The organism is Streptomyces roseolilacinus (assembly GCF_014649335.1).
GTDB classification, from domain to species: Bacteria; Actinomycetota; Actinomycetes; order Streptomycetales; family Streptomycetaceae; genus Streptomyces; species Streptomyces roseolilacinus.
This window is the reverse complement of sequence record NZ_BMSV01000003.1, coordinates 575,189-631,138: the sequence shown is the minus strand read 5'-3', so window position 1 is coordinate 631,138 and position 55,950 is coordinate 575,189. Positions and strand designations below refer to the sequence as shown.

General features: G+C 73.4%; 51 protein-coding genes and 2 pseudogenes (2 of these 53 only partly in view). 23 read left to right on the top strand and 30 right to left on the bottom strand.

All coding sequences use genetic code 11. The features are described 5' to 3' along the window. Positions 1–336: the 3' portion of an endo alpha-1,4 polygalactosaminidase gene (locus IE106_RS10070; RefSeq protein WP_189532106.1), read on the top strand. 453 nt of this gene lie to the left of the window's left edge; the window shows 336 of its 789 coding nt (coding positions 454–789); the start codon falls outside the window, past its left edge; the stop codon is at positions 334–336. Between the two features lie 268 nt (positions 337–604). Here IE106_RS10070 and IE106_RS10065 read toward each other — a convergent pair whose 3' ends face one another. The 7 genes from IE106_RS10065 to IE106_RS10035 form a co-directional block, all read right to left on the bottom strand. Then, a complete protein-coding gene (locus IE106_RS10065) occupies positions 605–1,201 on the bottom strand; it encodes a hypothetical protein (protein ID WP_189532103.1) in 597 nt (198 codons plus the stop codon). After that, positions 1,198–2,364 (bottom strand): ROK family glucokinase, encoded by a 1,167-nt coding sequence (locus IE106_RS10060; protein ID WP_189532101.1) that lies wholly within the window; start codon positions 2,362–2,364, stop codon positions 1,198–1,200. The genes IE106_RS10065 and IE106_RS10060 overlap by 4 nt, the downstream gene beginning before the upstream one ends. After that, positions 2,361–3,230 (bottom strand): ATP-binding cassette domain-containing protein, encoded by an 870-nt coding sequence (locus tag IE106_RS10055; RefSeq protein ID WP_189532099.1) that lies wholly within the window; start codon positions 3,228–3,230, stop codon positions 2,361–2,363. The genes IE106_RS10060 and IE106_RS10055 overlap by 4 nt, the downstream gene beginning before the upstream one ends. Continuing rightward, positions 3,227–4,282 (bottom strand): ABC transporter permease, encoded by a 1,056-nt coding sequence (locus tag IE106_RS10050; protein WP_189532097.1) that lies wholly within the window; start codon positions 4,280–4,282, stop codon positions 3,227–3,229. The genes IE106_RS10055 and IE106_RS10050 overlap by 4 nt, the downstream gene beginning before the upstream one ends. Further along, the gene (locus tag IE106_RS10045) at positions 4,279–5,298 is read right to left on the bottom strand and encodes a sugar ABC transporter substrate-binding protein (protein WP_189532095.1); all 1,020 of its coding nucleotides are present in this window, start codon (positions 5,296–5,298) and stop codon (positions 4,279–4,281) included. The genes IE106_RS10050 and IE106_RS10045 overlap by 4 nt, the downstream gene beginning before the upstream one ends. A gap of 82 nt (positions 5,299–5,380) precedes the next feature. Further along, positions 5,381–6,172, bottom strand: coding sequence for a response regulator transcription factor (locus IE106_RS10040; RefSeq protein WP_189532093.1), 792 nt, complete (start codon positions 6,170–6,172; stop codon positions 5,381–5,383). Then, positions 6,169–7,404, bottom strand: coding sequence for a sensor histidine kinase (locus IE106_RS10035; RefSeq protein ID WP_189532091.1), 1,236 nt, complete (start codon positions 7,402–7,404; stop codon positions 6,169–6,171). The genes IE106_RS10040 and IE106_RS10035 overlap by 4 nt, the downstream gene beginning before the upstream one ends. Before the next feature lie 146 nt (positions 7,405–7,550). On the opposite strand from IE106_RS10035, the gene IE106_RS10030 reads away from it, so the two are divergent. Next, positions 7,551–7,772 carry a hypothetical protein gene (locus tag IE106_RS10030; RefSeq protein WP_189532089.1) on the top strand — a complete coding sequence of 74 codons (222 nt, stop codon included), beginning with the start codon at positions 7,551–7,553 and terminating at the stop codon, positions 7,770–7,772. A 12-nt stretch (positions 7,773–7,784) separates the two neighbouring features. On the opposite strand, the gene IE106_RS10025 is transcribed toward IE106_RS10030, so the two are convergent. The 3 genes from IE106_RS10025 to allB all read right to left on the bottom strand — a co-directional run bounded on the left by IE106_RS10025 (position 7,785) and on the right by allB (position 11,119). After that, positions 7,785–8,405 (bottom strand): dihydrofolate reductase family protein, encoded by a 621-nt coding sequence (locus IE106_RS10025; RefSeq protein WP_189532087.1) that lies wholly within the window; start codon positions 8,403–8,405, stop codon positions 7,785–7,787. A 216-nt stretch (positions 8,406–8,621) separates the two neighbouring features. Beyond that, entirely contained in the window at positions 8,622–9,776 is a 1,155-nt protein-coding gene (alc, locus tag IE106_RS10020) for an allantoicase (RefSeq protein ID WP_373295927.1), read from the bottom strand. Further along, entirely contained in the window at positions 9,773–11,119 is a 1,347-nt protein-coding gene (allB, locus tag IE106_RS10015; protein WP_189532277.1) for an allantoinase AllB, read from the bottom strand. Before allB ends, alc begins: the two co-directional genes overlap by 4 nt. Positions 11,120–11,434: 315 nt before the next feature. Between allB and IE106_RS10010 the strand changes: the two genes are divergently transcribed. Further along, entirely contained in the window at positions 11,435–12,244 is an 810-nt protein-coding gene (locus tag IE106_RS10010; protein ID WP_189532083.1) for an IclR family transcriptional regulator, read from the top strand. 94 nt (positions 12,245–12,338) lie between these two features. Here IE106_RS10010 and IE106_RS10005 read toward each other — a convergent pair whose 3' ends face one another. Continuing rightward, positions 12,339–14,225 (bottom strand): serine/threonine-protein kinase, encoded by a 1,887-nt coding sequence (locus IE106_RS10005; RefSeq protein WP_189532081.1) that lies wholly within the window; start codon positions 14,223–14,225, stop codon positions 12,339–12,341. A gap of 133 nt (positions 14,226–14,358) precedes the next feature. On the opposite strand from IE106_RS10005, the gene IE106_RS10000 reads away from it, so the two are divergent. Next, positions 14,359–15,009, top strand: a complete 651-nt coding sequence (locus IE106_RS10000; RefSeq protein WP_189532079.1) for a nucleotidyltransferase family protein — start codon at positions 14,359–14,361, stop codon at positions 15,007–15,009. Between the two features lie 241 nt (positions 15,010–15,250). After that, entirely contained in the window at positions 15,251–16,873 is a 1,623-nt protein-coding gene (gene aceB, locus IE106_RS09995) for a malate synthase A (protein WP_189532077.1), read from the top strand. 107 nt (positions 16,874–16,980) lie between these two features. Here the strand turns inward: aceB and IE106_RS09990 are convergent, their stop codons facing one another. Then, the gene (locus tag IE106_RS09990; RefSeq protein WP_189532075.1) at positions 16,981–17,151 is read right to left on the bottom strand and encodes a hypothetical protein; all 171 of its coding nucleotides are present in this window, start codon (positions 17,149–17,151) and stop codon (positions 16,981–16,983) included. Positions 17,152–17,398: 247 nt separating this feature from the next. Between IE106_RS09990 and IE106_RS09985 the strand changes: the two genes are divergently transcribed. Next, positions 17,399–22,078: an RHS repeat-associated core domain-containing protein gene (locus IE106_RS09985; RefSeq protein ID WP_189532073.1), complete on the top strand. Its 4,680-nt coding sequence runs from the start codon at positions 17,399–17,401 to the stop codon at positions 22,076–22,078. A gap of 27 nt (positions 22,079–22,105) precedes the next feature. Beyond that, positions 22,106–22,603, top strand: coding sequence for a hypothetical protein (locus IE106_RS09980; protein ID WP_189532071.1), 498 nt, complete (start codon positions 22,106–22,108; stop codon positions 22,601–22,603). Between the two features lie 76 nt (positions 22,604–22,679). Here the strand turns inward: IE106_RS09980 and IE106_RS09975 are convergent, their stop codons facing one another. Next, positions 22,680–23,129, bottom strand: coding sequence for an ATP-binding protein (locus IE106_RS09975; protein ID WP_229840219.1), 450 nt, complete (start codon positions 23,127–23,129; stop codon positions 22,680–22,682). Positions 23,130–23,265: 136 nt separating this feature from the next. On the opposite strand from IE106_RS09975, the gene IE106_RS09970 reads away from it, so the two are divergent. From IE106_RS09970 to IE106_RS09950, 5 genes are all read left to right on the top strand, one after another. Then, a complete protein-coding gene (locus IE106_RS09970; RefSeq protein WP_189532069.1) occupies positions 23,266–24,123 on the top strand; it encodes a helix-turn-helix domain-containing protein in 858 nt (285 codons plus the stop codon). Further along, positions 24,120–24,329 (top strand): DUF397 domain-containing protein, encoded by a 210-nt coding sequence (locus IE106_RS09965; RefSeq protein ID WP_189532067.1) that lies wholly within the window; start codon positions 24,120–24,122, stop codon positions 24,327–24,329. Before IE106_RS09970 ends, IE106_RS09965 begins: the two co-directional genes overlap by 4 nt. Positions 24,330–24,521: 192 nt before the next feature. Beyond that, complete coding sequence (locus IE106_RS09960) at positions 24,522–25,100, top strand: hypothetical protein (protein ID WP_189532065.1); 579 nt, start codon at positions 24,522–24,524, stop codon at positions 25,098–25,100. Positions 25,101–25,178: 78 nt separating this feature from the next. Next, positions 25,179–25,802 carry a TIGR03086 family metal-binding protein gene (locus IE106_RS09955; RefSeq protein ID WP_189532063.1) on the top strand — a complete coding sequence of 208 codons (624 nt, stop codon included), beginning with the start codon at positions 25,179–25,181 and terminating at the stop codon, positions 25,800–25,802. Between the two features lie 72 nt (positions 25,803–25,874). After that, entirely contained in the window at positions 25,875–26,471 is a 597-nt protein-coding gene (locus IE106_RS09950) for a 3'-5' exonuclease (RefSeq protein WP_189532061.1), read from the top strand. A 47-nt stretch (positions 26,472–26,518) separates the two neighbouring features. Here IE106_RS09950 and IE106_RS09945 read toward each other — a convergent pair whose 3' ends face one another. Then, positions 26,519–26,695: a hypothetical protein gene (locus IE106_RS09945; RefSeq protein WP_189532059.1), complete on the bottom strand. Its 177-nt coding sequence runs from the start codon at positions 26,693–26,695 to the stop codon at positions 26,519–26,521. Positions 26,696–26,996: 301 nt separating this feature from the next. On the opposite strand from IE106_RS09945, the gene IE106_RS30665 reads away from it, so the two are divergent. After that, positions 26,997–29,822 carry an NB-ARC domain-containing protein gene (locus IE106_RS30665; RefSeq protein WP_189532057.1) on the top strand — a complete coding sequence of 942 codons (2,826 nt, stop codon included), beginning with the start codon at positions 26,997–26,999 and terminating at the stop codon, positions 29,820–29,822. Positions 29,823–29,887: 65 nt separating this feature from the next. Here the strand turns inward: IE106_RS30665 and IE106_RS09935 are convergent, their stop codons facing one another. The 7 genes from IE106_RS09935 to IE106_RS09905 form a co-directional block, all read right to left on the bottom strand. Beyond that, a complete protein-coding gene (locus tag IE106_RS09935) occupies positions 29,888–31,366 on the bottom strand; it encodes a nucleobase:cation symporter-2 family protein (protein WP_373295926.1) in 1,479 nt (492 codons plus the stop codon). A gap of 267 nt (positions 31,367–31,633) precedes the next feature. Continuing rightward, the gene (locus tag IE106_RS09930) at positions 31,634–33,019 is read right to left on the bottom strand and encodes an 8-oxoguanine deaminase (protein ID WP_189532055.1); all 1,386 of its coding nucleotides are present in this window, start codon (positions 33,017–33,019) and stop codon (positions 31,634–31,636) included. A 155-nt stretch (positions 33,020–33,174) separates the two neighbouring features. Beyond that, positions 33,175–34,098 carry a factor-independent urate hydroxylase gene (gene pucL, locus IE106_RS09925; RefSeq protein WP_189532052.1) on the bottom strand — a complete coding sequence of 308 codons (924 nt, stop codon included), beginning with the start codon at positions 34,096–34,098 and terminating at the stop codon, positions 33,175–33,177. Between the two features lie 7 nt (positions 34,099–34,105). Further along, a complete protein-coding gene (gene uraH / locus IE106_RS09920; RefSeq protein ID WP_189532050.1) occupies positions 34,106–34,495 on the bottom strand; it encodes a hydroxyisourate hydrolase in 390 nt (129 codons plus the stop codon). Next, positions 34,492–35,007 (bottom strand): 2-oxo-4-hydroxy-4-carboxy-5-ureidoimidazoline decarboxylase, encoded by a 516-nt coding sequence (uraD, locus tag IE106_RS09915; protein ID WP_189532048.1) that lies wholly within the window; start codon positions 35,005–35,007, stop codon positions 34,492–34,494. The genes uraH and uraD overlap by 4 nt, the downstream gene beginning before the upstream one ends. Positions 35,008–35,149: 142 nt before the next feature. Beyond that, on the bottom strand, positions 35,150–35,527 hold the full coding sequence (locus IE106_RS09910; protein WP_189532046.1) for a helix-turn-helix domain-containing protein: 378 nt from the start codon (positions 35,525–35,527) through the stop codon (positions 35,150–35,152). Beyond that, on the bottom strand, positions 35,524–35,775 hold the full coding sequence (locus IE106_RS09905) for a thiamine-binding protein (RefSeq protein ID WP_189532044.1): 252 nt from the start codon (positions 35,773–35,775) through the stop codon (positions 35,524–35,526). Before IE106_RS09905 ends, IE106_RS09910 begins: the two co-directional genes overlap by 4 nt. Before the next feature lie 127 nt (positions 35,776–35,902). Between IE106_RS09905 and IE106_RS09900 the strand changes: the two genes are divergently transcribed. From IE106_RS09900 to IE106_RS09890, 3 genes are all read left to right on the top strand, one after another. Next, entirely contained in the window at positions 35,903–36,760 is an 858-nt protein-coding gene (locus tag IE106_RS09900) for a TIM barrel protein (RefSeq protein ID WP_189532042.1), read from the top strand. A 33-nt stretch (positions 36,761–36,793) separates the two neighbouring features. Continuing rightward, the gene (locus IE106_RS09895) at positions 36,794–37,684 is read left to right on the top strand and encodes a 2-hydroxy-3-oxopropionate reductase (RefSeq protein WP_189532040.1); all 891 of its coding nucleotides are present in this window, start codon (positions 36,794–36,796) and stop codon (positions 37,682–37,684) included. 235 nt (positions 37,685–37,919) lie between these two features. After that, a complete protein-coding gene (locus IE106_RS09890) occupies positions 37,920–39,377 on the top strand; it encodes a catalase (RefSeq protein WP_189532038.1) in 1,458 nt (485 codons plus the stop codon). A 482-nt stretch (positions 39,378–39,859) separates the two neighbouring features. On the opposite strand, the gene IE106_RS09885 is transcribed toward IE106_RS09890, so the two are convergent. Both IE106_RS09885 and gcl read right to left on the bottom strand, forming a co-directional pair. Then, entirely contained in the window at positions 39,860–40,027 is a 168-nt protein-coding gene (locus IE106_RS09885) for a hypothetical protein (protein WP_189532036.1), read from the bottom strand. 119 nt (positions 40,028–40,146) lie between these two features. After that, positions 40,147–41,931: a glyoxylate carboligase gene (gene gcl, locus IE106_RS09880; RefSeq protein WP_189532034.1), complete on the bottom strand. Its 1,785-nt coding sequence runs from the start codon at positions 41,929–41,931 to the stop codon at positions 40,147–40,149. A gap of 260 nt (positions 41,932–42,191) precedes the next feature. On the opposite strand from gcl, the gene IE106_RS09875 reads away from it, so the two are divergent. Both IE106_RS09875 and IE106_RS09870 read left to right on the top strand, forming a co-directional pair. Further along, positions 42,192–43,061 (top strand): hypothetical protein, encoded by an 870-nt coding sequence (locus IE106_RS09875; RefSeq protein WP_189532271.1) that lies wholly within the window; start codon positions 42,192–42,194, stop codon positions 43,059–43,061. 3 nt (positions 43,062–43,064) lie between these two features. After that, positions 43,065–43,571, top strand: a complete 507-nt coding sequence (locus IE106_RS09870) for a GNAT family N-acetyltransferase (RefSeq protein WP_189532032.1) — start codon at positions 43,065–43,067, stop codon at positions 43,569–43,571. 222 nt (positions 43,572–43,793) lie between these two features. On the opposite strand, the gene IE106_RS09865 is transcribed toward IE106_RS09870, so the two are convergent. Next, positions 43,794–44,555 carry a TioE family transcriptional regulator gene (locus IE106_RS09865; protein WP_189532029.1) on the bottom strand — a complete coding sequence of 254 codons (762 nt, stop codon included), beginning with the start codon at positions 44,553–44,555 and terminating at the stop codon, positions 43,794–43,796. Between the two features lie 58 nt (positions 44,556–44,613). Between IE106_RS09865 and IE106_RS09860 the strand changes: the two genes are divergently transcribed. Continuing rightward, positions 44,614–45,894, top strand: a complete 1,281-nt coding sequence (locus IE106_RS09860) for an erythromycin esterase family protein (RefSeq protein ID WP_189532028.1) — start codon at positions 44,614–44,616, stop codon at positions 45,892–45,894. Here the strand turns inward: IE106_RS09860 and IE106_RS09855 are convergent. Next, positions 45,891–46,985, bottom strand: a complete 1,095-nt coding sequence (locus IE106_RS09855) for a serine hydrolase domain-containing protein (RefSeq protein WP_189532025.1) — start codon at positions 46,983–46,985, stop codon at positions 45,891–45,893. The genes IE106_RS09860 and IE106_RS09855 overlap by 4 nt on opposite strands. Before the next feature lie 95 nt (positions 46,986–47,080). Here IE106_RS09855 and IE106_RS09850 point away from each other — a divergent pair, with 95 nt between their 5' ends. Next, entirely contained in the window at positions 47,081–47,857 is a 777-nt protein-coding gene (locus tag IE106_RS09850) for a MerR family DNA-binding transcriptional regulator (RefSeq protein WP_189532023.1), read from the top strand. 42 nt (positions 47,858–47,899) lie between these two features. Here the strand turns inward: IE106_RS09850 and IE106_RS30255 are convergent. The 3 genes and pseudogenes from IE106_RS30255 to IE106_RS09835 form a co-directional block, all read right to left on the bottom strand. Beyond that, a pseudogene (locus tag IE106_RS30255) lies at positions 47,900–48,188 on the bottom strand (IS5 family transposase); the annotation flags it as partial. 86 nt (positions 48,189–48,274) lie between these two features. Continuing rightward, on the bottom strand, positions 48,275–49,891 hold the full coding sequence (locus tag IE106_RS09840; RefSeq protein WP_189532019.1) for an AMP-binding protein: 1,617 nt from the start codon (positions 49,889–49,891) through the stop codon (positions 48,275–48,277). Beyond that, positions 49,888–51,588, bottom strand: a complete 1,701-nt coding sequence (locus IE106_RS09835; protein WP_189532017.1) for an AMP-binding protein — start codon at positions 51,586–51,588, stop codon at positions 49,888–49,890. The genes IE106_RS09840 and IE106_RS09835 overlap by 4 nt, the downstream gene beginning before the upstream one ends. A 100-nt stretch (positions 51,589–51,688) precedes the next feature. Between IE106_RS09835 and IE106_RS09830 the strand changes: the two genes are divergently transcribed. Next, on the top strand, positions 51,689–52,555 hold the full coding sequence (locus IE106_RS09830; protein ID WP_189532015.1) for a helix-turn-helix transcriptional regulator: 867 nt from the start codon (positions 51,689–51,691) through the stop codon (positions 52,553–52,555). A gap of 7 nt (positions 52,556–52,562) precedes the next feature. On the opposite strand, the gene IE106_RS09825 is transcribed toward IE106_RS09830, so the two are convergent. Then, a complete protein-coding gene (locus tag IE106_RS09825; RefSeq protein WP_189532013.1) occupies positions 52,563–53,681 on the bottom strand; it encodes a winged helix DNA-binding domain-containing protein in 1,119 nt (372 codons plus the stop codon). 167 nt (positions 53,682–53,848) lie between these two features. On the opposite strand from IE106_RS09825, the gene IE106_RS09820 reads away from it, so the two are divergent. Then, entirely contained in the window at positions 53,849–54,955 is a 1,107-nt protein-coding gene (locus IE106_RS09820) for a magnesium and cobalt transport protein CorA (RefSeq protein WP_189532011.1), read from the top strand. A 281-nt stretch (positions 54,956–55,236) separates the two neighbouring features. Here IE106_RS09820 and IE106_RS09815 read toward each other — a convergent pair whose 3' ends face one another. Then, a complete protein-coding gene (locus IE106_RS09815; RefSeq protein WP_229840216.1) occupies positions 55,237–55,632 on the bottom strand; it encodes a tyrosine-type recombinase/integrase in 396 nt (131 codons plus the stop codon). 69 nt (positions 55,633–55,701) lie between these two features. On the opposite strand from IE106_RS09815, the pseudogene IE106_RS09810 reads away from it, so the two are divergent. Beyond that, a pseudogene (locus IE106_RS09810) lies at positions 55,702–55,950 on the top strand (IS5 family transposase); it runs 662 nt beyond the window's last position.

Here is a 55,950-nt window from a genome sequence, read left to right as displayed (position 1 = left end):
GCCCACGACACCGGCTTTCCCCTCACGGCCCGCGACCAGATCCGCTACAACCGCATGATCGCGGAGATCGCGCACGCGCGCGGCCTGGCCGTGGGCCTCAAGAACGACCTGCCCCAGATCCCGGAGCTGGTGGACGACTTCGACTTCGCGGTCAACGAGGAGTGCGCGCAGTACGGCGAGTGCGCCCTGCTCGAACCGTTCGTCGCGGCGGGCAAGGCGGTCTTCCACGTGGAGTACGCGCGGTCCACCGCCGACTTCTGCCCCCTGGCCCGGAAGCTGCGGCTGTCGTCGATGCTCAAGAAGCCGGAGCTGGACGCCTGGCGCAGGCCCTGCTGACCGACCGGGGGCCGGCACGGCCCGGACCCGGGCCGCAGGGCCCGCGCGATCCCGGCCCGTGGAACGCCCGCGTCCGACGGGGGGGGGTCCGGGCACACGAACGGCTCACGCGCGGTGCGGACCGGACGGGCGCCCGGCGCCGCGGGGGCACCACCGGCGCGGGGCCCCTCGGCCCCGGCGCGGGCGACCGGGTCGTCGGGCGCGCCCGGCTGGACGGCGGGTGGCCGTGGATTCCGCCGACGCACGACCGGGCCGTGAGGGCGCGGGGTCAGGGGGTCGCGGTGGAGACGACGTACACGCGGGGCGCGGCCGGGTCGGTCAGGTCGACGGTGATGTCCCGCGTGGGACGGGGCCGGTCCTGGCGGTGGGTGGTGCCGGACCAGTGCCGGTCGGGGGGGAAGGTCCAGCCGACGGTGGCGGCGTCGCGGTCGCCGACGGTGACGTCGCCGGCCGCGAGCGCGGAGCGGCTGGTGCCGCTGTCGCCGAGGAACGCGTCGAGTCCGGCGCCGGTGGTGGTGAACCGGACGTACAGCCGGCTCGACTTCCAGTTGCTGGTCTCGAAGTAGGCCACGTCGCGGGAGCGGGCGGGGATCGGCACCTCGAAGACGCGGCGCTTCATCTTGGACGGCCAGCTGTCCTGGAGGCCGCTGACGGAGGACTCGGCCTCCTTGTCGCGGCCGCTGGAGCGGCTCTGCTCGGCGGAGATCATCAGGTACCCGGCGGGGATGCCGATGAGCAGGACGATGACGAGGGCGGTGAACCAGCGGCGGCGGACCGTCTGCTCGCGGGTCTCGCCCGCGGGGCCGGGGGCGGTCCGGGCCGGGGCGGGCGGGGTGGTGTCGGTGCGGGTGTCGGTGGGGCTCATGCTCCTGGTTCCTCGGGGGTGCTCCTGGGGCGGGCGCCGGCGCGGAAGGCCTGCGCGTACCGCTCGTAGCGCTCGTACCGCTCGACGCGGCGCCGGTTGGCGCGGCGGAAGCGGCGGGCGACCAGCCGGGCGAGGTCGGCTGCCCCGACCATACCCGCCTCGGGGCCCAGCTCCGCCTTGGCGATGCGGGCCTCGGGGCGGTAGCCGCGGCCGGTGAGGTTGCGGCGGAAGGCGTCCCGGGCGGGGCCGATGAGCAGGTCGTCGGCGGCGCTGACGCCGCCGCCGATGACGAAGCAGGACGGGTCGAGGGCGGCGGCGAGGCCGGCGAGGCCGACGCCGAGCCACTGGCCGATGTCCTGGAGCAGCTCGACGCACATGGCGTCGCCCTCGCGGGCCAGCTCGGTGATGAGGGGGCCGGTGATGTCGGGGACGTGCCCCTTGACGCGTTCGATGATGTTGTACGCGACCGGCGAGTCGGCCGCGGCGAGCTCGCGGGCCTCGCGGACGAGGGCGTTGCCGGAGCTGTACTGCTCCCAGCAGCCGCGGTTGCCGCAGGGGCAGCGGTGGCCGCCGGGCACGACCTGCATGTGGCCGAACTCGCCGGCGACGCCGTACTTGCCGCGCTTGACGCGGCCGTCCTCCAGGATGGCGCCGCCGATGCCGGTGCCCAGCGTGATCATGACGAGGTGGTCCTCGCCGCGGCCGGCGCCGAAGCGCCACTCGGCCCAGGCGGCGGTGTTGGCGTCGTTGTCGACCATGACGGGGACGGCGAGGCGGGCCTGGAGGGAGTCGCGCAGGGGTTCGTTGCGCCAGGCGAGGTGCGGGGCGAACAGGACGCGGCTGCGGTCGGCGTCGACCCAGCCGGCGGCGCCGATGCCGACGGCGTGGACGTCGTGCCGGTCGGACAGGTCGAGGACGAGTTCGACGATGGTGTCCTCGACGACCTTGGGGCTCTTGGACTTGTCGGGGGTCTCGGCGCGGATCTTCTCCAGGATGGCGCCGTCCGCGTCGACCACGCCCGCCATGACCTTCGTGCCGCCGATGTCGATGCCGACCGTGGGGACGCGGGGGGCGGTCAGGTGGGAGCGCCGCTCGCGGCTGCCGACGGTGCGCAGGACGGTGCCGCGTTCCGTGACGCGATGGGTTTCGCGGTGCGTGCTCACGGGTCCTGTCGTCCCTGCCGGTCGGTGGGCCGGGCGCGCTGCGGGTCCGGCGGCGGGCGGTGCCCGCCGTCGTCGATTCTGCCAGGAGCGGGCGCCCGTTCCAGTTCGTGGCGCAGGGTGTCCAGCTCGCTGCCGCCGGCCATCTGCCGGGTGAGCTCGTCGAGGGTGACGGAGTCCTTGGTGTGGCTGCCGGCCATGGCGCCGCGCTTGAGCAGGACGAAGTGGTCGCCGACGAGGTGGGCGTGGTGCGGGTTGTGGGTGATGAGGACCACGCCGAGGCCGGCGTCGCGGGCGGCGGCCACGTACTTGAGGACGACGCCGGACTGCTTGACGCCGAGGGCGGCGGTGGGCTCGTCGAGGACGAGGACCTTGGCGCCGAAGTGGACCGCGCGGGCGATGGCGACGCACTGGCGCTCCCCGCCGGAGAGGGTGCCGATGGGCTGGTCGACGTCGCGCAGGTCGATGCCCATGCGGAGGAGTTCGGCGCGGGTGGTGGCGCGCATGCGGGCCACGTCGAGGCGTTTGAAGGGGCCCTTGCCGGTGGTCGGCTCCGAACCGAGGAAGAAGTTCCGCCAGACCGGCATGAGGGGGACGACGGCGAGGTCCTGGTAGACGGTGGCGATGCCCCGGTCGAGGGCTTCGCGCGGGGAGGACAGGGCCGTCTCCTCCCCCTCGACGCGCAGCGTCCCGGCGTCGTGGGCGTGCAGCCCTGCGATGATCTTGATGAGGGTGGACTTGCCGGCGCCGTTGTCGCCGAGGACGCAGGTGATCTGCCCGGCGTGCACGCGGAGGGAGACGTCCTGCAGGGCGCGGACGGTGCCGTAGTGCTTGCTGACGCCGTCGAGCTCGACGAGGGGGGTCGTCATGAGGTGGCCTCCGCCCGCTTGCGGACCCAGGCGTTGAGGAGGGTCGCGAGGAGGAGCATCGCTCCGAGGAAGAACTTGAACCAGTCGGGGTTCCACTCGGCGTAGACGATGCCCTTGCTGGTCATGCCGAAGATGACCGCGCCCACGGCGGCGCCGACCGCGGAGCCGTAGCCGCCGGTGATCAGGCAGCCGCCGATGACCGCGGCGATGATGTAGGTCAGCTCGTTGCCGACGCCCTCGCCGGACTGGACGACGTCGAAGGAGAACAGCAGGTGCTGTCCGGAGACCCAGGCGCAGAAGCCAACGCCCATGTAGAGGAGCGTCTTGGTGCGGCGTACGGGGACGCCGACGGCGCGGGCGGCCTCGGCGTTGCCGCCGACGGCGAAGACCCAGTTGCCGAAGCGGGTGCGCAGGAGGATCCAGGTGGCGACGGCGACGAGGCCGAGCCACCACAGGATGGTGACCTTGAGCGTGGCCCCGCCGAGGGTGGCCTCGGAGGCGAAGAGGGCGCGGGCGGAGGCGAAGCCCTCCATGTCGGCGATGGTCCTGGTGGAGACGGTGCCGCTGATGAGCTTGGTCAGGCCGAGGTTGAGGCCGGTCAGCATCAGGAACGTGCCGAGCGTGATGATGAAGCTGGGCAGCCGGGTGCGGGTGAGCACGAAGCCGTTGAAGAACCCGACGGCGAGGGTGACCAGCAGGGACACGGTGACGCCGACCCAGGCGTTGGCGGTCATCTGGTAGCTGAACATCGACGAGACCAGCGCGGACGTGGTCACGAGGACGCCGGCCGACAGGTCGAACTCGCCGCCGATCATGAGGAGGGCGACGGGCACGGCCATGATGCCGATGGTGGACGCCGCGTAGAGCACGGTGCCGAGGCTGGCGGCGCGCAGGAAGCCGTCCGCGACGAACGCGAAGAAGAGGAAGACGGCGGCGGCGCCGACGACCGAGCCGAGCTCCGGGCGGGTGAGGAGCTTCTTCAGGGGGGACGCGGGCAGCAGCCGCTCGTCGGGGGCGGTGCCGTGGTCGGCGGGCGGGGCGGTCGCGGTCATCGCGTCCCCCGCTGGGCGTACTCGGCGAGGGCGGGCGCGTCCTCGCGCGTGATGATCTGCGGGCCGGTGAGGACGGGGCGGCCGCCGCCGAGGACGTCGGCGTTGTAGCGGTACAGCCAGAGCAGGTCGACGGCCTCGTAGCCCTGGAGGTAGGGCTGCTGGTCGACGGCGAAGCCGAGGGTTCCGCTCTTCAGGCCGGCGGCGACCTTGGCGTTGAGGTCGAAGGTGTCGATCTCGGCCTTGGCGCCGGCGGTGCGCTTGGCCTGGGCGGCGGCGTCGGCGAAGGGCGCGCCGAGGGTGACGACGGCGTCGAGGGCCGGGTCGCTCTGCAGTTTGGCCTCGATGGACGCCTGGACGTCGGGCATGTTGGTGCCGTCGACGTACAGGTTCTCCAGGGTGCCGTCGAAGGTCTCGCGTACGCCGGCGCAGCGCTGCTCGTGGCCGACGTTGCCCTGCTCGTGCAGGACGCACAGGGCCTTCTTGCGGCCGCGCTTGTCGAGCTCGTCGCCGACGGCCTGGCCGGCGACGGTCTCGTCCTGGCCGATGTGGGTGAGGGCGCCGAACGCCTTGGACTGGGCGGATCCGGAGTTGACGGTGATGACGGGGATGCCGGCGGCGACGGCGCGGGCGACGGACGCCTTGAGCGCGTCGGGCTTGGCCAGGGTGACGATCAGCCCGTCGACCTTCTTGTCGACGTAGGAGTCGACGAGCTGCGCCTGCTGCTGGCCCTCGTCGCTGTGGGCGTACAGGAAGTCGATGTTGTCCTTGGCGGCGGCCTGGCGGGCGCCCTTCTGGACGATGTCCCAGAACGTGTCGCCGTCTCCCGAGTGGGTGACCATGGCGAAGGTCCAGCGGGGCGTGGTGACGTTGGCCCGGCCCTCGGCGGCCGCGGCGGCGGCCTTCCTGGCGTCCTCGGCGCGCTTGCCGCCGGTGGCGCTGCAGGCGGTCAGGGTCACTCCGAGTGCCACCGCCAGCACGGCGGCGACCGCGCGTGCTCCTGTCCGAACCGTTGCCACGAGTCCGTGCCCTCCTGCTGTCCGCTGGTCCTGACGCCGCCGGGGTGGGCGTTTCGTCCCTTCCCGACCGCCCAAGTATCGGTCATGGGGTTCCGGCGGGTGGCCACCGGGTGGACCGGGGTCCACGCGGGGGTGGACGGCCGGGCCCCGGGGCGTGCCGGGGCGCGGCGTCGGTCACGGCGGCAGCCCAGGGTGCGTCGTCGGCGTCCAGAAGGGCCGCGTCGTGCACCAGCAGGGCGATCTGGACGCGGTTGTTGAGGCCCAGCTTGGCGAGGACGCGGGAGACGTGGGCCTTCACCGTGGGGACGCTCATGTAGAGGGTGGCGGCGATCTCCGCGTTGGAGCGGCCCCGGCCGACCGCGAGGGCGACCTCCCGCTCCCGGTCCGCGAGCACCGCGAGGCGCTCGGCGGCCGCCGTGCGCCGGTCGCCTTCGCGCGCGGCGGGTCCGGACGCGCCGGCGACGTGGGCCATCAGCCGGCGGGTGACGGCCGGGGACAGCACCGGTTCGCCGGCGGCCACCTTCCGTACGGCGTCGACGATCCGGGCGGGCGGGGTGTCCTTGAGGACGAACCCGGCGGCCCCGGCCCGCAGGGCGCGCAGCACCTGCTCGTCGGCGTGGAAGGTGGTGAGGACGACCACCTCGGGGGCGCCGGGCCGGGAGCGCAGCCGCTCGGTGGCGGTGAGCCCGTCGACGCCGGGCATGCGGATGTCCATGAGCACGACGTGGGGGGCGAGCCGGTCCACGAGCGGGGGCACGTCGGCGCCGTCGGCGGCCTCGCCGACGATCTCGATGTCCTCGGCGCCGCCGAGCATCAGGGAGAGTCCCGCGCGGACGAGGGGGTCGTCGTCGACGACGAGCAGCCGGATGGTCATGGGGGCCACGGTAGCCAGGCGCGTACGGCGAACCCCCCGCGGGGACCCGGGCCGTGGCACAGCCGCCCGCCGGCGAGGGTCGCCCGTTCGGTCAGCCCGATGAGGCCCTGTCCGGAGCCGGGGACGTGCGGGACCGGCCCGGCGGGCGGGGGGTTGCTGACGTCGACGGTGAGTCCGGCGCCGGGCCCGTCGCCGGGGCGGCCGCGCACGGAGACGGTGACCTCGGCGCCCGGTGCGTGCTTGCGGGCGTTGGTGAGGGCCTCCTGGACGATGCGGTAGACCGTGCGGCCGGTGGCGGCGGGGACGGTGGCGGGGTCGCCGGCGCGGTTGTCGAGGACGACCGCCATCCCGGCCTCCCGCGACTCGGCGACCAGGGTGTCGAGGGTGGCGAGGGTGGGCTGCGGCCGGTCGCCGCTGCCGTCCTCCCGGTCCTCGGGGGCGCGCAGCACGCCGATGATCTGCCGCAGGTCCTGGAGCGCCTCGTGGGCGCTGTCCCGGATCACGCCGGCCGCGCGGGCGACCTCGGCGGGCGGGGCGTCGGGGCGGAACTCCAGGGCGCCCGCGTGGACGCTGAGGAGGGTCAGCCGGTGGGCGAGCACGTCGTGCATCTCGCGGGCGATGGCCTCGCGGGCCGCCCGCTGGGCCTGTTCGGCGCGCAGCCCGGCCTCCGCCTCGGCGCGCCGGGCCCGCTCGCGCAGGGCGGCGACGAGCTGGCGGCGGGCGCGGACGAGCATGCCCCAGCCGGTGACGAGCAGGAGCAGGACGAGGTTGACGACCAGGGCGAGGAGCGGGTCGATCTCCGGGTCGGGGCGGGTGAACCCCTGGAGCGTGCCGCACGCCAGCGCGACGCCCGCGACGGCGGCCAGCCGCCGGGGCGGCAGCCGCACGGCCGCGCCGAACACGCAGACCATGACCGCCCCGCCGGTGGCCGGGGTGACGACGCCGAGCACCGCCACGGCGATGGCGGTCGCGGCGGGCCGGCTGCGGCGCGCCCACAGGGCGAAGGCGGCGGTGACCCCGAGGATCCGGTCGACGAGGACGACCGCGTCCGACTCGTTGAGCTGGCGGCTGGTCCGGGCGACGGCGATCGCGACGAGCGCCGCGAACACGAAGCCGACCGTGTCGACGGCCCAGTCCCGCACCGTGCGCCGGCGGCGGCCGCCGCCCTGGTCCGGGTCGGCGGCCTCGGCCAGGTCGGAGGGCAGCAGCCAGGGGTACTCCGCGTGGGTCACGCGTTCCACGCTACGCAGCCGGGCGGCCGGGAGGCCCCCGGTTCCCGCGGCCGGCTACCGAAGTCGGCGACGGATGGACTTCCGGACCGGGACCCCATCCCGAGGGCGGAAGCGCCGTCCGCCGCGCGCGTCCGAGGATCGGCGGCATGAAGAAGTTCCTCGAACTGCTCGGCACGGCCCTGCTCGTCGTGGGCGGCTGCGGGATCCTGCGCGAACTGACCGGCGGCTGGTTCGTGTTCATGGGCTTCACCCGTGCGGTGGTCGGGAGTGTGCCGCTGCTGCGGGACCACCAGCTGTGGGCGCACGCGGCCCTCGCCGTGGCGGGTCTCGCGGTCCTGGTGGCCGCCGACCGGCGGGGCCGGGCGTAGGGCGCGGGGCGGTCACTCCCCCGGTGCGAAGGTGCCGAACCGGGCCGGGCCGGCCGGCCGGTACGTCTGGATGACCGCCCCGGCGGACGTGGCGCGGTGGCCGGTGAGTTCGAACGCGGTCGGGGTGCCGCCGTCCGGGAACAGCCTGCGGCCCTTGCCGAGGAAGACGGGGAAGACCAGCAGGTTGAGCGCGTCGACCAGGCCGTGGGCGAGGAGTCCCTGGGCGAGCCGGGCGCTGCCGTGGACCTGGATCTCCCGGCCGGGGCCCTCCTTCAGCCGGGCGACCACCTCGGCGAGGTCGCCCTCCACGAGGTGCGAGTTGTTCCACTCGGCCCTCTCCAGCGTCCGGGACACGACGTGCTTGGGCAGGGTGTTGAGGCGGCTCGCGATCGGGTCGTCCGGGTCGGTGACCTGCGGCCAGTACGCGGCGAAGATCTCGTACGTGCGGCGGCCGAGGAGGAAGCCGTCGGCGCGGTCGAAGACCTCGTCGACGAACCGGCCCATGTCCTCGTCCGCGAAGGGGACGAGCCAGCCCCCGTAGTCGAAGTCGTCGCTGCGGTCCTCGTCGCGGCCGCCGGGGGCCTGCATGACGCCGTCGAGGGAGAGGAAGGTGGTGAGGGTGAGCTGGGCCATGGCACGTGCCTTTCGTCGGTGTTCCGCCACCAGCTCAGGCCCTCGTGCGCGGTGGAACCCCTCGCCGCGCGGGGACGCGGCGGAGGTGTCCCACCGGCGGAGCAGCGTCCGCCGGCGGGACGTCCGGCCGGTACGGCCCGGCGGGGGCGTCCGGCGGGGGCGTCCGGGGCCGTGCCGCCGGCCCGGGCGGGTGCCGTGCCGCCCGGGACGGTCCGGTCAGCCGCCCAGCTCCTGGTGGCGGGAGGTGAGGCGCTTGGTGCCCTCCTCCGTCAGGTGGCCGAAGAGGCGCAGCCGGGAGATGCCGCCGTCGGGGTAGACGTCGATCCGGACGTGGGTGCCGACGGCCGGGGCGGGCAGGACGAAGCGGTGGTTGGTGTCGGGCTGGAGCCGGGTCCGGGGCAGGAACTCGGTCCACGCGCCGTCCTCGCCGTCGCGTACGGACAGGGCGGCCCAGCCGGCGCTGTTGCCCTTCAGGTACGCGGTGTCGATCTCGACGGCGCGGATCTCGGCCTGTTCGACGAGCCGGTAGCGGATCCAGTCGTTGCCCCGGTCGCGGCGGCGGCGGGTCTCCCAGCCGTCGTCCATCTTGCGGGAGCGGCCCGGCTGGATGGTGTGGGCGGGGGGCGAGTAGAAGCGGTCGGAGACGTCCTCGACGCCGCCGCCGTTCTCCAGGGCGACCAGGTCGAAGGTGCCGAGCGCGTCCAGCCAGGTCGGGTCGGGGGCGACCTCGCCGTACACGCGCAGGCGGGCGACGCCGCCGTCGGGGTGCTGGTTGAGGCGCAGGTGGGTGAAGCGGCGCTCCGCGTCGACGGCGAAGCCGTTCGCCGCGTGCCCGCCGACGGCGGTGCGGGGGACGAGGGTGGTCCACTCGGTGCCGGGGCCGAGGAGTTCCTCGGGCGAGGGGGAGCCGGGCACGGACGCGGCCTCGACGGAGACGGCCTGCGGGTGGTTGCCGCGGAAGTGGGCGGTGTCGACGACGATGCCGCGGATCACGCCGGGCGCGCCGAGCCGTACCAGCGCCCAGTCGTGGTCGTCGGCGGTGGGGTGCGGCCGGTCGGCGGAGGCGCCGCGCCGGCGGCGGGTCTCCCAGCCGTCCATGACCTTGCCCTTGTGGCCGAAGTGCTCGGGGTCGAACTCCGCGGGCCGCGGCGTGAGGAGGTTCTCCCGCTCGGCGAAGAACTCGTCGTTGGCGGCGACGACGCCCGCGCCGAGGCGCCGGTCGGCGAGGTCGGCGAAGCCGGTGAAGGGGAAGTCGGCGGTGCGGTAGTCGGCGTAGGGGTCGCCGCCGCCGTAGGGGGCCGCGGCGCCGGTGAAGCGCGGTATGCCGGTGGAGTCGGTGGAGCCGGTCGCGGTGTCGGTCACGGGATTCACTTGTTCCTTTCGAGCAGTCGCCCGCTGGGTGCGGCGGGGCGGCCGCGGTCGGCGATGCGTACGCCGCGCAGCCAGGTGGAGGTGACGACGCCGTACAGGGTGCGGCCCGCGTAGGCGGTGACCCGGTTGCGGTGGTGCAGCAGGGCCGGGTCGACGGTGAAGGTCTCGTCGGGGGCGAGGACGGCGAAGTCGGCGTCGCGGCCGGCTTCGACGGCGCCCTTGCGGTCGAGTCCGGCGAGGGCGGCGGGGGCGGTGGACATCCAGCGGGCCACGTCGTCGAGGGTGTGGCCGCGCCGGCGGGCCTCGGTCCAGACGGCGGACAGGCCCAGTTGGAGGGAGGAGATGCCGCCCCAGGCGGTGGAGAAGTCGGGGGTCTTGAGGTCCGCGGTGGACGGGGAGTGGTCGGAGACGACGCAGTCGATGACGCCGTCCGCGAGGCCCTGCCACAGGGCGTCCTGGTTGGCGGTCTCGCGGATGGGCGGGCAGCACTTGAACTCGGTCGCCCCGTCCGGCACCTCCTCGGCGGTCAGGGTGAGGAAGTGCGGGCACGTCTCGACGGTGACCCGGACGCCCTCGCTCCGGGCGGCGGCGATGAGCGGCAGGGCGTCGGCGGACGACAGGTGCAGGACGTGGACGCGCGCGCCGAGGCGGCGGGCCTGGGCGATGAGGTTCCCGACGGCGGTGTTCTCCGCGTCGCGGGGGCGGGAGGCGAGGAAGTCGGCGTACCGGGTCGAGCTCCCGCCGGGGGCGGCGTCGAGGTGGTGCGGGTCCTCGGCGTGCACGATCATCAGCCCGCCGAAGCCGGTGATCTCGGCGAGGGACGCGGCCAGCTGGTCCTGGTCGAGCCGGGGGAACTCGTCGACGCCGGAGGGCGATAGGAAGCACTTGAAGCCGAAGACGCCGGCCTCGTGCAGCGGCCGCAGGTCCTTGACGTTGTCCGGGAGGGCGCCGCCCCAGAAGCCCACGTCGACGTGGGCCTTGGGCCGGGCGACGTCCCGCTTGACGCGCAGGTGCTCCACGGTGGTCGTGGGGGGCAGGGAGTTGAGCGGCATGTCGAGGAGGGTGGTGATGCCGCCGGCGGCCGCGGCGCGGGTGGCGGTCCAGAAGCCCTCCCACTCGGTGCGGCCGGGGTCGTTCACGTGGACGTGGGTGTCGACCAGGCCGGGCAGGACGACGTGGTCGCCGACGTCCTCCAGCCGCGCCCCGGCGGGCACCTCGGCGTCGTGCGGCAGGACCGCGGCGATGGTGCCGCCGGCCACGGCGACGGACGCGGGGCGCGTGCCGTCCAGGGTGACGACGCGCGTCGAGCGCAGCACCAGGTCCACCTCGCCGTTCACGCCCATGCTCACGTCCACGCCTCTCCCCTCAGCGGAAATTCAACGTTCTGTTGAAGGAGTCTTCACCCGCCCGCCGAGCGGCGTCAAGGGGAGTCCGGAGCATGGAGGTCCACTTGGCGGATTCCACAAAGTGGAAATATGATTTCGCAGAGAAGAACGTAGCTCCGCACAGGGGAGGTGTCCGGGAGCGCGTGAGCAACCCCGCGGACACACGGACAAACGGGCCCTGACCGGCCGGGACGCCCCGCTGCGGGCGGTGTGCCCGGCGGGAGGGCCCGGTAGGCTGCTGCCTTGTCCATCCGCCTCGAAAGGACCGTTGACGTGCCGTCGTCCAGCGCCAGCACCACCGACGCCGCCGCCAAGCCCACCGCCGGCACGGGTGGCGTGCAGTCCCTTGAGCGTGCCTTCGACCTCCTGGAGCGGATGGCCGACGCCGGGGGCGAGGTGGGGCTGAGCGAGCTCTCCGCCAGCAGCGGCCTGCCGCTGCCCACCATCCACCGGCTGATGCGCACCCTCGTCGCCTGCGGGTACGTGCGCCAGCAGGCCAACCGGCGGTACGCGCTCGGCCCCCGCCTGATCCGCCTCGGCGAGTCCGCCTCCCGCCTCCTCGGCACCTGGGCGCGGCCCTACCTGGCGCGGCTCGTCGAGGAGACCGGCGAGACCGCGAACATGGCCCTGCTCGACGGGGACGAGATCGTGTACGTCGCGCAGGTGCCGTCCAAGCACTCGATGCGGATGTTCACCGAGGTAGGCCGGCGGGTGCTGCCGCACTCCACGGGCGTCGGCAAGGCGCTGCTCGCGCACACCCCGCCGGAGGAGGTGCGGGCGCTGCTCGCCCGTACGGGCATGCCGGCGGCGACGGAGAAGACCATCACCACGCCCGAGGGGTTCCTCGCGGCGCTGGAGCAGGTGCGGGCGGCGGGGTACGCCGTGGACGACAACGAGCAGGAGATGGGGGTGCGGTGCCTCGCGGTGCCGGTGCCCGACGCGCCGACCCCGGCGGCGATCTCCATCTCGGGCCCGGCGGGCCGGGTGACGGAGGCGGCGACGGACCGGATCGTCCCCGTCCTCCAGGAGGTGGCCCGCGACCTGGCCACCGCCCTGACCACCACCTCGGCCTCCCAGGGCTGAGCGCGGGGGCGCCGGCCGCCGGCGCGGGAGCGGGCCGGACGCGCCGGTGGCCGCCGGAGCCGGGGCGGCTCCGGCGGGGAGCCGCCCGGCCGGCTCAGCCGGTCTGCTCCACGTCCATCGCCCCGCGCCACACCGTCGCGTCGAGGGTGAGGTAGTCGCTGGGGTCGGACTCGGGCGAGAAGCCGACGACGGTCAGCAGGGCCACGTCCCCGGCGCCGTTCTGCAGGCACACGCGGGAGCCCTTGGACATCTGCGACCTCCCGATGGAGGTGGTGAAGCGCGTCTCGTTGAGGCAGGTGTCCAGCGAGCCGGCCTGCCCGTTGCGCAGGAGCACCAGGCGGCCGCCGCTGCTGGGCGTGGAGAGGCCGGAGATGCCGTAGCGGATGTCGCCGCCGTCGTCCTTCGGCTTCACCGGGTCGTCCGCGAGGGACAGTTCGTACCCCTCCGTGAGGTCGATGCCCTTGAAGTCGACCGGCTGCGGCGGGGTGGCGGGGGCGGCGTCCTGGGACGGGGTGCCGCCGTCGGCGCCCGCGTCGGCGCCCGTACCGGTGCCGTCGCCGGCCTGGTCGCCCTCGCCGTCGCCCTGACCGGCGGTGTCCGTGCCGGCGGCCGGGGTGGCGGGCGCGCCGGAGGTCGTGTCCCGCGCCTGGTCGGTGGGCTTGCCGTTCCCCTTGTCCTTCAGGAGGGTGTACGCGGTGGCGCCGCCCGCGACGGCGAAGGCGACGACCGCGGCGATCGCGATGAGCGCGGCACGGGACCTGCGCTTCGGCGCGGGGGCCGGTGCCGGGGCGGGCGCGCCGGGACCGTACGGCGCGGCGCCGACGACCGGGTGGGCGTAGGGGTGCGGCGCGGGGGCCGGGTGCGGCGGGGGCGTGGGGGCGTGGCCGGGGCCCGTGGTGGGCGGCGGGCCGAAGCCCTGCGGCGGCGCGGACGGCGCGGCGTGGGCGGTGGCCGGATGGGTGGGGGCGGGGGTCGCGAGGCCGGTGGCCGGGGCGGCGGGCCCGGCCGCGGCCTGCCCGGCGGGCGGTGCGGCCGGCGGGGGCGGCGTCGTGACGGCGGCCGGGGCCGGGGCGGCGGCGCGGGTGGTGATGTCGGCCGCGACGGCGCCGGGCAGCCACTCCTCGGGGCGCCGCAGTGCCGTCTGGTCACTGGCCTGATGACACATCGTCAGCACTTCGGCGATGGAGGGCCGTTCGGCCGCGTCCTTCGCCAGGCAGCGGGTGACCAGCTCGCGCAGCTGGTCGGGGAGCCCGTCCAGCGAGGGCTCCTCGTGCACGATGCGGTAGAGCACGCCGTGCGACGTGCCCTCACCGAACGCGGGGCTGCCCAGCGCGGCGTACGCGGCGACCTGCCCGAGCGCGAAGACGTCCGTCGCGGGCGTCACCTTGCTGCCGGCGGCCTGCTCGGGCGCCATGAACGACGGGGTGCCGATGGTGACGCCGCTGCTGGTGAGCGACGTGGCGTCGGCGGCCCGGGCGATGCCGAAGTCGATGACGCGCGGCCCGTCGGAGGCGAGGAGGACGTTGCCGGGCTTCAGGTCGCGGTGGACGATGCCCGCGCCGTGGATGACCTGGAGGGCCTCGGCGATGCCGGCGACGAGCAGCAGCACCGTGTCGACCGGCATCGGGCCGTGCTTCTGCACGGCGTCGGCGAGGGAGGGGCCGGGGACGTACGCGGTGGCGAGCCACGGTTCACGGGCGTCGGTGTCGGCGTCGATGACCGGCGCGGTGTAGAGGCCCTGGACGCGCTGCGCGGCCTGGACCTCCTGGGCGAAGCGGCGCCGGAACTCGGCGTCCTGCGCGAAGTCGGGCCGGATCACCTTGATGGCGACGGGGCGGCCGCCCGGTGTGTACGACAGATAGACCTTGCCCATGCCGCCGGCGCCGAGACGCGCCGCGAGCCGGTATCCCGCGACGGAACGCGGGTCGTCCTCCTCCAGCGGCTGGAAGACGGTCCCCCCATGGTGCTGACCACCACTCATCGATCCATGTCTCCTGAAAAGGACTCACCGCGCGTGCGGTGCCTACGTGAACGGCACTGCGGTGCCGGACCCGCACCCTATCCAAGCGAGGCGCCTCGGCTCCATGCGTGAACGGGTGCGGTATGCACTTCCCATGGACGGCACGAGAACGAACGACACCACGACGGCCCCCTCCCCCTCGGCGCCGGTCGCCGGCCTGCTGCTCGCGGCGGGGGGCGGCCGGCGGCTCGGCGGACGGCCGAAGGCCCTGCTGGAGCACCGCGGACGGCCGCTGGTGGAGCACGCGGTGGCCGCGCTGCGGGCGGCCGGGTGCGGGCAGGTCCACGTGGTGCTGGGCGCCGCGGCCCGGACCGTGCGGGAACGGGCGGACCTCGCGGGGTGCGTGCTGGTGGAGAACCCGGAGTGGGAGCGGGGCATGGGCTCGTCGCTACGGGTGGGCCTGGCGTCGCTGGAGGGGGCGCCGGGCGGCGGGGCGGACGCGGCGCTGGTGGTGCTGGTGGACCAGCCGGGGATCGGCGCGGAGGCGATGGCGCGGGTGGCGGGGGCGTACCGGGGGCGCGGTTCGCTGGCCTCGGCGTCGTACGGCGCGCGGCGCGGGCACCCGGTGCTGCTGGGCGCGGACCGGTGGGCGGAGGTCGCGGCGGGCGCGGAGGGCGACCAGGGGGCGCGGGCCTACCTGCGGGCGCACGAGGCGGAGATCGCGCTGGTGCCGTGCGGGGACGTGGCGGAGCCGTACGACATCGACACGGCGGCGGATCTGGCGCGCCTGGAAGGGTCGGGGTGAACGGGCCGTGCACGGTGCGGCACCGAGCGCCACGTTGTGTCGACCCGAAGAATCTCGACGTCAACAATCCATTGAACTTCCACCATGAGGAAACTAGTATCCACTGATCAGAAGGACCAGCCAGTTCACAGGCGCCCGCGACCGCACCACGGCTCATGCGGCACTCCGTGCCACGCGCGTATGGGCCCGGCGGCCGCGCCGCCCGCCGCCCCGCCAAGCCCGCTGAAGGAAGTGACAGCTCATGTCCGCACCAGCGCCGTCTCCGCTGGCCATCGTCGATGCCGAGCCCCTGCCCCGACAGGAGGAGGTCCTCACCGACGCCGCCCTGGCCTTCGTGGCGGAGCTGCACCGGCGGTTCACGCCCCGGCGTGACGAGCTCCTCGCCCGCCGCGCCGAGCGCCGCGCCGAGATCGCCCGCACCAGCACGCTCGACTTCCTCCCGGAGACCGCGCACATCCGGGAGGACGACAGCTGGCGGGTCGCCCCGGCACCGGCCGCCCTCGACGACCGCCGGGTGGAGATCACCGGTCCCACCGACCGCAAGATGACCGTCAACGCGCTCAACTCCGGCGCGCGCGTCTGGCTCGCCGACTTCGAGGACGCCTCCGCCCCCACCTGGGAGAACGTCGTCCTCGGCCAGCTCAACCTGATCGACGCCTACGAGCGGCGCATCGACTTCACCGACCCGCGCAGCGGCAAGTCGTACGCGCTGCGCCCCGCCGAGGAGCTGGCGACCGTCGTCATGCGCCCCCGCGGCTGGCACCTGGAGGAGCGCCACCTGGTCGGCGACGGCCGCCCGGTGCCCGGCGCCCTGGTCGACTTCGGCCTGTACTTCTTCCACAACGCGCGGCGGTTGCAGGACCTCGGCAAGGGCCCGTACTTCTACCTCCCGAAGACCGAGTCGCACCTGGAGGCCCGCCTCTGGAACGACGTGTTCGTCTTCGCGCAGGACCACCTGGGCATCGACCGGGGCACCGTCCGCGCGACCGTCCTCATCGAGACGATCACGGCCGCGTACGAGATGGAGGAGATCCTGTACGAGCTGCGCGACCACGCCTCCGGGCTGAACGCGGGCCGCTGGGACTACCTGTTCTCCCTCGTCAAGAACTTCCGTGACGGCGGCGCCCGGTTCGTCCTCCCCGACCGCAACGCGGTCACCATGACGGCCCCGTTCATGCGCGCGTACACCGAACTCCTCGTCCGCACCTGCCACAAGCGGGGCGCGCACGCGATCGGCGGCATGGCGGCCTTCATCCCGTCCCGCAAGGACCCCGAGGTCAACAAGGTCGCCTTCGAGAAGGTCAAGGCGGACAAGGACCGCGAGGCCGCGGACGGCTTCGACGGCTCGTGGGTGGCCCACCCCGACCTCGTCCCGATCGCGATGGCCTCCTTCGACGCGGTCCTCGGCGACCGGCCGAACCAGAAGGACCGCCTGCGCGAGGACGTCGACGTCAGCGCCGCCGACCTGATCGCCGTCGACTCCCTGGACGCCAGGCCGACGTACGCCGGCCTGGTCAACGCGGTGCAGGTCGGCATCCGCTACATCGAGGCGTGGCTCCGCGGCCTCGGCGCGGTCGCCATCTTCAACCTGATGGAGGACGCGGCGACGGCGGAGATCTCCCGCTCCCAGATCTGGCAGTGGACCAACGCCGGCGTCGTCTTCGAGAACGGCGAGAAGGCCACCCCCGAACTGGCCCGCAGGGTCGCCGCGGAGGAACTGGCCGCGATCCGCGCCGAACTCGGCGAGGAGGCCTTCGCGGCCGGCAGGTGGCAGCAGGCCCACGACCTCCTCCTGAAGGTCGCCCTGGACGAGGACTACGCCGACTTCCTCACCCTCCCCGCGTACGAACAGCTCGTCGGCTGACCCGCACAGCAGCCGACCGCCCCTCCCGGGGCCGCCCCGCCCCCCGGCGCCGCACAGCGCCGGGGGGCGGTACCACGCACGGCTCCGCTCCACCGGTCCGGACGACGTCACCGGCAGCGCCGTCCGCCCGGCAGGGCCGGCGGCGTGAGCGCCCGCACGGCGTCGTGTTCGTCCTCCGGCAGGCGGGGCAGCCGCGTGGCCGGCACGTCGACGTACGCATGCCGTTGCCAGGCGTCGTGGTCACCCACGACGAACAGACGTCGACGCGCCCGGATCACCAGGTTGAGCGGACCGGGGGTGGACGCGGCCCAGGCCCACGGTCCCGCCTTGGCGCCATCGGTCCAGGTCGGCCCATTTCGTGTACGGCCCGTGTCCGCCGCAGGTCACGTGCCACCGTGCTGATCGGCCAGGCACCGGGAAGCGGGAGCCACGGAAGTCCTGGAAGCCCCTCGGCTGCTGTCGGTCCCTCATGGCATGCTGACTGATCTTGTTTGCTTGTCTACCGCATCGGGGGGATGGTGCGTCATGGGTTACACGATTCCCGAAGGTGTCGACGCAGTGCTGGACATCGTCGGCGTGGGATGGCCCAACGTCGACGAGGACGCGTACCGGGACATGGCCACCTCGTTGCGGGAGTTCGCGGACGGCGCGGACGATGACGCCGGCGTGGCACACGGGCACATACAGACACTGCTGTCGACGGGCGGCAGCGAGTCGCTGACAGCGTTGGACGCGCACTGGAAGAAGGTCCAGGGCAAGCACAAGGACCTGGGGAAGGCCGCCCGTACCATCGCGGGCGCGCTGGACCGGGTCGCGGACATCATCGTCGCCCGTAAGATAGCCGCCGTCGCCGAACTCGCCGACCTGGCCGCCAGCGTCGGCATCACCCTCGCCCTCGCCCCGGTCACGGCGGGCCTGTCGACGCTGTTCGGCGCGGCGAAGATCGCCGCCACCCGAATAGCGTTCAAGAGGATCCTCAAGGAGATGGCGGACGCCGCCGTCGCCGAGATCGTCGCGACCCTGACGGAACCCGCCGTCGCCGCCCTCGAGAACGTGGCCGCGGACCTGGCGATACAAACCGCGCTGAACATGACCGGCGTGCAGAACGGCTACAACACCGGGCAGACCGCGCAGGCAGGCAAGGAAGGTCTGCAGCTCGCCTCCGCCGGAGGCGGTGGGGCGGGCGGAGGGGGCGGTCCGAAGATCGATCACGACGCCCACGGCCGCGCCGGCACGCACCTGAACAGCGTGCAGGTCGCCATGCGCGACAAGACCGGCGGCAAGCTCGGCAAGGCCAAGGGCCACCACGGCCGCGCCAAGGGCCGTGACTCCCTGACCGCCGTCCTGGACACCACCATCGACGGCGTCATGGAGAAGCTGACCAAGGCACTCGCCGACCTGGGCGACCACATCGGCAAGAAACTCCCCGACGCCCTGCGGGGCAGCTCCAGGACGCACAAGAACACCGACCTCGACGTCCGCGACAGCATCAAGAAGATCAACAGCAAGGACGACGGCAAGCACGCGCCCGGCGGCCGCGGCGGGGGTGGCGGCCAAGGGCGAGCACGGCCCCCTTTGCTGAGCAGGGCACGGGACCGTGCGCGCGAGATCGCCACGTCACTGCTGAACCGGCGGTGCAAGACCGACCCGGTCGACGTCGCGACGGGTGAGATGGTGCTCGCCCAGACGGATCTGGCGCTGCCGGGCACACTGCCGCTGCTGCTGAAGCGCACTCACATCTCCAGCTATCGCTACGGCCACAGCTTCGGTCGCAGTTGGGCGTGCACGCTCGACGAGCGGCTGGAGCCGGCCGGAACGTGCGTCGCGTGGGCTCGGGAGGACGGCTCCGTCCTGCTCTATCCCGGCATGCCCTCCCAGGAAGGGCAGGAGCTGCTGCCGTTGGAGGGGGAGCGGATCCCCCTCCGCCTCGAGATGCGCGGTGCCCTCGGCGACGTCACGTACGCGGCCACGGACCCTCACTCGGGCCTGATCCGGCGCTTCACCGGCAGCCCGTACCAGGCGGGCGGCCACTACTGGCTGACGGAGATCGAGGACCGCAACGGCAACACCGTCCGCCTGGGCCGCGACGAGGACGGGGTGCCGACGATGGTCGTCCACGAGGGCGGCTACCGGGTAGCCGTGTCCTCGGACCAGGACAGCGGACGCGTGACCGCGCTGGACGTGCACACGCCGGACGGCCCTGTCCGGGTGGCGTCCTTCGGCTACGACCCCGCCGGGAACCTGGAGACGATCAGCAACGCCGGTGGTCCTCCGCTGCGGTTCACCTACGACGCCGAGCACCGGGTCACCTCGTGGACCGACCGCAACGGTCACACGTACGCGTACGTCTACGACTCGGCCGGCCGGGTCGTGGAGACACACGGGCCCAGTGATGCCCTGTCATCCGCCTTCTCCTACGACACGGAGAACCGGATCACCCGCTTCACCGACTCCACCGGCGCGGTCACCGTCACCCGCCTCAACGAGCTCGGCCAGGTCGTCGCGGAGACCGATCCCCTGGGCAACACGGTGCTGCGCCAGTGGGACCGGTACGACAACCTGCTGTCCCGCACGGACGAGCTCGGCAACACCGCCGAGTTCGGCTGGGACGACCACGGCAACCTGACAGCTGTACGGCAGCCCGACGGGTCCACCTCCACCCTCGCGTACAACGCTCTCAACCTACCGGTGCGAGCAACGGGTACGGACGGCACGACCTGGCGGCAGGAGTACGACGACCGCGGCAACCGGATCGCCCTCACCGCACCCGACGGCAGCACCGCGCGCTACCGCGTCGGCCCCCACGGCGAGGTCGTCGAGCAGACGGACCCCACAGGCGCGAGCACCCACCTCCTCTACGACCGCGTGGGCGTCCCCCTCACGCTCACCGACCCGCTCGGTCACCGGCACACGGTCGAACGCGACGCCTTCGGCCGGCCGTTGCGCGTCACGGACCCCGCCGGAGCGGTCACCGCCATGGAGTGGACGCCACAGGGCTGGTTGTCCCGCTGCGTCCGCCCTGACGGCACCGAGGAGACGTGGACCTGGGACGACGAGGGCAACTGCCTGTCCCGCACCGACCCTCGAGGCGACACCACCCGCTTCGAGTACGCACACTTCGGGCTGCTCTCCGCGCGGACCGGTGCGGACGGAGCGCGCTACGAGTTCTCCTACGACACGGAGCTGCGACTCACCGAGGTGCGCAACCCCCAGGGCCTCACCTGGCGGTACGCCTACGACGCCGCAGGCCACCTCATATCGGAGACCGACTTCGACGGCCGCACCCTCCGCTACGCCTACGACGCAGCGGGGCGCCTGACCAGCCGGACGACACCGTCGGGCGAACGAATATCCCTCACCTACGACGACTGCGGAAGGGTGATATCCAAGGACGTGGCCGGGCAGGTCACCCGGTACACGTACGACGCGGCCGGTGAACTGCTCGCCGCGATATCCCCCACCTCCACGGTCACCTGGGAACGCGACGCGTGCGGACGGGTGACGGCCGAGACGGTCGACGGGCGCACCATGCGCTTCGCCTACGACGCCGCCGGGCGGACCATCCGCCGCACCACCCCGAGCGGCGTCGTGTCGGAGACCGGGTACGACGCGGCGGGCAACCGCACCACGCTCGACAGCGGCGGCCACCCACTGGCCTTCACCCGTGACCCCCGGGGCCGTGAACGCACCCGCACCATCGGGGACGGCCCCTCACCACTGACCCTCACCTCCCACTGGGACGACGCGGGCCGTCTGTCCTCCCGCACCGTGGCCTTCGGGGACCGGGCACTGCACGCCCGCTCCTACGGCTACCGCGCCGACGGCTTCCTCGACCGGATCACCGACGAGGCGTCCGGCATCACCAAGCACTTCGATCTCGACCCGGTCGGTCGCCCCCTGCGCGTGACGGCGGAGAACTGGTCCGAGACCTACGCCTACGACCACGCCGGCAACCAGACTCTCGGCGACTGGCCCGGCCATGCGCGGCGCGCCGAGGAGAAGGGTGTGCGCACCTACGAGGGAACCCGTCTGCTGGCGGCGGGGAACGTCCGGTACGCCTACGACGACGCCGGCCGTACGGTGGCACGGCGGAAGACCCGGCTCTCCCGCAAGCCCGACACATGGCACTACACCTGGGACGCCGAGGACCGGCTGATCGCCTGCCGCACACCCGACGGCACGCTCTGGCGCTACGCCTACGACCCGCTGGGCAGGCGGAGCGCCAAGCACCGAACGGACGACGAGGGCGCCGTCGTGCACTCGGTCTACTTCAGCTGGGACGGCACCACTCTCGTCGAACAGTTCGACACAGCACAGGGCACCACGCTGACCTGGGACTACGACGGCCGCGTTCCGCTCACCCAACTGGAGCGCCGCACCGGCGCCCTCCAACCGTCCATCACGGACCAGGAGGTCGACGCGCGGTTCTTCGCCATCGTCACCGACCTGATCGGCGCGCCGACGGAACTGGTGGACGAGAACGGCGGGATCGCCTGGCAGAGCCGTACGACAGTGTGGGGGACGACGTCGTGGAACCGAGGCGCCCTCGCCTACACCCCTCTGCGGTTCCCCGGCCAGTACGACGACCCGGAGACCGGCCTCTACTACAACTGCTTCCGCTACTACGACCCCACGATCGGCCGGTACCTCAGCCCGGACCCGCTGGGCCTCGACGCCGCCCCCAACCCGGTGGCCTACGTCGTCAATCCGCACCTGTGGATGGACCCCGAGGGGCTGATCGCCAAGGGCTGCACGGAGGACGGCGGCTGGTACAGCGGGTTGACGCCCGCCAACCTGAAGAACGACGACGGTACCCGGCGAACCGACGTGGACATGGAGATCAACCACATCCCCGCGAAGAACTCGTACGCCCATCTGGACGAGCCGGGATTCCGGACGAACAGCAGTGGTGGCGGCGCGGGGATGGGGCCGTCCATCCGCATGGAAATCGACGACCACCGCGGAGTGACCAGCACCGGATCGGGTGCCGAGTCCAAAGCCTGGCGCGCGAAACAGCGGGCCCTCATCGACGCAGGACGGTGGGACCTGGCGATGAAGATGGACATCGACGAAATCCGGGCCAACTTCGGGACCAAGTACGACCAGCACATCAAAGATATGATCGAAAGCCTTCAGCACAACAGGAAGTTCCAGAAGATGTTGCAGAAGCGGGGCTGGACGATCGACTACGACGTTCTCAAGTAGACACAACACGAGGAGATACGAATCCTGATGGACCTCATCCTTGACCCGCCACACGGCGTCGGCCCCGTACGCCTCGGGATGACCCCCGAAGAAGCCCTCGCCGCCGTCGCTCCCTGGGGGACACCCAAAGTCCTGCCTCCCACCGGCCACCCGACGAAGAAGATCCTCACGGCGTGCCAGGAGATCAGGATCAACGTGCTTCTGGAGGGCTCCGGCGAGGCCGTCACCGCGGTCGAGCTGTGGTGGCCCGGAGAAGGCCGCCGGACCGACGTGCGCGTGCTGCTCGACGGTGACGACGTCTTCACGACCCCGGCCGAGGACCTCTTCCGCAAGGCGGAGGAACGCGGCTGGACCGTCGACCGGACGGAGGTCGAATATCCGTTCATCCCCGGCGTCTCGCTGGGCTTCACCCGCCAGACGTCCCAGGAGGTACCCCGCACCCGCGATGGCCTGCCCCTCTGCGTCACCTCGGTCCTCGTCGGCGGCGAGCACTACTACGACTCTTACGTACAGGACGGCGTCTGAGGGCGACGGAACCCGCCTGTACACCGCACCTCCACGAGGGGATGTGCGCCTTGAGCCGCCGGCCGGGCAACCGGCCTCACCGCGAAACGAGGCCGACTTCCGCCCAGACGTTCTTGCCGGGCGCTCCGGTGCGCGGCGCGACGCCCCACCGGTCGGCGAGTTCGGCGACGAGGAGCAGGCCGCGGCCGGACTCGTCGTCGGGTCGCGGCGGGCAGGGCCTTTCCGGTGAAGGCCGACGCTCCGTGCGCGTATCGGCGACCTCGACGCGGACGACCACCCCCGCGGCCAGGAGCCGCACCGCGAAGTCCCGGCCGGGTACGTGGCCGTGGCGCACGGCGTTCGCGGTCAGTTCGGCGGCGAACAGCGTCACGGTCTCGTTGACGGAACCGCCGTACGGGTGGCCCCAGTCGTGCAGCCGGTGCGAGACCAGCCGGCGGGCGAGGCGGGCGCCGCGCGGGGTCGAGGTGAACCTCATCGCGAACTCGCGGACGGCGCCGGCGGCGGGAGGGGGTGTTTCGGTCGTCATGCCTACGAGGATCTTGGCCGGTACGGGGGCCCACCAGCGGTGCCGCGGGTACGGACGGCCGCTGTACGGGTACGGGGCGTGGCCTGTCGGAGCGTCGATCCGTTACCCCTGCGACGGTCAAGCGGAGGTGGGGAGCATGACGGAGGAACGTCGGCCGGAGGGGCCGACGGACAGCGCCGAGCACGACGGGGACGACCCGGGGGCCGAGGTCCTGAGGTCCTTCGGGAAGCAGTTGAAGATCTTAAGGACGCTGGCCGGGCTGTCTCAGGCGGAACTCGGGGAACGACTCGGGTACAGCGAGGCCCTGGTGGCGTCCGTCGAACAGGGCCGCCGCATCCCCAAGGAGCCCTTCCTCGAGAAGGCGGACGAGGCGCTGGGGGCGAAGGGCGTCCTGGCGGCGCGGAAGGAGGAGGTGGCGCGGGTCCGGTACCCGAGCTTCTTCCGGGACGCGGCGCGGGTGGAGGCGCAGGCGGTGGAGCTGCACTTCTACGACACGCACGTGGTGAACGGCCTGTTCCAGACCGAGGAGTACGCCCGTGCGGTGTTCGGCATGCGCCGCCCCCTGCTGGACGAGGAGACGATCGAGCAGCGGGTCGCCGCGCGACTGGCCCGGCAGGAGATCTTCTCGCGGAGGCCCGCGCCGTTGATGAGTTCGGTGATCGAGGAGTCGGTACTGCGGCGACGACTTGGTGGGGCGGCAGTCCATCGCGGACAACTCGAACAGCTTCTGCTCATCGGCCAGAAGCGCAACGTGGAGATTCAGGTCATGCCGACGGACCGGGAGGACAATGCCGGTGTGGACGGCCCGTTCACGTTGCTGACCGGCAAAGGCAGTGAGCCCGTTGCCTATATGGAAGTGCAGGGCCGAGGCACGCTGGTCACAGGGCGCGAGGAGGTCCGTGTGATCACATCCCGCTATGGGATCATCCGGGCGCAAGCCCTCACCCCGAGTGAGTCACTGCATGCCATCGAGAGGTTGTTGGGAGAACTATGAGCGGGAACGACACCATAGCGCCTGCCGCACCCGAGCCGGCCTGGTTCAAGAGCAGCTACAGCGGCGCCGAGGGCGGCCAGTGCGTCGAGGTGGCGGCCCTTTCTGGTGCCGTGCGCGTACGGGACTCCAAGCACGCGGCGGGGCCGTCCCTGGCGTTCGACGGCCATCAGTGGGCGTCGTTCGTCGCGTACGCCAAGGACGCCTGACCGCTCCGGTCACGTCGGTGCCCCGCCGCCGGTCGCGATCCGGTGGCGGGGCACCCCCTTGTACGGGCGTGTACGGGTGGCCCGGCCGCACGTCCTCTGCGGCAGGCCCCGTCCCGCTTCCGCGCGGGGCGTTGTCAGTGGGGGGTGCTTCACTGGATTCGTCACTGAGAGTAGTCGAATCCAGGGGGAGACGTGACGGACCGTACGACGTTCGTGTCGTTGGAGGGGCTGCGTTCGCGGGGGTGGACCGACGGGATGGTGCGGGACCTGCTGGGGCAGCCGGACGTGCAGGGGCGCAGTCCGCGGCGGGGTGCCGGGGCGCCCGTGCGGCTGTACCTGCTGGCCCGGGTGGAGGCCGTGGAGCGGGCGCGGGAGTTCGGGTGCGCGCGGGCCGGCGGGGCGGCGGGAGTGCGCGTGGCGGCCGAGCGGAGGCGGCGGGCCGTCCTGGCGACGCTGCGGGCCGAGCCGATCCGGGTGCCGATCCTGCCGCCCGCGGAGCTGGAGCGCCGCGCCGTGCGGTACCGGCGGGAGATCGGCGGGGCCGGGGCGGACGACGGGGCGGCCGGGGACCTGGCGCGGTGGCAGGTCGGGTACCTGCGGAGCGCGTTGCGGTCGTACGACGCGCTGCTGGACGGGTTGTTCGCCGCCTCGGGGCGGGCGGAGGCGGAGCGGCTGCTGCGGCAGCGGGTGGACGCGGCGATCGCGCAGGCCTACCCGTGGCTCGCCGGGGAGTGCCGGCGGCGGACGGAGGGAGGCCGGGGAGGGCGGTGAGTGCCGGGGTGCCGGCGGCGGGCGGAGGGGGCTCGGGGGCGGCGATGAGTTCCGGGGGTGGCGGCGGTCTGTGTGTGTATGGAGACATCGATCGAGAGAGTGGACCTCGGGCCCGTGGCCCGCCGTGTCGCCGGGCTGGTGTCCCGGGTCGAGGACGGGTGGCTCGACCTGCCCACGCCCTGCCCCGACTACGCGGTACGGGAGCTGCTCGCCCACGTCGGCGGGCTCGCCCTCGCCTTCCGGGACGCGGCGCGCAAGGAGTTCGGGCCGACCACGGACACGGATCCCGGCGACGCGCGGCCGGTGCTCGCGGACGGGTGGCGGACCGTGTTCCCCCGGCGGCTGGAGGAGCTGGCGGAGGCGTGGGGGGAGCCGGGCGCCTGGGAGGGGATGACACGGGCGGGCGGCGTCGACCTGCCGGGGGCGGTGGCGGGGCTGGTCGCCTTCGACGAGCTGCTGGTCCACGGCTGGGACCTGGCGCGGGCGACCGGCATGCCGTACGCGCCGGGCGACGACGAGCTGCGGGTGTCGTACGCGTTCCTGGCACCGTCCGCCGCCGAACGCGCGGACGGGAAGGGGCCGTTCGGCCCGCCCGTGCCCGTACCGGACGGCGCGCCGCTCCTGGACCGGGTCATCGGCCTCAGCGGGCGCCGGCCGGACTGGCCGGCGGGCGCCTCCCCGGCGGGGGGCCGCACCGGGTAACGCCCCGCCCGTCCGGGACGCACGGCGATATTCGGTGGGGGCCCGGGGGTCCGCCGTGGCATGCTCCGCCGCATGGTCCAGCGTCCCCGCCCCAGCCTGTACGTCTCCGTCGACATCGAGGCCGACGGGCCCATCCCGGGCCCGTACTCGATGCTGAGCCTCGGCGCCGCCGTCGCCGGGCGGCAGGACGCCGACGGGTACGTGCCGGCCGGTCCGAAGGCGGCGACGTTCTACCGCGAACTGCGGCCGATCAGCGGGGACTTCGTCCCCGAGGCGCTCGCGGTGAGCGGGCTGGACCGGGAGCGGCTGCGCGCCGAGGGCGCCGAACCGGGGGCGGCGCTGCGGGCGTTCACCGCGTGGGTGCGGAGGGTGAGCGGGGACGCCCAGCCGGTGATGTGCGGCTACCCCGCCTCGTACGACTGGACGTTCCTGTACTGGTACCTGATCCGGTTCACCGGCGAGAGCCCGTTCGGGCACTCGGGGTGCCTGGACATGAAGACGCTGTACGCGACGAAGGCGCGCATGCCGCTGCGCGCCGTCGCCAAGCGGACGATGCCGCGCGAGCTGCTGCCGACCCGGCGGCACACCCATCACGCGCTGGACGACGCAGTCGAGCAGGCCGAGCTGTTCAACAACCTCATGGCGTGGGAGGGGGCACCACCCCGCTGAGGCCGGTCCGCCCCCGCACCTCGCTGCGGGGGCGGACCGGCGGGTGGTCAGGCGCGGTGCCCGCGGCGGCCGCGCGGGGTGAGGCGCCGGCGCAGGGCGGTGGCCGTCCGGCGCGCCGCCGAACCCATCCGCCTCGATCGGCACACTCGCCACAGACCCCACAGCAGGCGGGCGACCGCCACGATCTCCGGTCCGTGCTCCATGAGCGACTGGGCTGTCTCCACTGCCGGTTCCTCCTCGTCGTCACGGGCCGGGCGCCCGTGACGACTCCTGGATAGGGCGCGGCGCCAGGTGTCCGGCAGTCCGTTCGGACAGGGCCCGGACGGACGCGGACGGCACCGTCCCGGCCTGCGGTCCTCCCCACGGCGTCCGGCCGTGTCCGCACGTGTCCGAGCCTTGTCCGAGCCCTGCTCCGACCCGTCCGGGCCACGCTCCCGGCCGGTCTCCTCGAACGGTGGGCACCGGGCGGCCGGGCGCGCGAACACCTCGTAGGGTGTGTCGCGGAGTCGGCGAACGGAGGGGCGTGTGGAGGGCGGCACGGACACGGTGTCCGGATCGGTCGATGCGGACGCCCCGCCGGGGATGCGGGAGTTGGCGACGCGTCTGCGGACGGTGCTGAGCAGGGCCGGGTACGGCGGCATCCGCGAGGTCGCCGAGGCGTCCGGGCTGAGCCGCAGCACCGTGTCGGACGCGCTGCGGGGCAACCGCGCCACCTGGCCGACCGTCACCGCGCTGCTCCGGCACTGTGGTGTGGCGCCTGACGCCTCCTGGAAGCGCCTGCACGAGGCGGCCCGGCGCGGTCAGGAGCAGGGCCGGCGGCAGGAGCGGGCCGACCCCGCCGGCCACCCGGCCCCCGGGAGCGCGCCCCTGCCCGTGACCGTACCCGGACACCCGGCCGGCGCCGTACCCGGACCCCGGCCGCCTTCCCCCGCCGTGCCGCACCCGGGCGCGGGCACGGCGGGCTCCGCGGCGCCGAGCGCACCCTCGCTGCGGGCCCCCTACGGTGAACTGCCGCACCACGTGCGCGGCCGTGCGGAGCTCCTGCGCACGCTGGAGGCGGCGCTGGCGGCCGACCGCGAACGGGTCCACGTGCTGTGCGGCCTGGGCGGCAGCGGGAAGACGACCGTCGCGCTCGAACTCGCCCGCGTCGCCCGGCGCTCCGGCCACCAGGTGCTGTGGGTCTCCGCCGCCACCCGCGACGCCCTGCACACCGGCATGCGCCGCGTCGCCCGGGAACTCGGCGTCCCCGCGGCAGAGGTGGACGAAGCCTGGGAGGGCCTGACCAGCGCCCCCGACCTGGTGTGGCGCGCGCTGGACGGAGCCGATCGGCCCTGGCTGCTGGTGCTGGACAACATGGACGAGCCGGAGGGGCTGACCGAGTGGGTCCGGCCCGGCACGGCGGGGCTCACCGTGGTGACGAGCCGGGTCGGCAACCCCATGGTCTGGGGCGCGGAGGCGGTGTGCCACCCGGTGGACGTGCTCCCGCCGGAGGACGGCGCACGCGTGCTCGTCGACCTGGCGGGCCAGGCTGGCTCACCGCAGGACGCCCGGGCGCTCGCCGAACGGCTCGGCGGGTTGCCGCTGGCACTGCGGCTGGCCGGCGCGTACCTCGCCCGCAGCGCGCGCGGTGCCGGCCTGCTGCACCGCCGCGACGGGGACGGTGCGCACGTGCGGGACTTCGCCGGGTACGCCGCCGCGCTCGACCGGCTCGGCCCCGACCTGCTCGACCGGGGCGAGCGGCTCGGCGGCGCGGCCGGCGGCGACGAGCGGCGCCTGCGCCGGCTGATCGGCCGCACATGGGAACTGAGCCTGGACCTGCTGGAGGCGCAGGCGCTGCCCGAGGCGCGCCTCCTGCTGCGGCTGCTGTCGTGCTTCGCCCCCTCTCCGTTCCCCGCGCAGTTGCTGGACCTCGACACGCTGGAGGAGTCCGGGCTGTTCACGGGCGCGGCCCGCGTGGAGGGGTGTGACGCGGCACTGGAGTCCCTGGTCGACCTGGGTCTGGTACGGGTGGAGGACCTGCGCTTGGGCGAGGGGGACGGCGAGGAGCCGTTCGTCCTGACGTGTCTGTCCGCGCACCCCCTCGTCCTGGAGGCCAGTGGGCTGAACGCCCGCCGGGCCCGCGCCGCGGAACGCGACCGGCTGTGGCGCGCCGCATCGGTGGTGGCCCTGCGGCTGGCGTCCGTCGACGCGGACGAGCCGGGCATGTGGAAGGTGTGGGACCTGCTCGTCCCCCACCTGCGGGCCGGTCTGCGGGCCGTGCCCGACCACGACGAGCCGACGCTGGTGGCGTTCCTGTCGGCGGCGAACATGGCGCACGGCTACGCCGTGGTCTCCAACAGCTACGACCTCCTGGACGAGTTCGCCGCGCTGTTCCGCGAGAGGGCCGCGGCGCTGCCGCCGGAGCACCCGGCCGCCCTCCACGCGCAGCAGCTGTCCCTGCGGCACGCGGACGACTCCGGCGAGGGGATCGACGCGGCGTACGCGTTGTACGAGGCCGCCCGGCGGGAGCACGGCGACGACCACCCGAACACGGTGTCCACCCGCCACTCGCTGGCGCGCGCCCTGTACGTGCGGGGCGACCTGCCCGCGGCGGAGCGGGAGTACCGGGCCCTGGTCGCCCTGGAGGACGGCGTCGGGCCGGGCACGGAGGCCCTGCACCACCGGACCGGGCTCATCGCGGTCCTCACCGACCTCGGCAGGGGTGAGGAGGCCGTGGCGCAGGCGCGCACCCTGCTGTCCCTGGTCGAGGAGGGGCGGCTCGACGCCGACGACCTGAGCGCCCGGCACCACCTCGGTCACGCGCTGGACCGGACGGGCCTGTTCGCCGAGGGCGAGCGGCTCCACCGCCGGGTGCTGGCCGAGTTGGAGGGTGCGGGCGCGCGCGGGTCGCACCTGCACCTGCACACCGCGCGCATGCTCGCCGACAATCTCGCCGCGCAGCAGCGCCACGAGGAGGCGCTGGAGGTGATGGACGACCTGCTGCGCCAGTACGGTGCGGTCAGTCCGGCGCGTGAACGCGCCTACAACGAACGGCTGCGGCTCCTCGACCGCCGCGCCCACCTTCTGCACCGGCTGTGCCGGCATGACGAGTCGGTGGACCAACTGCGCGCGCTGATAGCCGATTTCGCCCCGGTCGTACCGCCGGACGCGCCGACGGTGCTGAACGTCCGGTACGGTCTGGCGCTGAACCTCCTCCATGCCGGGCGGCCCGCCGAGGCCGAGGCGGAGCTGGCCGTCCTGGTGGCGGCCCTGGGACCGGAGGGGCCCGGCGCGGCCGAGCGGTCGCAGGAGGCGGCGGCGCTGCGGCGGCAGGTCGCGGTGCTGGCGGAACAGCTGGGCCGGGCCCGGTAGGCCGGCGGCTTCGGCCCCGCGCGCCCGTCGTCGCGCGGGACCGCGGCGGTCACCGGACCCGCGGGTCAGTGCGCCGGCGCGGGTTTCGCCGTACGGGCCTCGGTGATCTCGTCGCCCGGCTCCATCGGGGCCGTCACGTCGTCGGAGTCGCGGCGGGAGGCGGCGCCGATGTGGTTGAAGACGAGGTTGAGGAGGACGGCCGCGACGCAGCCGGTGGAGATGCCGGAGTCCAGGATGATCTTCGCGGTCTCCGGGAAGGCGTGGTAGAACTCCGGCTCGGTGATGGGGATGATCCCGACGGCCAGTGACACGGCGACGATGAGGACGTTGTTGTCCTTCTCCAGGCCCGCCCGGACGAGGGTCTGGATGCCGCTCGCGGCGACCGACCCGAAGAGGACGACGCCCGCGCCGCCGAGGACCGGGCGCGGCACGACCGCGATGAGCGACGCCGCCACGGGGCACAGGCCCATGAGGACCAGGAAGCCGCCGCCCACGGCCACGACGAAGCGGCTGCGGATGCGGGTCATCGCGACGAGGCCGATGTTCTGGGCGAAGGCGCTGCACATGAAGCCGTTGAAGAGGGGGCTGATCGCCGAGCCGAGGGTGTCGGCGCGCAGGCCGCCCGCGATGGTCCGCTCGTCGGCGGGCCTGTCGACGATCTCGCCGAGGGCCAGCATGTCCGCGGTGGACTCGGTCATCGACACGAGCATGACCACGCACATGGAGACGATCGCGGCGACGGCGAACTGCGGGGCGCCGAAGTGGAACGGCGTGGGGAAGCCCACGAGGTCCGCCTCGACGACCGGGCTGAAGTCCGTGACGCCGAACGGTACGGCGATCAGGGTGCCGAGGACGAGGCCGATAAGGACCGCGATCTGCTTGACGAACCCGCGGGTGAAGCGGCGTAGCAGCAGCACGACGACCAGGGTCACGGCCGCCAGCGTCAGGTACGTCGCGGAGCCGTAGTCGTCGGCGGCGGGGTTCGGTCCCTGCGCCCAGCCGAAGGCGACGGGCAGCAGGGAGACGCCGATCAGGGTGATGACCGTGCCGGTGACGACGGGCGGGAAGAAGCGGACGAGCTTGCTGAACCAGGGCGCCGCCAGGAAACCGAGGGCGCCGGCGACGATGATCGCGCCGAAGATGACGGGGAGGGCGTCGGCCTTGTCGTCCGTCGTGTCGACGATGGCGAGCATGGGGGCGACGCCGGCGAAGGTGACGCCGTTGACGAACGGCAGCTGGGCGCCGATCCTCCAGACGCCGAGGGTCTGGAGGAAGGTGGCGAGGCCCGCGGTGAAGAGGCTGGCGCCGGTGAGGAAGGTCAGTTCGCCGGCGGAGAGGCCGACGGCCGCTCCGACGATCAGCGGCGGGGCGACCACGCCCGCGTACATGGCGGCCACGTGCTGGAGGCCGCTGGTGAGCATGCGTACGGGCGGGAGCGTCTCGTCGACCGGGTGCTTCCCGCCCGCGGGGGCGGCAGGGGTGTCGGGGGCGGGGACGGGGTTCTGGTTGCCTGCATCGTTGTGGGACCTGGGCATGGCGGCCACGGCGGTTCCTCCGGTCGGTTAACGCGTCGGCGGTGTGACACGGGTTTCGGGGAGGTGCTGATGGTGATGCGGGAGGTCGGTGGGGGGGGTGCGGAGGTGGGATGCGGGGCGGTACCTGCGCGTGCGGGCGACCAGTACCGTCCCGGGGGGTGGCGTGCCTCTGCGGCACGCCACCCCCCGGTCCGGCGTCCGCGGGCCCCGTCGGGGTCCGCGGCGACCGGCCGAGGGCCGTCCCCCTCGGCCGGACTTCACGGTGCGCGCCCGGGCTCAGCCCTGGGCGGCGATGCGGGCGAGGCGCCGGGCCTCGTCCCTGGTGGAACGCGCGATGGCGTCCTCGTCGGCGGTCAGCAGCCGGTCGTCCTCGACGATCTGCCGGCCGTTGACGAACGACGCGGTGACCGGGGCCGCCGCGCCGAGGACCAGTGCGGTGACGGGGTCGGCGATGGAGGAGTGGGCGAGGGTGTCCAGCCTCCACAGCACGAGGTCGGCGAGCTTGCCGGCTTCCAGGGAGCCGATCTGGTCGGCGCGGCCGAGGACCCGGGCGCCGCCGTACGTGCCGAGCCGGAGTGCCTGGCGGGCTCCCAGCGCGGCCTCGCGGTGGGCGCCGAGCCGGTTGACGAGGAGCGCGTTGCGCAGTTCGGTGTGGAGTTCGCCGGACTCGTTGGACGCGGTGCCGTCGACGCCGAGGCCGACCGGGACGCCGGCGGCCAGCAGGTCGGGGACGCGGGCGATGCCGGCGGCGAGGCGGGCGTTGGACGAGGGGCAGTGGGCCACGCCCGTCCCGGTGCGGGCGAACGCCTCGATGTCGGAGTCGTTCATGTGGACGCAGTGCGCCATCCACACGTCCTCGCCGAGCCAGCCGGTCGACTCGAAGTAGTCGGTGGGTCCCATGCCGAACAGTTCGTGGCAGAACTTCTCCTCCTCGACGGTCTCCGAGCCGTGGGTGTGCAGGCGCACGCCGAGCCGGCGGGCGAGTTCCGCGCCCTGCCTGAGCAGTTCGGTGGAGACGGAGAAGGGCGAGCAGGGGGCGACGGCGACCTGGGTCATCGCGTCGAAGGAGGGGTCGTGGTGCCTGCGGACGGTCTCCTCGGTGGCGGCGAGGGCGCCGTCGAGGGTCTCGACCGCGAAGTCCGGGGGCAGGCCGCCGTCCTTGGCGCTGCGGTCCATGGAGCCGCGGGCGAGGGTGAAGCGCACGCCCATGTCGGTGGCGGCCTCGACGATCGCGCCGGACAGGTCGCCGGAGCCGTGCGGGAAGACGTAGTGGTGGTCCATGGCGGTGGTGACGCCGCCGCGGGCCATCATCGCCAGGGAGCCCTGGGCGGCCGCGTGCACCATCTGCTCGTCGATCCGCGCCCAGGTGGGGTAGAGGGCGACGAGCCAGTCGAAGAGGTTGTGGTCGGTGGCCAGGCCGCGGGTGATCCACTGGTAGAAGTGGTGGTGGGTGTTGACGAGGCCCGGCGTGGCCAGGTGGCCGGTGCCGTCGATGCGGCGGACCACGTCCGTCAGGCCCTCGGGGGCCCGGCCCGCGCCGACCGACTCGATCCTGTTGTCCGCGATGACGACGTGCCCCGAGGCGTACTCGGTGTCCTGGGCGTCGACGGTCGCTATCGCGCAGTTCTCGATCACGGTGCGCTGGGCTGCCGAAGGGGCCATGGTGCGTCCTTCCGGTTTCGGATGGCGAGGGCGGGCACGGCAGGACCCTGGGGGATTTGAGTGCCGCGGCCCGGTGGCCGCGGGTGCCGAGAGGGTGGGGTGGGGAGCCGTCCGGCGGTCCGCCCCGGCGGGTCGGGGCGGACGGCCGGCCCGGGTCAGAGGTTGGTCAGGTCGACCGGGATGCGGGGCTCCACGCCGTCCCGCAGGACGGTGGCCTCGATCAGGCCGTACGGGCGGTCCGCCGCGAAGTAGACCTCGTTGTCGTTCTCGAGGCCGAACGGCTCCAGGTCGACGAGGAAGTGGTGCTTGTTGGGGAGGCTGAAGCGCACTTCGTCGATCTCCGCGCGGTTGTCGATGATCCGCGCGCCCATCTGGTACAGGGTCTGCTGCAGCGACAGGGAGTACGTCTCGGCGAAGGCCTGGAGCATGTGCTTGCGCACCTGCTCGTAGGACTTCTCCCAGTGGGGCATCCGCTGGTCGTCGTCGGTCCAGTTGAACCGCCAGCGGGCGGAGACCTGGGTGGCGAGGATGCGGTCGTACGCCTCCCGGAGGGTGGTGTACTCGTCCTTGACGTAGCCCCAGAACTCCGAGTTGGTGGAGTTCATGACGACGAGGTCCTTGAGGCCGGAGACGACCTGCCAGCCGTCGCCGTCGTAGGTGACCTCGGTGAGGCGGGTCTCCTGGCCCTTGCGGACGAAGGAGTGCTTGACCTCGTCGGCGCCGATGAACCTCGAGTTGGCGTCGGAGGCGGCGATGCGCTCCCAGGCGTACTCCTCGATCCGGATGCGGGCCCGGTGGATGGGCTCCTGGCTGGTGACGAAGTGCCGGGCGAGGTGGATGCCGAACTGCTCGGCGGACTCTATGCCGTGCTTCTTGGCGAACGCGTACACCGTGTTCTTGGTGGTGTCGGTCGGCAGGACGTGGGCGTTCGAGCCGGAGTAGTGCACGTCGTCCATGTCGCCGGAGAGGGCGACGGAGACGTTGAGGTCCTTGATGTGGTGGGTCGCGCCGTCCCGCGTGATCTTCACGACGCGGTTCTCTGCTTTCCCGTACTGGTTCTGGCCGAGAATCGTGGGCATGTGGCTGCTAGCTCCCTCGGTAAACGGAGTAGCCGAACGGGTTGAGCAGCAGCGGAACGTGGTAATGCTCGCCCGGTACGACGGCGAAGGTGATCGCCACCTCGGGGAAGAACACGCCGCTGTCCCGTGTCGCGGGGGCGTCCTGCTGTGCCTCGGCTTGCTTGCTGGCGAAGTACGCCCCGGTCTCGAAGTCGAGGCGTACGTGGGTCGTCCCTTCCGGCAGCGCCGGCAGGTCCTTGCAGCGCCCGTCCGCGTCGGTCGCGGAGCCGCCGAGCTCCGCCCACTGCGCGTCGCGGCCGGAGCGGGCCGCGAGGAGGACGGCGACGCCCCCGGCGGGGCGGCCGGCGCTGGTGTCCAGGACGTGCGTGGACACCGATGCGGTCGTGTCGGTACTCATGCGGGGTCTTCCTCCAGGAGACGGGTCAGCCGGATCCGGTTGATCCTGCCCAGTTCGGCGCGGACGATCTCCCGCTCGCGCTCGGGCGTGTGCGTGATCCGCTCGCGGAGCGCGTCGCGCATCTGCTCGCCGGTACGGCCGGTGGCGCAGATGAGGAAGACGTGCCCGAACCTCTCCTGGTAGGCCAGGTTCAGTTCGAGCATCTCGGCCCTGAGTTCCTCGGAGGCCCCCGCCATGCCCCGCTGTTCGCGGGCGGAGGTGGGGTCCCCGGGCTTCGGGCGGCCGATCGGCGGGTGCCCGGCCATGGCCTCGGCCAGGTCCTCGGCGGAGAGTTCGGCCGTGGCGGCGTCGCCGGCGAGGAGGAGGTCTTCGGCGGTGGCGTACGGGCGTTGGGCGAGCAGCCTGCTCCCCCATGCCGAACTGGCGCACACCTCGTGCAGGGCGGCGAGCGCGTCGCTGTCCGCCGAGGTGTTGAACCGGGTGAGGCCCGGTGTCGAGGTACTCGAAGTCACGGGGAGCCTCCGTGGCTGTTTTTCGCTGTCGTCGGACGGGCTGCGGATAGCTAACGCCCTGCGACGACACCCCGTCAACACTTTGTTGAAAAGTCGGTGACGCGAAAGCCGCCGCCCGGACATCCGGGCGACGGCCGGGGTTCTACTTGCCCTTGGCGGCGTTCTCCCTGTTCAGGTAGTTGTACACGGTGAACCGGCTGACGCCGAGGGCGCCGGCCACGGTCTCCACCCCGTGCCGCACGGAGAAGGCGCCGCGCGCCTCCAGGCCGCGGACGACCTCCTGCTTGCTCTTGCGGTCGAGTTCGGCCAGCGGCATTCCGTGCCGCCTCTCCAGGGCGGCGAGGATGTGCTCCAGGGAGTCGGCGAGCTGGGGCAGCCGCACGGCGAGCACGTCCTCGCCCTCCCAGGCGAGCACCACGTCGTCGGGCCCGGCCTCGCCGGGCGGGAGCATCCGCCCGCCCATCGCGTCCACGAGCGGCTTCACCGCGGTGACCAACGGGTGGTCGCCCGGCGCGGTCACCGCTCGTCCCCGACGACGTTCACCTGGAGGGAGACCCGGGTCGCGCCGGCCTCCAGCGCGCGGCGCAGCAGGGCGTCCACCGCGGCGAGCACCGCGTCGGCGCGGCCCTCCGCGGTGTTGCCGAACGGCCCCACGTCGACGGCGTCCAGTTCGGCGCCCTGGATGACCTCGCGGGCCACGACCGCGTGGGCCGGCGCCTCGTCGAGGTCGAATGGTTCGGTCGTGAACTCGACCCTCAATCGCTCCATGGGCCCACCGTAGCGCCGCCCCGGCGGATGCCCGTCCGTCGGGTGGCTCTTGACAAGAGGGACGCTCCACTTGCAATCTTCCATCACGCAGAAATTAACTTCCGCAATACGGAAGGAGCGCCGCCTCATGGCCCGCTTCCCAGAAGACGCAGGCAAGGCCCAGCGCTTCGATGTGAACCTGTCGATCCTCTTCACCGGGCTCCCGCTGCCGGAGCGCCCCGCGGCCGCCGCCGCGGCGGGCTTCACCGCGGTGGAGCTGTGGTGGCCCTGGCCCGAGACGCCGACGCCGCCGCGGGGCGAGCTCGACGCGCTGAGGAAGGCGCTGGAGGACGCCGGGACGCGGCTGGTGGGGCTGAACTTCTACGCCGGGCGCCTCCCCGGCCCGGACCGCGGCGCCCTGTCCGTGCCCGGTGAGGAGTCGGACCGCTTCCGCGCCAACATCGACGTGGCCGCCGACTTCGCCGCCTCCGTCGGCTGCACGGCGCTGAACGCGCTGTACGGCAACCGCGTCGACGGCGTCGACCCGGCCGCCCAGGACGAACTGGCCCTGGAGAACCTGGTCCTCGCCGCCCGCGCCGCCGACCGGATCGGCGCGACCCTGCTGATCGAGGCCCTCAACGCGCCCGAGTCGCCCCGCTACCCGCTGGTGAGCGCCCCGGCCGCGATCGAGGTCGTCGACCGGGTCAACGAGGCCACCGGACTGGGCAACGCCGCGTTCCTGCTGGACCTGTACCACCTGTCGATGAACGGCGAGGACCTGGAGGCGGTGATCGACGCGTACGCCGCGAAGACCGGTCACGTCCAGATCGCCGACAACCCGGGCCGCGGCGCGCCCGGCACCGGCGACCTCGACCTCTCCGCGCTGCTGCTGCGCCTGAACGACCGCGGCTACGACGGCTGGGTCGGCCTGGAGTACAAGGCCGGCGACCGCCCCGGCGCGGACGGCTTCGACTGGCTCCCCCGGGAACTGCGCGCCGCCCACTGACGTCACGCACGACCTTTCCGAAAGAGGACCGACATGAGCACCCTCCCGAAGATCGCGTGGATCGGGCTCGGCATCATGGGCTCCCCCATGTCCGAGAACCTGCTGAAGGCCGGCTACCGGGTCACGGGCCACACGCTGGAGCAGGAGAAGCTGGACCGGCTCGCCCGGGCCGGCGGCACCGCCGCCGCGTCCCTCGCCGACGCGGTCCGCGACGCGGACGTCGTCATTACGATGGTCCCGGCGTCCCCGCAGGTCGAGGCGATCGCGTACGGCCCCGACGGCATCCTGGAGAACGCGAGGGAGGGCGCGCTGCTGATCGACATGTCGTCGATCACCCCGCAGACCTCGGTCGACCTCGCGAAGGCCGCCGCGGCCAAGGGCATCCGCGTCCTGGACGCCCCGGTGTCCGGCGGCGAGGCCGGCGCCGTCGAGGCGGTGCTGTCCATCATGGTCGGCGGCGAGCAGGCCGACTTCGACGCCGCGCTGCCGATCTTCCAGGCGCTCGGCAGGACCATCGTCCTGTGCGGCCCGCACGGCTCCGGCCAGACGGTGAAGGCCGCCAACCAGCTGATCGTCGCCGTCAACATCCAGGCGTGCGCCGAGGCCGTGGTCTTCCTGGAGAAGTCCGGCGTGGACCTGCGCGCGGCCCTGGACGTCCTCAACGGCGGCCTGGCCGGCTCCACCGTGCTGACCCGCAAGAAGGACAACTTCCTCACCCGCGACTTCGCCCCGGGCTTCCGGATCGACCTGCACCACAAGGACATGGGCATCGTGACCGACGCGGCCCGCAACGTCGGCGCCGCCCTCCCCGTCGGCGCCGTGGTCGCCCAGCTGGTCGCCTCCCTGCGCGCCCAGGGCGACGGCGGCCTGGACCACTCCGCGCTGCTGCGGGCCGTGGAGCGGCTCTCCGGCCAGGAGGTCTGACCGGACGGCACCGCCCCCGCGCTCCCGGCCCGGAGCCGTGTCCCTTCACCGGCCCGGGCCGGGCCCGACTTCCGGACGGCGTCGGCGCCGACAACCTGTCCTGTCGCGCCCAGGCGCCGGCGCCGTCCGGAATCCTCTTCTCTGATTTCAACAAACTGTTGACGCCATCTCGGGGCGTCCCTACGCTCCAGAGCACTCGCCAGCAGCTTCCCGTACGAAAGGTCACCAGGTCACGATGGAGAAGCGCGTGCTTACGACCGAGTCCGGCGCCCCGGTCGCCGACAACCAGAACTCCGCCACCGCCGGCATCGGCGGCCCGCTCCTCATCCAGGACCAGCACCTGCTCGAGAAGCTCGCCCGCTTCAACCGGGAGCGCATCCCGGAGCGCGTGGTGCACGCCCGCGGCTCCGGCGCGTACGGCCACTTCGAGGTGACCGACGACGTCACCGCGTACACGAAGGCGGCCTTCCTCTCCGAGGTCGGCAAGCGGACCGAGCTGTTCACGCGCTTCTCGACGGTGGCCGACTCGCTCGGCGGCGCCGACGCGGTGCGCGACCCCCGCGGCTTCGCGGTGAAGTTCTACACCGAGGAGGGCAACTACGACCTCGTCGGCAACAACACCCCGGTGTTCTTCGTCAAGGACCCGGTCAAGTTCCCCGACTTCATCCACTCGCAGAAGCGCGACCCCTTCACGGGCAGGCAGGAGCCGGACAACGTCTGGGACTTCTGGGCCCACTCCCCCGAGGCGACGCACCAGGTCACCTGGCTGTTCGGCGACCGCGGCATCCCCGCGTCGTACCGCCACATGAACGGCTACGGCTCGCACACCTACCTGTGGACGAACGCCGAGGGCGGGGCCTTCTTCGTCAAGTACCACTTCAAGACCAACCAGGGCGTCCGCTGCCTGTCCGCCGAGCAGGCCGCCGAGGTCGCCGGCACCGACCCCACCTCCCACCAGACCGACCTGCTCCAGGCGATCGAGCGCGGGGTCCACCCCTCGTGGACGCTGTACGTGCAGATCATGCCGGCGGCGGAGGCGGCGGACTACCGCTTCAACCCCTTCGACCTGACGAAGGTGTGGCCGCACGCCGACTACCCGCTGCGCCGGGTCGGCCGGATGGTCCTCGACCGCAACCCGGAGAACGTCTTCGCCGAGGTCGAGCAGGCGGCGTTCTCCCCGAACAACTTCGTGCCCGGCATCGGCCCGTCCCCGGACAAGATGCTCCAGGGCCGCCTCTTCGCCTACGCCGACGCCCAGCGCTACCGCCTCGGCGTCAACCACACGCAGCTGCCGGTGAACGCGCCCAGGGCGACCGCGGCGGACAACTACGGCCGGGACGGCCTGATGGCCACCCGCAACGGCTCGCGCCACGACAGGAACTACGAGCCCAACTCGTACGCGGGCCCGTCCCAGACCGGCCAGGCCCTCTCCGCCGCCCTCGCCGTCTCCGGCCGCACGGGCACCCACCCGGCGCCCGCCCACGTCAAGGACGACGACTTCTTCCAGGCCGGCGAGCTGTACCGGCTGATGACGCAGGAGGAGAGGGGACGGCTCGTCGCGAACATCGCGGGCAGCCTGTCGCAGGTCTCCCGCGAGGACGTCGTCGAGAGGAACCTCGCCCACTTCCACGCCGCCGACCCGGACTACGGCAGGCGCGTCGAGGAGGCGGTCCGCGCCCTGCGCGAGGACTGAGCGGCACGAAGCTGCGTACGGCGGCCGACGGGAGGTCCGTCGCCGTACGCGGTCCGGACGGCGGCCCGGATGAGGGATGGCCGCGCGTACGGACGGTGAGGACCGCGGCGGTGTGCGCGCCAGTGCGGTGGTGAGGGAACGCCGGTACGCCTTCTTGACCTGAAGGAAGGCCCCGGAGGTCCCGCGTCACCGCCGCGGTCCCCCGGAACCTCCCGCAGAGGAACCCCGTCCGGCGGCGCGAGCGTCCCCTCGCGCCGGCCTCGCGCCGTCGGACGGCTTCCACGTCACACCATCCGCCGTCCCACCATCCGCCGCACCCGTCGCGTCCAGCGCGAGAGCCGGGGCGCGGAGTCGGGCCACGCTCCCGACTCCGCGCCCCTTGCGCGTTCGTCCTCGTTCTTCCGGTGTTCTTCCGGTGTTCTTCCGCATGCGCCGACCGCCGCCCGGGCCCGTGGGTCCGGGCGGTGCCGTCCGCCGGGCCGTCAGTGGCCGGCGCGGGCGGGGTCCACCAGTCTGTCGAGGAGGGCGCGCACCGCCCGGTACGCCGTCGCCGTCGCCTCGTCGGCGGCGCCCTCCTCCTCCGCCCGCGCCCAGTCCCGGGCCGCCCTCAGTCTGCGCAGCAGTTCGTCCGAGTCCACAACTTCGGCCATGGGGGACGACTACCCCCCTGTGCCCCGTCCATGGCACGGGAAAGGGCCCCCGTCCCGGAGTTCTCCGGGACGAGGGCCCTTCCGCTCCCCCCCGCGGGCGGGTCAGGACAGCGGGCGGGTCAGGACAGCGGGCGGACGGCCGTCGGGGCGTGGGCGGGCTCGGTGGCGAGCTCCTCCCACTCCGTGACGTCGCCGATGTCCATGGTGCGGCTCATCGAGATGTTCGTGACCCGCTCCAGGATCGCCTCGACGACGACCGGCACCCGGTGCTCGGCGGCCAGCTTCTTGGCCTCCTCGAAGGCCGGCAGCAGCCGGTCGGGCTCGGTGACGCGGATGGCCTTGCAGCCGAGTCCCTCGGCGACCTTCACGTGGTCGACGCCGTAGACGCCGATCTCCGGGGAGTTGATGTTCTCGAACTCCAGGTTGACCTGGAAGTCGATGTCCAGGCCGGCCTGCGCCTGGCGGATCAGGCCCAGGTAGGAGTTGTTCACCAGGACGTGGACGTACGGGATGCGGTGCTGCGCGCCGACCGCCAGTTCCTCGATCATGAACTGGAAGTCGTAGTCGCCGGAGAGCGCCACGACCTGCGCCTCGGGGTCGGCCTTGGCGACGCCGAGCGCGGCCGGGATGGTCCAGCCGAGCGGGCCGGCCTGGCCGCAGTTGATCCAGTGGCGCGGCCGGTAGACGTGCAGCATCTGCGCGCCCGCGATCTGGGAGAGGCCGATGGTGGTGACGTACCGGGTCTCGGGCCCGAACGCCCGGTTCATCTCCTCGTAGACGCGCTGCGGCTTCATGGGCACGTCGTCGAAGTGCGTCCGGCGCAGCAGCGTGGCCCGGCGCTCCCGCGTGGAGGCGATCCAGGCGGAGCGGTCGGGCAGCCGGCCGGCGGCCTTCAGCTCCCGCGCGACCTCGACGAACAGCTCCAGGGCCGCCTTGGCGTCGGAGGCGATGCCGTAGTCCGGGGCGAAGATCCTGCCGATCTGGGTGGGCTCGACGTCGACGTGGACGAACTTCCGGCCCTTCGTGTACACGTCCAGCTTGTAGCCGGTGTGCCGGTTGGCCCAGCGGTTGCCGATGCCGAGGACGAAGTCGGACTCCAGGAAGGTCGCGTTGCCGTAGCGGTGCGAGGTCTGGACGCCGACCATGCCGGCGTTCAGCTCGTGGTCGTCGGGGATGGCGCCCCAGCCCATCAGGGTCGGGACGACCGGGGTGCCGGTCAGTTCGGCGAACTCGACCAGCAGGTCGGCGGCGTCGGCGCCGATGACGCCGCCGCCGGCGACGAGGAGCGGGCGCTGCGACTCCAGCAGGAGGGAGAGCGCCTTCTCGATCTGGGCGCGGGTCGCGGCCGGCTTGTAGACGGGCAGCGGCTCGTACGTCTCCGGATCGAAGTCGATCTCGGTGAGCTGGACGTCGACGGGCAGGTCGATGAGGACCGGTCCGGGGCGGCCGGAGCGCATCAGGTGGAACGCCTGCTGGAAGACGCCCGGGACCTGCGCGGCCTCCAGGACGGTGGTGGCCGCCTTGGTGACCGGCCGGGCGATCGACGCGATGTCGACCGCCTGGAAGTCCTCCTTGTGGATCACGTGGGTCGGCGCCTGGCCGGTGATGCAGAGGATCGGGATCGAGTCGCCGATGGCCGAGTACAAGCCGGTGATCATGTCGGTGCCGGCCGGGCCCGACGTGCCGATGCAGACGCCGATGTTGCCCGGGTGCGCACGGGTGTAGCCCTCGGCCATGTGCGAGGCGCCCTCGACGTGCCGGGCGAGGGTGTGGTCGATGCCGCCCCCCTCCTTGAGGGCCTTGTAGAAGGGGTTGATCGCCGCGCCCGGCACACCGAACGCGTGGGTGACGCCTTCACGCTTGAGGATCTCAACTGCCGCTCGGGCGGCGGTCATTCGAGGCATGGGTGCTCCTGCTTCGGCCTGGCGGATCCGGCTCTGTCGCGCCACCTGAGAGCGTCGGTCCACATTCTTTTTCCGCTATGCGGAATACTTTTTCTGTTATACGGAAGCAATGTAGGCGCGCCCCCCGGAACCCGTCAAGGGATGGCCGAATGCCCTCCCCAACCGCCCACCGGTGGTGGACGATGGGCGGCGGAACGAAGGGGGCGATCGCCGTGGGAGAGAACGTGCCGGTGCGCTGCCCGGCCTGCCGCCGCGCGCACATGTACGCACCGCCCGTCTACCCGTGCGTGTGCGGGGCGCCCGTCGCCCCGCCCCTGATGCGCGGCGCCCCCGCCGAGCCGATCACGCACCGCACCTGGACCGACGAGTGGGTGACGGTGCGGTGCGGGGAGTGCGGGCGCCAGGACCAGTGGCCGCAGCCGGAGCTGGGCTGCCCGTGCGGCACGGTGCTGCGCGTGCCGGTGCGCCCGGTCACGGCGGCCGCGTCACCGCCTCGTTCACCCGCGCCGGGCGGACCGGCCGGTACGGTCACCGGGCGCAGGGATCCGGCCGCCACGAGGAGGACCGAGACCCCGGGCACCGCGCCGGGCGCGGGTCCGGCGGGCGCGGGGGGCCCGGAAGCCGCCGGTGCGGCGGGCGCCCCGGGCGCCGGCACTCCCCTGGGCTCCGACGCCGCCCCCTCCACCACGGGCCTGTCCACCGTGGGCGCCGCCCCGTACCCGCAGCCGCCCGCCGTCGTGCGCCCCTCCTTCAACCCCGTCACCATCCGCACCGCCCGCGACGTGGTGACCGCCGCCGCGCTCTACCTGCGCTGGCTGGGCTTCCGGGAGGTCGTGCAACCCGAGGAGCGCCGCTCGTCCGTGACCCCGGCCGTCGAGCTGCGCGGCCCCGGACTGGTCGCCCAGGTCGACCCGACGACCCGGCCGGTGCCGCTGCGCGCCGTGGAGTGCCTGTGGCTGGAGGGGCTCGCCTCGTCGTCGGCCGCCGTGTACTTCTCACTCGCCGGGTACGAGGACAGGTCGCGCGCCCGTGCCGACGGGGTGGGCCTGCCGCTGTTCGTCATGGACCTCACCGGCACCCCGCAGCCCGTGAACACCCCCGCCGACGACCTCCTCGCGCGCGGGGCGTGAGCGATGCGCATCCGCCTCGCCCGCCCCGGGGACCTGCCGCTCCTCCAGGACATCGAGCGCGCGGCCGGCGAGCCGTTCCGCGCGCTCGGCATGGACGCCGTCGCCGACGACGACCCGCCGCCGCTGGACGTCCTGGAGGAGTACCGGGAGGCGGGCCGGGCCCGGGTCGCGGAGCGGGACGGGCGCCCCGTCGCGTACCTGGTCTGGGACCTCGTGGACGGGGCCGCCCACGTCGAGCAGGTCTCCGTGCACCCGGACGCCGCCCGCCGGGGCGTGGGCCGCGCGCTGATCGAGGACCTGGCGGCGGCCGCGGCCGCCCGGGGCGTACCGGCGCTGACGCTGACGACGTTCGCGGACGTGCCGTGGAACGCCCCGTACTACACGAGGATCGGCTTCCGCGCCCTGCCCGAGGCGGAACTGACCGACGGGCTGCGCGCGATACGGCGCGCCGAGGCGGCCCACGGCCTGGACCGCTGGCCCCGCCTCTGCATGCGCCGCCCCCTGCGCTGACGCGCGCGCCCCCCGGACCGGTCCGCGTCGGGCGTCGGACCGGTTCGCGCCACGCGCCGGGCGCCGGGGCGGGAGGCCGCGCGCCGGGCGCCGCCGCCCCTTCCACGCCGGAGGAGCGCGGCGGGCGGGACGGTACGGGGCGTCCGCACGGCCGGGAGGACCCAGGGGGCCGGGGATGCGACCGCCGGCGGCTCCCGCCCTCCCCGGCCGGCGGCCGGGGCCTCACTCGCGCTCGCGCAGGTACGCCTCCAGCTCCGACGCCCCGGTCAGCATCGCCCGGCCGCGGGCGGACAGCCGACCGCGCCAGTCGCCGAGCGCGGCCTCCAAGGGCCCCAGCCCGCCGGCCGACCGCACCCGGGCGATCACCGGGGCGATCTGCGCCGGCGGGTAGCCGCCCCGCCTGAGCTGGTGGGCCAGCCGGGCGTCGCGTACGTCCGCCTCGTCGTAGACGCGGTACCCGGTCCGCGGGTCGCGGCGCGGACGCACCAGCCCAGCGCGCTCCCACTTGCGCAGCGTCGCGGGCCGGACTCCGAGCCTGCCCGCCAGCGGCCCGATGAACGTTCCCCCGGCCCCGGACACCGCGGCCGCACCGGACACCACACCGGACACCGCGCCGGGCTCCGGCGCGGCGGTGGACTCCAGCTCGCGCAGGGCGCCCTCCACCGCCTGGAGGGTCCGCCGGTCGTCGAGGAGCTGGGCGTGGCTCTCGTCGACGAGGCGGAACGCCTCGTCGACCGCGCCCCGGTTCACGGCCCGCATGATCGACGCCGCCACCTGGTGGCCGTGGCCGGGCACCAGGGCGAGGAACGCGCGCAGGGCCCCCGCGTGCAGCGCGGTGTAGGCGCGGTAGCCGTGGGGCGTGCGGTCGGCGGCCGGAAGGATGCCGGCCTCCTCGTAGTTCCTGACCGCCTGCGTGGACAGACCGTGCCGGCGCGCCAGGTCGATCGGCCTGAGCCTCTTGCCGCTTTGAAGGTTTCGTCCCATGAGCCCGCCGATATCAAGGAAAAGTTTCCACCGAAGGTTCAACGATAGCGTTGAAGGCATGGTTACCGACATCAAGGGCACCACCCATCCCGTCGAGGCCGCCGCCGTCCTGGGGCTGCTTCCGGCCCGGCCCCGGCTGCTCGCGCTGGGCGAACCCACCCACGGCGAGGACACCCTGCTCGACCTGCGCAACGAGCTCTTCCGGCAGCTGGCCGAACAGGAGGGCTACCGGACGATCGCGATCGAGAGCGACTGCCTGCGGGGCCTGCTCGTGGACGACTACGTCACCTCGGGCACGGGCACCCTCGACGAGGTCATGGAGCACGGGTTCAGCCACGGCTGGGGCGCCTCCGCGGCCAACCGCGAGCTCGTGCGCTGGATGCGCGCCCACAACGACGGCCGGCCCCGGTCCGAGCGGCTCCGCTTCGCCGGTTTCGACGGCCCGCTGGAGATCGCCGCCGCCGCGAGCCCCCGGCAGGCCCTCACCGCCCTCCACGACCACCTCGCGGCGCGGGTGGACCCGGACCTGCTCCCCTGCACCGCACGGACGCTCGACCGCCTGCTCGGCGCCGACGACCGGTGGACCGAACCCGCCGCGATGAGGGACCCGTCGCGGTCCGCGGGGCGGTCGGCCGAAGCCGCGGAGCTGCGGCTGCTCGCCGACGACCTGGTGGAACTGCTCGACGCGCAGAGGCCGCACCTGGTCGCGGTGACCTCCCCGGACGACTGGGAGCGGGCGCGCCTGTACGGGCGCACCGCCACCGGCCTGCTGCGCTACCACCGCTGGATGGCCGACGCCTCGCCGGCCCGCCTGGCCCGGCTGGTGGGGGTTCGGGACCAGATGATGGCCCGCAACCTCCTCGCCCTCGCCGCCCGGGGCCCGGTGTTCGTCCACGCCCACAACTCCCACCTCCAACGGGAGAGGAGCTCGATGCGGATGGACGGGGCGCCGCTGGAGTGGTGGAGCGCCGGGGCGCTGGTGGACTCCCGGCTCGGCGGGGAGTACGCCTTCGTGGCCACGGCCCTCGGCACGATCCGGCACCGGGGGGTGGACGCCCCGCCGCCGGACACCCTCGAAGGGCTCCTGTACGCGTTCCCCGAGGAGCGCCTCGTCGTCGACGCCCGGCGGCTGGCCGCCGTCCTCGGCGACACACGGCCCGCGCCACGGGTGTCCCCCTGGTTCGGCTACGCCCCGTTCGACCCGGCCCATCTGGCGGACAGCGACGGGATCGTGTTCGTCCGGGACGTCCCGGGCCGCCAGGGAGTGTCCGGAAAGCACGGGGGGCCGCCCGCAGGGCCGGGCCGGAGCTTCCGGGCACGACCCGGGGACGCTTCCTAGGCGAACACCGCCTTGACCAGGGTCTGCTTCACCTTCTCGAACGTCCCGGCGATGGTGGGCAGGTCCATTTCGACATCCCCGGAGGTCAGCGAGCCGGTCAGGGTCTTGGTGCCGTCGGGCGTGCCGTACATCAGCGCGCCCCAGCCCCAGAACCCCCCGTTGTGGTGGAGGACGGTGCCGCCGCCGTCCAGTTCCTCCACGAACACGCCCAGTCCGTAACCCATCGTGGGGTCCGGGACTCGCATCTCGGCCAGCAGCTCGGACGGGATGAGCTTGCCGCCGTTCAGTGCGGCGAAGAACGTGTGGAGGTCCCGGCTGGTCGAGATCATGTCGCCGGCGGCGGATACCCAGGTGGGGTTGAAGCGGGTGGTGTCGACCACCTTCCACTGGCCGGCGTCGTCGTAGCCGTAGTAGCCGTGGGCGTGCGGCTCGGGGATCTCCTCGTCGGTCTCCGGCAGCACGGTGCCCGTCAGCCCGAGCGGGCCCAGGATGAGCCGGTGCGTCTCTTCGGGCAGCGAGCGACCGGTGACCTGCTCGATCAGCAGCCTGGCCAGGACGTAGTTGGTGTTGGAGTAGCTCCAGGCCGTCCCCGGCTCGAACCGTGCCGGCTTCGCCAGCGCCCCCCGCACCAGCTCCTCCGGCCGGTAGGTCGCGTGCCGCAGGTCCGCCCACTCCTTGCCCCATCCGGCGACCACACCGGTCTCGACCGAGCCGTCCTCGGAGAACTCGCCGGTGAAGTTGAACAGCCCGCTGGTGTGCTGCAGGAGCATCCGTACCGTGATCCGCCGGTCGAGCCCGAACTCGGGCAAGTGGTCGGCCACCAGGTCCTCAAGGCCGAGCCGGCCCTCGGCCACCAGCTGCAGGACGACGGTCGCGACGAAGGTCTTGGTGACGCTGCCGACCCGGAAGTGCCCGTCGGTCGGCGGCTTCGCGGTCCGGCCCAGCTCGCTCACCCCGGCGCTGCCGACCCACTCGCCGAGTTCGTCGTTCACGCGCAGCTGCACGCCGGCGAAACCGGCGTCGACGATCTCCTGCATGGCCTTCCGCAGCTCGGGGCGGTCCTGCGCGGCGGCGGTGTTCTGCTCACTCATGGTGATTCCTCATCTCGCGTCGGCGGGTGCGAGAGGAGCGTGGACCCTGACCCAAGGTCAAGGTCAAGGCGACAGATGGGCGCTAGGCTCGCCCCGTGGCAGACGGGCTCACGATCGGTCAGGCGGCGGCTTTCGTCGACATCACCGTCAAGACGGTGCGGCACTACCACCGGCTCGGCCTGGTCGCCGAACCGGAACGGGACCATTCCGGCTACCGGCGCTACGGGTCGGCCGATCTGCTGCGCCTTGTCCAGGTCAGGGCCCTGGCGGGGGCGGGCGTGCCGCTGGCCGAGATCGGCGAACTGCTCGACGCCGAGCCCGAGCGGTTCGCCACCGCCCTGGACGACGTCCGCCGCCGGCTCACCGCACAGATCGAGGAGCTGACCGCCCGTCGCGACACCCTGCACCGGCTCGCCCACGGCGATCGCGCCCTGCTGCCCGACCGGGCCTGCGCGGTCCTGGACCGACTCGCCGAGCTCGACTTCGACCCCGACTACGTCACCACCCAGCGGGAGGCCCTGGTGCTGTTGCGGGCGCTGGCTCCCGAGGTCTTCGACCTCTTCCTGGCCAACCTCGAACACCGGCTCGACGACCCCGAGTTCGTCGAGCTGACCAAGCGCGGCTGGGAGGCGAGGTCCTGGGATCCCGACGACCCGCGGATCGAGGAGCTGGCCTCCGCGGTGGCCACCAACCTGCTGGCCGACCGCGCGCTGCTGACGATGCCGACCGTGCGACGGCACCGGCCCGACGCGGCCTCCCGGTACGGCGTGGTCAACCACCACCGGGAGGACGAGGCACCGTCCGTCGCACGGCTGAACACGCTGGTCGAAGGGCACCTGCGCGCGGCGGGCATCGAGATCCCGCGTCAGTGACGGACTGCCCCCCGTGCGGGGTGGCGGGCGTCGGGAAGGCCACGGGAGCCGGCGCCGGAGGCAGGCGGGGGACCATGGCCTGGTAGTGGACGGCTCGTTCGTCGTAGCGGGGGGCCAGGGCTCGGTTCTGCCTGAGCCGGCTGAAGCAGCGCTCGACGGCGTTCCGCCTGCGGTAGGCGCCCCGGTCGAGCCGGCACCGGGCTTCACCGCGGCGGAGGCGCCCGCCGATCTGGTCGATCCGCTCCGGGATCGTGCGGGCCACGCCGCGTCGCCGCAGGTATGCACGGATCTTCGCCGGACGCGCCGCGGGGCCGCCCCGCGCGGCGGCCCGGCGGCGTCACCGGCCCCGCCGGCCGTCCGCCGGGACGAGCCGGGCGCGGTGCGCGACGGTCCGCCGGGCGGCCCCGCGGGGATCCCTCACCTCCCGTACCGCTCCCGCAGCTCGACCTTGCGCACCTTGCCGCTGACCGTCATCGGGAAGGCGTCCAGGACCTCCACGCGGCGCGGGACCTTGTAGTGCGCCAGCCGGTCGCGGCAGTACGCGGCGATCTCCTCGTACGTGGGCGGGTCGGCCGGGTCGCGCGGGATCACGCACGCGAGGACCTCCTCCCCGTACCGCTCGTCGGGCACGCCCACCACCTGCACGTCGGCGACCTTGGGATGGCCGTACAGGAACTCCTCGATCTCCCTCGGGTAGACGTTCTCGCCACCCCGAATGATCATGTCCTTGATCCGGCCGACGATCCGCACGTACCCGTCCTCGCGCATCACCGCCAGGTCGCCGGTGTGCATCCAGCGGCCCGCGTCGATCGCCTCGGCGGTCCGCTCCGGCTCGTCCCAGTAGCCGAGCATCACCCCGTACCCGCGCGTGCACAGCTCGCCCGCCTCGCCGCGCGGCAGGGTCACCCCGCTCACCGGGTCGACGACCTTGACCTCGACGTGCGGCAGGACGCGGCCGACCGTGCCGGTGCGGCGCTCCAGGTCGTCGTCGCGGCGGGTCTGCGTGGAGACGGGCGAGGTCTCCGTCATGCCGTAGCAGATGGACACCTCCGCCATGTTCATCTCGGCGACGACCCGCTTCATCACCTCCACTGGGCACGGCGACCCGGCCATGATCCCGGTGCGCAGGGAGGAGAGGTCGTACGCGGCGAAGTCCGGCAGGCCCAGCTCGGCGATGAACATCGTGGGCACGCCGTACAGGGAGGTGCAGCGCTCCCGCTGGACGGCGCGCAGGGTGGCGGCCGGGTCGAAGGAGGGCGCGGGGAGGACGATGCACGCCCCGTGGGAGGTGGCCGCCAGGTTTCCCATCACCATGCCGAAACAGTGATAAAGCGGAACCGGCAGGCAGACCCGGTCCTGCTCGGTGTAGGCGATCATCTCCCCCACGAAGAACCCGTTGTTGAGGATGTTGTGGTGGGAGAGGGTGGCGCCCTTGGGGAAGCCGGTCGTGCCGGAGGTGTACTGGATGTTGACCGGGTCGTCGCACGACAGCAGCGCCTCGCGGGCGGCGAGTTCCGCCGCCCCCTGGGGGGTGGCGCGGGCGACCAGCGCGTCCCAGCTCGCGTCGCCGATGTACACGGTCTCGCGCAGCGCCGGGCACTGCCCGCGCACCTGCTCGACCAGCGCCCGGTAGTCGCTCGTCTTGTGGGCGAGGGACGCCACGAGCAGGCTGACACCGGCCTGGTTCAGGACGTAGGCGAGTTCGTGGGCGCGGTAGGCGGGGTTGATGTTCACCATGACCGCGCCGACGCGGGCGGTGGCGTACTGGACGAGGACCCACTCCGGGCAGTTGACCGCCCAGATGCCGACCCGGTCGCCCCGCCGCACGCCCGACGCGAGGAGCGCCCGCGCCAGTTCGTCGACGGCGGCGCCGAACTCGGCGTACGTCCAGCGGCGTCCGGACTCCACGTCGACGAGCGCCTCCCGGTCGGGGAACCGTTCGACGGTGCGCGCCAGGTTGCCGCCGATCGTGTCGCCGAGCAGGGGCGTGCCGCCCGTGCCGTGCGCGTACGACGGCTGTGCGGTGCGGCTCACCGGAAGTCCTCCTCGCGGTACTCCTCCACCGAGCCCCGCTCCGTGCGCTCGCGCAGCTCGATGCGGCGGATCTTGCCGGACACGGTCTTGGGCAGGTCGGCGAACTCGACGCGCCGGATCCGCTTGTACGGGGCGAGGACCGCCCGGGCGTGCGCGAACAGCGCCTTCGCGGTGTCCGGCCCCGGTTCCCAGCCCTCGGCGAGGACGACGTACGCCTTGGGGACGGTCAGCCGCACCGGGTCGGGCGCGGGGACGACGGCGGCCTCGGCGACGGCCTCGTGCTCCAGGAGCGCGCTCTCCAGCTCGAAGGGCGAGATCTTGTAGTCGGAGCTCTTGAACACGTCGTCGCGCCGGCCCACGTAGGTGAGGTACCCGTCGGCGTCGCGGGCGCCGATGTCGCCCGTGCGGTAGTACCCGCCCGCCATGGCATCGGCGGTGCGCTCCGGGTCGCCGTGGTAGCCGGTCATCACCCCGACCGGGGCGGCCGACAGGTCCAGGGCGATCTCGCCCTCGTCGGCGCCGGGCTCCCCCGTCACCGGGTCGAGCAACTCGACGCGGAAGCCGGGGCTGGGCCGCCCCATGGAGCCCGGCTTCAGCGGCTGGCCGGGGCTGTTGGCGATCTGCACGGCCGTCTCCGTCTGCCCGAAGCCGTCCCGGACGGTGACGCCCCAGGCGCGCCGCACGGCCGCGATGACCTCCGGGTTCAGCGGTTCGCCGGCCGCGACGACCTCGCGGGGCGGGGTGCGCAGCGCGGTCAGGTCGGCCTGGATGAGCATCCGCCAGACGGTCGGCGGCGCGCAGAAGCTCGTGACGCCGTGCCGGTCCATCTCGGCCATGAGCCGGGCGGCGTCGAAGCGCGTGTAGTTGTGGATGAAGACGGTCGCCTCCGCGTTCCAGGGGGCGAAGAGGTTCGACCAGGCGTGCTTCGCCCAGCCGGGCGAGGAGATGTTGAGGTGCACGTCGCCGGGGCGCAGGCCGATCCAGTACATCGTCGCCAGGTGGCCCACGGGGTACGAGGTGTGGGTGTGCTCGACGAGTTTGGGGCGGGCGGTGGTGCCGGAGGTGAAGTACAGCATCAGGGGGTCGGAGGCGTCGGTGGGGCCGTCCGGGGTGAAGGCGGCGTCGGCCGCGTACGCCTCCTCGTACGCCGCCCAGGACCCCCCGCCCCCGGCGCTCGTGCCGCCCCCGGCGCCGACGGCGATGCGGGTGTACTCCCCCGGCACGTCGTCGAACTTCGCCGTGTCGGCGGCGCGGACGATCACGTGACGGGCCCGGCCGCGCTCGACCCGGTCCCGCAGGTCGGCCGGGCCCAGGAGCGGCGTGGCGGGGATGACGACGGCGCGCAGCTTCATCGCGGCGAGGGCGGTCTCCCACAGCTCCGCCTGGTTGCCGAGCATCACGATGATCCGGTCCCCGGCCCGCACGCCGTGCGCGTCGCGCAGCCAGTTGGCGACGCGGGCGGAGCGGGCGGACATCTCGGCGAACGACAGCCGCGTCTCGGTGCCGTCCTCCTCGACGATGTGCAGCGCCGTCCGGTCGTTGCCGTCCGCGAGGGCGTCGAACCAGTCCAGCGCCCAGTTGAACCGGGCGGGGCGGGGCCAGGTGAACCCCTCGTACGCCGCCTCGTAGTCCTCCCGGTGCCGTAGCAGGAAGTCCCGGGCGGCCCGGAACTCCTCGGTCGCGCCGCTACCCGACATCTGCGTCCTCCTCGTTGCGGGACCCGTCCGCGCCATCGTGTAATCAGTGACCCAGGTCTCACTACCCCCGTACGGGGGTGAAGCGGCGGGAGCGGTGCACGTGGGTGAACGGCGGGGTGACACGGCCGAGCTGCGGACGGCGCTGCTCCGGATGCGCCGGGCCACGGGGCTCCCGGTGGCGTTCGGCGGGCTGCTGGACGAGCGGCCCCGGGCGCCGCTGCGGATCGGGGAGCTGTCGGGCACGTCGTCCGACGTGCTGCGCGGGCTGGCGATCAGCCCCGGGAGCGGTCTGGGCGGCCGGTCCATCGCGCTGGCCCGGCCGTGCGCGGTGACGGACTACCCGGTGGCGCGGCACATCAGCCACGAGTACGACGAGCCGGTCGCCGCCGAGGGCCTGCGGTCGGTGCTGGCCGTGCCGGTGGTGGTGCGCCGCCGGGTGCGGGCGGTGCTGTACGGGGCGCTGCGCACCCCGCAGCCGCTGGGCGACCGGGTGCTGGACGCGGCGGTGGCGGCGGCCCGGGACATGGAGCAGGCGCTGGCGGTACGGGACGAGGCCCGGCGCCTCGCGGCCCCGGCGCCCGGCCCGGACGGGCCCGCCCCCCGCGGCACGGCGGCGTGGGAGGCCGTACGGGAGGCGCACGGGGAGCTGCGCGCGCTGGCGCCGCGCATCGCGGACCCGGCGGTGCGCGCCGAGCTGCTGGCGGCGTGCGGGCGGCTCGCGGCGGCGGCGGGCGCCCCCGGCGCGACGGGCGCCTCGGCGGGGGCGCCGCGGGTGGGACTGGCGCCGCGGGAGGTGGACGTGCTGGCGGCGGTGGCCACGGGCGCGACCAACGCCGACGCGGCCCGGCGGCTGGGGGTCGGGCCGGAGACCGTGAAGGGGTACCTGCGGTCGGCGATGCGCAAGCTGGGCGCGCACACCCGGCTGGAGGCGGTGGTGGCGGCCCGGCGGGCGGGGCTGCTCCCGTAGGCCGGGGTCACTCGGCAAAGGTGCCGAACCGGACGTCGTACGGGGCGCCGCCGCCCAGGACGTCGAGCGTGCGCCCGGCCTCCTCCACCACGGCGGCGCGCGCCTCGCGGCCGAGCGGAGCGAACGGCTGCGCGGTCAGGGTGAGCGCGCCGTTCCCCTCTTCCTCCAGCCGCCAGACACCGGCGAGGAAGCCGTCGACCAGGAAGGTGCGGTACGCCTGGTTGCCCTTCCAGGTGCGCTTGCGGTACTCCGCCGGCACGAGGCGGGAGCGGTCGGCGTGGGAGAGCAGCGCGTTGTCGAACTCGGGCAGGAAGCGCGGCGGGGCCGGGGTGTCCGGATCGGGGCGCGGCGCGTCGGGCAGGTCGAACAGCTCGGTGCCGTACGGGTCGCGGAAGGTGACGAGCCGCGGCCGCAGCCGTTCGAACGCCTCCCGCAACCGCGTCAGCCCGCACCAGGTCTGCATGTCCTTCACGGAGGCGGGCCCGAAGGCCCCCAGGTAGCGCAGGACGGCGTCGTCCGGCCGGGCGGGCGGCACGGTGCCCGGGTCCCGGCCGAACCACACGTCGACGGTGGTGAGCGCGACCTGCCCGCCGCGGTCCCACAGGCCGCGCGGGGTGACCTGGACCAGCGGCAGCAGGCAGCGGGCCATGATCGTCAGCGCGAGGGGGTCGGCGCCGGGCCAGCGCTCCAGCAGCGCCGTGCGGATCTCCTTCGGGGTGCGGGGCCGCTCCTCGACGAGCCCGCGGACGAGCGCGGCCAGGGCGTCCGGGTCGACGCCCGGGAGGCGCCTGCCGAACATCCGCACCTCGCGCTCCCGGGCGGGCCGCATCAGCGGGAGCAGCGCCAGGACGTCGTCGGCGGTGTGGGTGTGGAGCGTGGAGCGCATCGTGACGGTCCGGGCGACCTCCCGCCGCTCCATCAGCCCGGACAGCTCCCCGGGCCGGAACCCCTCAAGCCGGGCGGCGAGGGCGTGGTACGGGGGCCTGGTGTTCTGCGCCTGCAGGCCGACGAGGTGGCGCACGGCCTCCGCCGCGCCCATCGGGACACGCCGGAGGAGGAGTTGCCGGGCGAGGGTGGCGCGGTTCAGGGCGCGGACGGAGAGCACGGGCGGTGACGTCGATGCCATGGCGGCACGCTACGGAACCTTGCGGACACTTCCTGTCCGCAATGCGGCAACGGCACGGCCGCGCCCGGGCCGACGGGGGCGTATATCCTGCACGGGGTGTCCGCGGAGGCCCGTACGGCACGCCCCGCCCGACGCACGGGCCCGCACGCAGGAGGTGAGCGCCGGAGATGACCCTGCCCTCCAGGAAGCGCGGCCGCCGCCAGGAGCCGGCCGCGCCGCCCCCCGCCGTGACGGCGACCGCCCGCGGGACCGCGGGCAGCGTCGTCGAGGCGTCCCTGTACCGGGACGGCCGCAAGGTGTCGTCCCCGGCGTCGCTCTCCGACACGTTCCGCCGGCTGCGCGAGGAGCCGGACGGCATGGCGTGGATCGGCCTGCACCGGCCCTCCGAGGAGGAACTGCTGTCGCTCGCGGCGGAGTTCGACCTCCACGAGCTGGCCGTCGAGGACGCGCTGGAGGCCCACCAGCGGCCGAAGCTGGAGCGGTACGGCGACACGCTGTTCGTCGTCCTGCGCGCCGCCCGCTACATGGACGCGCAGGAGGAGGTCGACTTCGGCGAACTGCACGTCTTCGTCGGCCCCGACTTCCTCATCACCGTCCGGCACGGCCCCGCCCCGGACCTCTCGGCGGTCCGCCACCGCATGGAGGACACCCCGGAACTGCTGGCCCTGGGCCCGGAGGCGGTGCTGTACGCGATCCTGGACGCGGTCGTCGACGGGTACGCCCCGGTCGTGGCGGGCGTGCAGAACGACATCGACGAGATCGAGACCGAGGTATTCCGCGGCGACCCGACCGTCTCCCGCCGCATCTACGAACTCTCCCGCGAGACGGTCGAGTTCCAGCGCGCCACCCGCCCCCTGGTCGGCATGCTGCACAACCTGATGGCGGGCTTCACCAAGTACGGCACGGACGAGGAACTCCAGCGCCACCTCCGCGACGTCGCCGACCACGTCACCCACATCAGCGAACGCGTCGACGGGTTCCGCCAGGCCCTGACGGAGATCCTCACGGTCAACGCGACCCTGGTGTCCCAGCAGCAGAACGCGGAGATGCGCGCCCTGGCGGAAGCGGGCTTCGAACAGAACGAGGAGATCAAGAAGATCTCCTCCTGGGCCGCCATCCTCTTCGCCCCCACCCTGGTGGGAACGGTCTACGGCATGAACTTCGACCACATGCCGGAGCTGCACTGGGCGGGCGGGTACCCGTTCGCGATCCTGCTGATGGCGGGGGTCTGCACCAGCCTGTACTTCGTCTTCAAGCGGCGGGACTGGCTGTAGACAGCGACGCGAGCCTCCCGACCGACTTCGCAGTAGCGAACACCCCGGAAGGGGCATTTCGAGGCCCTGGGGAGAATCTGGGGAGAATGCGCGGCGCTGGGGAATGGGCGGCACGGTCCCTCACATGCTCTTGCGTGCCTCCGCTGCGGCGTGGCGGCAGGCGTGTCGCCGCCGTGTCCGTCACTGAGGGTGCAGGGCCAGGCAGCGCCGATCGCTGCCTGGTCCCGTAAAGCCCTCGTATGGCGAACGGGTGGCACAGCGTGTGCTGTGCCACCCGTCCGTCATAGGGAGGTGAGATTCTCCGGGACGTACTCGGGGACCGCGTCGAGGAGTGCGTCGAGGGCCGCGCGCCCCTTGCCGCCGGCTTCGGGCATGAAGTGGGCGTAGTGGTCGAGGGTAATGGTCGGACTGGAGTGGCCGAGCCATCGGGCGAGGGTGACCACGGATTCACCGGCTTCGAGGACGACCGAGGCGTAGGTGTGTCGGAGGACGTGGAAGCCGTCCTTGCGGGATGCCTTCCAGCGCTTTCCCTTCTCCCGCACGGGGATGACGCCGGCCTTGGCGAGGGCAGGCTTCCAGACCTCGTCGTTGAAGAGATTGGCACGGATCGCGTTGCCGTACGTCGTGGTCAGGGCGAGCGGGAACGCCTGCCTCTCTCCGGTTCCGGGCCTCCCCACGGCAGCTCGACTTCGACGGCTGGGTATTGGAGGACGTAGGCGGCTAGGACCTGTCTGATAATTGATCTTGTGGTGGGTCGTGGTGAGTTGACGGATGCGGTGTGGGAGCGGATAGCGCCGCTGCTGCCGGGTGTTGACGGTCGTGGGCGGCCGTGGCGGGATCACCGGCAGGTGATCAACGTGATGTGGTGGCGGTTGCGGACCGGTGCGCCGTGGCGTGACCTGCCGGAACGCTATGGGCCGTGGCAGACGGTCTATGAGCGGTTCGCCCGCTGGGAGGCGGACGGCACCTGGGCCCCGTCTGCTCGAGCAGGTCCA

Coding starts and splice junctions, on each gene's coding strand:
- IE106_RS09905 (WP_189532044.1), bottom strand. CDS start 35,775: ATGGAGCGATTGAGGGTCGAGTTCACGACCGAACCATTCGACCTCGAC.
- uraH (WP_189532050.1), bottom strand. CDS start 34,495: ATGAGTACCGACACGACCGCATCGGTGTCCACGCACGTCCTGGACACC.
- IE106_RS09825 (WP_189532013.1), bottom strand. CDS start 53,681: ATGGCATCGACGTCACCGCCCGTGCTCTCCGTCCGCGCCCTGAACCGC.
- IE106_RS09895 (WP_189532040.1), top strand. CDS start 36,794: ATGAGCACCCTCCCGAAGATCGCGTGGATCGGGCTCGGCATCATGGGC.
- IE106_RS10005 (WP_189532081.1), bottom strand. CDS start 14,225: ATGAGTGGTGGTCAGCACCATGGGGGGACCGTCTTCCAGCCGCTGGAG.
- IE106_RS09860 (WP_189532028.1), top strand. CDS start 44,614: ATGGTTACCGACATCAAGGGCACCACCCATCCCGTCGAGGCCGCCGCC.
- aceB (WP_189532077.1), top strand. CDS start 15,251: ATGTCCGCACCAGCGCCGTCTCCGCTGGCCATCGTCGATGCCGAGCCC.
- IE106_RS09870 (WP_189532032.1), top strand. CDS start 43,065: ATGCGCATCCGCCTCGCCCGCCCCGGGGACCTGCCGCTCCTCCAGGAC.
- IE106_RS09855 (WP_189532025.1), bottom strand. CDS start 46,985: ATGAGTGAGCAGAACACCGCCGCCGCGCAGGACCGCCCCGAGCTGCGG.
- IE106_RS09985 (WP_189532073.1), top strand. CDS start 17,399: ATGGGTTACACGATTCCCGAAGGTGTCGACGCAGTGCTGGACATCGTC.
- IE106_RS09885 (WP_189532036.1), bottom strand. CDS start 40,027: ATGGCCGAAGTTGTGGACTCGGACGAACTGCTGCGCAGACTGAGGGCG.
- IE106_RS09835 (WP_189532017.1), bottom strand. CDS start 51,588: ATGTCGGGTAGCGGCGCGACCGAGGAGTTCCGGGCCGCCCGGGACTTC.
- IE106_RS09900 (WP_189532042.1), top strand. CDS start 35,903: ATGGCCCGCTTCCCAGAAGACGCAGGCAAGGCCCAGCGCTTCGATGTG.
- IE106_RS10000 (WP_189532079.1), top strand. CDS start 14,359: ATGGACGGCACGAGAACGAACGACACCACGACGGCCCCCTCCCCCTCG.
- IE106_RS09955 (WP_189532063.1), top strand. CDS start 25,179: ATGGAGACATCGATCGAGAGAGTGGACCTCGGGCCCGTGGCCCGCCGT.
- IE106_RS09965 (WP_189532067.1), top strand. CDS start 24,120: ATGAGCGGGAACGACACCATAGCGCCTGCCGCACCCGAGCCGGCCTGG.
- IE106_RS09950 (WP_189532061.1), top strand. CDS start 25,875: ATGGTCCAGCGTCCCCGCCCCAGCCTGTACGTCTCCGTCGACATCGAG.
- gcl (WP_189532034.1), bottom strand. CDS start 41,931: ATGCCTCGAATGACCGCCGCCCGAGCGGCAGTTGAGATCCTCAAGCGT.
- IE106_RS10065 (WP_189532103.1), bottom strand. CDS start 1,201: ATGAGCCCCACCGACACCCGCACCGACACCACCCCGCCCGCCCCGGCC.
- IE106_RS09865 (WP_189532029.1), bottom strand. CDS start 44,555: ATGGGACGAAACCTTCAAAGCGGCAAGAGGCTCAGGCCGATCGACCTG.
- IE106_RS09970 (WP_189532069.1), top strand. CDS start 23,266: ATGACGGAGGAACGTCGGCCGGAGGGGCCGACGGACAGCGCCGAGCAC.
- IE106_RS09820 (WP_189532011.1), top strand. CDS start 53,849: ATGACCCTGCCCTCCAGGAAGCGCGGCCGCCGCCAGGAGCCGGCCGCG.
- IE106_RS10055 (WP_189532099.1), bottom strand. CDS start 3,230: ATGACGACCCCCCTCGTCGAGCTCGACGGCGTCAGCAAGCACTACGGC.
- IE106_RS10025 (WP_189532087.1), bottom strand. CDS start 8,405: ATGGCCCAGCTCACCCTCACCACCTTCCTCTCCCTCGACGGCGTCATG.
- allB (WP_189532277.1), bottom strand. CDS start 11,119: ATGGGCGTGAACGGCGAGGTGGACCTGGTGCTGCGCTCGACGCGCGTC.
- IE106_RS09890 (WP_189532038.1), top strand. CDS start 37,920: ATGGAGAAGCGCGTGCTTACGACCGAGTCCGGCGCCCCGGTCGCCGAC.
- IE106_RS10030 (WP_189532089.1), top strand. CDS start 7,551: ATGAAGAAGTTCCTCGAACTGCTCGGCACGGCCCTGCTCGTCGTGGGC.
- IE106_RS09980 (WP_189532071.1), top strand. CDS start 22,106: ATGGACCTCATCCTTGACCCGCCACACGGCGTCGGCCCCGTACGCCTC.
- IE106_RS09975 (WP_229840219.1), bottom strand. CDS start 23,129: ATGACGACCGAAACACCCCCTCCCGCCGCCGGCGCCGTCCGCGAGTTC.
- IE106_RS09875 (WP_189532271.1), top strand. CDS start 42,192: ATGTACGCACCGCCCGTCTACCCGTGCGTGTGCGGGGCGCCCGTCGCC.
- IE106_RS10050 (WP_189532097.1), bottom strand. CDS start 4,282: ATGACCGCGACCGCCCCGCCCGCCGACCACGGCACCGCCCCCGACGAG.
- pucL (WP_189532052.1), bottom strand. CDS start 34,098: ATGCCCACGATTCTCGGCCAGAACCAGTACGGGAAAGCAGAGAACCGC.
- IE106_RS10040 (WP_189532093.1), bottom strand. CDS start 6,172: ATGACCATCCGGCTGCTCGTCGTCGACGACGACCCCCTCGTCCGCGCG.
- IE106_RS09930 (WP_189532055.1), bottom strand. CDS start 33,019: ATGGCCCCTTCGGCAGCCCAGCGCACCGTGATCGAGAACTGCGCGATA.